Source organism: Clostridioides sp. ZZV14-6345 (genome assembly GCF_020657775.1).
Lineage (GTDB): Bacteria > Bacillota > Clostridia > Peptostreptococcales > Peptostreptococcaceae > Clostridioides > Clostridioides difficile_D.
The window spans coordinates 1-49489 of sequence record NZ_JAGWCX010000027.1 but is presented as its reverse complement, the minus strand read 5'-3'; the positions used below and the strand labels follow the sequence as shown (position 1 = coordinate 49489).

Annotated in this window: 44 protein-coding genes, 1 pseudogene and 1 riboswitch; of the genes and pseudogenes, 37 read left to right on the top strand and 8 right to left on the bottom strand. The window is 27.2% G+C overall.

What is annotated here, in order from left to right:
• Window positions 1-538: tryptophan transporter (locus tag KGF39_RS09335; RefSeq protein WP_227822092.1), on the top strand; the 538-nt coding region annotated here is incomplete at its 5' end.
• A 136-nt stretch (window positions 539-674) separates the two neighbouring features.
• On the opposite strand, the gene KGF39_RS09330 is transcribed toward KGF39_RS09335, so the two are convergent.
• The 3 genes from KGF39_RS09330 to KGF39_RS09320 all read right to left on the bottom strand — a co-directional run bounded on the left by KGF39_RS09330 (window position 675) and on the right by KGF39_RS09320 (window position 2741).
• The gene (locus tag KGF39_RS09330) at window positions 675-1151 is read right to left on the bottom strand and encodes an HD domain-containing protein (RefSeq protein WP_227822091.1); all 477 of its coding nucleotides are present in this window, start codon (window positions 1149-1151) and stop codon (window positions 675-677) included.
• 116 nt (window positions 1152-1267) lie between these two features.
• Complete coding sequence (locus tag KGF39_RS09325) at window positions 1268-2359, bottom strand: DUF5808 domain-containing protein (RefSeq protein ID WP_227822090.1); 1092 nt, start codon at window positions 2357-2359, stop codon at window positions 1268-1270.
• The gene (locus tag KGF39_RS09320; RefSeq protein WP_227822089.1) at window positions 2352-2741 is read right to left on the bottom strand and encodes a GntR family transcriptional regulator; all 390 of its coding nucleotides are present in this window, start codon (window positions 2739-2741) and stop codon (window positions 2352-2354) included. The genes KGF39_RS09325 and KGF39_RS09320 overlap by 8 nt, the downstream gene beginning before the upstream one ends.
• 191 nt (window positions 2742-2932) lie before the next feature.
• Here KGF39_RS09320 and KGF39_RS09315 point away from each other — a divergent pair, with 191 nt between their 5' ends.
• The 6 genes from KGF39_RS09315 to KGF39_RS09290 all read left to right on the top strand — a co-directional run bounded on the left by KGF39_RS09315 (window position 2933) and on the right by KGF39_RS09290 (window position 10397).
• Entirely contained in the window at window positions 2933-3373 is a 441-nt protein-coding gene (locus KGF39_RS09315; RefSeq protein ID WP_227822088.1) for a hypothetical protein, read from the top strand.
• Window positions 3374-3619: 246 nt separating this feature from the next.
• Window positions 3620-4345 carry a response regulator transcription factor gene (locus KGF39_RS09310; protein WP_413927013.1) on the top strand — a complete coding sequence of 242 codons (726 nt, stop codon included), beginning with the start codon at window positions 3620-3622 and terminating at the stop codon, window positions 4343-4345.
• Window positions 4323-5582: a HAMP domain-containing sensor histidine kinase gene (locus KGF39_RS09305; protein ID WP_308463833.1), complete on the top strand. Its 1260-nt coding sequence runs from the start codon at window positions 4323-4325 to the stop codon at window positions 5580-5582. Before KGF39_RS09310 ends, KGF39_RS09305 begins: the two co-directional genes overlap by 23 nt.
• Before the next feature lie 79 nt (window positions 5583-5661).
• Window positions 5662-6339 carry an ABC transporter ATP-binding protein gene (locus KGF39_RS09300; protein WP_227822086.1) on the top strand — a complete coding sequence of 226 codons (678 nt, stop codon included), beginning with the start codon at window positions 5662-5664 and terminating at the stop codon, window positions 6337-6339.
• The gene (locus tag KGF39_RS09295) at window positions 6340-8901 is read left to right on the top strand and encodes an ABC transporter permease (RefSeq protein ID WP_227822085.1); all 2562 of its coding nucleotides are present in this window, start codon (window positions 6340-6342) and stop codon (window positions 8899-8901) included. It begins immediately after the preceding gene.
• A 221-nt stretch (window positions 8902-9122) separates the two neighbouring features.
• On the top strand, window positions 9123-10397 hold the full coding sequence (locus KGF39_RS09290; protein ID WP_227822084.1) for a 4Fe-4S dicluster-binding protein: 1275 nt from the start codon (window positions 9123-9125) through the stop codon (window positions 10395-10397).
• Window positions 10398-10459: 62 nt separating this feature from the next.
• Here KGF39_RS09290 and KGF39_RS09285 read toward each other — a convergent pair whose 3' ends face one another.
• Window positions 10460-13501 (bottom strand): cell wall-binding protein Cwp20, encoded by a 3042-nt coding sequence (locus tag KGF39_RS09285; RefSeq protein ID WP_227822083.1) that lies wholly within the window; start codon window positions 13499-13501, stop codon window positions 10460-10462.
• 206 nt (window positions 13502-13707) lie between these two features.
• On the opposite strand from KGF39_RS09285, the gene KGF39_RS09280 reads away from it, so the two are divergent.
• Complete coding sequence (locus KGF39_RS09280) at window positions 13708-14007, top strand: rhodanese-like domain-containing protein (protein ID WP_227822082.1); 300 nt, start codon at window positions 13708-13710, stop codon at window positions 14005-14007.
• Between the two features lie 411 nt (window positions 14008-14418).
• Window positions 14419-14700 (top strand): hypothetical protein, encoded by a 282-nt coding sequence (locus tag KGF39_RS09275; RefSeq protein ID WP_227822081.1) that lies wholly within the window; start codon window positions 14419-14421, stop codon window positions 14698-14700.
• Between the two features lie 330 nt (window positions 14701-15030).
• On the opposite strand, the gene KGF39_RS09270 is transcribed toward KGF39_RS09275, so the two are convergent.
• Complete coding sequence (locus KGF39_RS09270) at window positions 15031-17259, bottom strand: YhgE/Pip domain-containing protein (RefSeq protein ID WP_227822080.1); 2229 nt, start codon at window positions 17257-17259, stop codon at window positions 15031-15033.
• A 291-nt stretch (window positions 17260-17550) separates the two neighbouring features.
• Here KGF39_RS09270 and KGF39_RS09265 point away from each other — a divergent pair, with 291 nt between their 5' ends.
• The 15 genes and pseudogenes from KGF39_RS09265 to KGF39_RS09195 all read left to right on the top strand — a co-directional run bounded on the left by KGF39_RS09265 (window position 17551) and on the right by KGF39_RS09195 (window position 31035).
• Entirely contained in the window at window positions 17551-19323 is a 1773-nt protein-coding gene (locus tag KGF39_RS09265; RefSeq protein WP_227822079.1) for an ABC transporter ATP-binding protein, read from the top strand.
• A gap of 12 nt (window positions 19324-19335) precedes the next feature.
• On the top strand, window positions 19336-21159 hold the full coding sequence (locus tag KGF39_RS09260) for an ABC transporter ATP-binding protein (protein ID WP_227822078.1): 1824 nt from the start codon (window positions 19336-19338) through the stop codon (window positions 21157-21159).
• A gap of 117 nt (window positions 21160-21276) precedes the next feature.
• Window positions 21277-21822 (top strand): NADH peroxidase, encoded by a 546-nt coding sequence (locus KGF39_RS09255; protein WP_107594844.1) that lies wholly within the window; start codon window positions 21277-21279, stop codon window positions 21820-21822.
• Window positions 21823-22205: 383 nt separating this feature from the next.
• Entirely contained in the window at window positions 22206-22910 is a 705-nt protein-coding gene (locus KGF39_RS09250) for a CPBP family intramembrane glutamic endopeptidase (RefSeq protein ID WP_227822077.1), read from the top strand.
• A 119-nt stretch (window positions 22911-23029) separates the two neighbouring features.
• Window positions 23030-23522 (top strand): annotated as a pseudogene (locus KGF39_RS09245) (dienelactone hydrolase family protein); the annotation flags it as partial.
• Window positions 23523-23579: 57 nt separating this feature from the next.
• Window positions 23580-24071 (top strand): transporter substrate-binding domain-containing protein, encoded by a 492-nt coding sequence (locus tag KGF39_RS09240; RefSeq protein WP_227822076.1) that lies wholly within the window; start codon window positions 23580-23582, stop codon window positions 24069-24071.
• Complete coding sequence (locus KGF39_RS09235; protein ID WP_227822075.1) at window positions 24053-24382, top strand: EAL domain-containing protein; 330 nt, start codon at window positions 24053-24055, stop codon at window positions 24380-24382. Before KGF39_RS09240 ends, KGF39_RS09235 begins: the two co-directional genes overlap by 19 nt.
• 313 nt (window positions 24383-24695) lie before the next feature.
• On the top strand, window positions 24696-24908 hold the full coding sequence (locus tag KGF39_RS09230) for a FeoA family protein (protein WP_021384253.1): 213 nt from the start codon (window positions 24696-24698) through the stop codon (window positions 24906-24908).
• A 12-nt stretch (window positions 24909-24920) separates the two neighbouring features.
• Entirely contained in the window at window positions 24921-25142 is a 222-nt protein-coding gene (locus KGF39_RS09225; protein WP_227822074.1) for a FeoA family protein, read from the top strand.
• Between the two features lie 97 nt (window positions 25143-25239).
• Complete coding sequence (gene feoB / locus KGF39_RS09220) at window positions 25240-27396, top strand: ferrous iron transport protein B (RefSeq protein WP_227822073.1); 2157 nt, start codon at window positions 25240-25242, stop codon at window positions 27394-27396.
• A 25-nt stretch (window positions 27397-27421) separates the two neighbouring features.
• A complete protein-coding gene (locus KGF39_RS09215) occupies window positions 27422-27574 on the top strand; it encodes a FeoB-associated Cys-rich membrane protein (RefSeq protein ID WP_054273457.1) in 153 nt (50 codons plus the stop codon).
• 180 nt (window positions 27575-27754) lie between these two features.
• The gene (locus KGF39_RS09210) at window positions 27755-28465 is read left to right on the top strand and encodes an AIM24 family protein (protein WP_054273501.1); all 711 of its coding nucleotides are present in this window, start codon (window positions 27755-27757) and stop codon (window positions 28463-28465) included.
• Between the two features lie 82 nt (window positions 28466-28547).
• A complete protein-coding gene (locus KGF39_RS09205; protein WP_227822072.1) occupies window positions 28548-29318 on the top strand; it encodes an ABC transporter permease in 771 nt (256 codons plus the stop codon).
• Window positions 29311-30042 (top strand): ABC transporter ATP-binding protein, encoded by a 732-nt coding sequence (locus KGF39_RS09200; protein WP_227822071.1) that lies wholly within the window; start codon window positions 29311-29313, stop codon window positions 30040-30042. The genes KGF39_RS09205 and KGF39_RS09200 overlap by 8 nt, the downstream gene beginning before the upstream one ends.
• A complete protein-coding gene (locus KGF39_RS09195) occupies window positions 30043-31035 on the top strand; it encodes an NrtA/SsuA/CpmA family ABC transporter substrate-binding protein (protein WP_079740021.1) in 993 nt (330 codons plus the stop codon).
• A gap of 97 nt (window positions 31036-31132) precedes the next feature.
• Here the strand turns inward: KGF39_RS09195 and KGF39_RS09190 are convergent, their stop codons facing one another.
• Window positions 31133-31729, bottom strand: coding sequence for a DUF3793 family protein (locus tag KGF39_RS09190; RefSeq protein ID WP_227822070.1), 597 nt, complete (start codon window positions 31727-31729; stop codon window positions 31133-31135).
• 245 nt (window positions 31730-31974) lie between these two features.
• Here KGF39_RS09190 and KGF39_RS09185 point away from each other — a divergent pair, with 245 nt between their 5' ends.
• Window positions 31975-32574, top strand: a complete 600-nt coding sequence (locus tag KGF39_RS09185; RefSeq protein WP_227822069.1) for a hypothetical protein — start codon at window positions 31975-31977, stop codon at window positions 32572-32574.
• 168 nt (window positions 32575-32742) lie between these two features.
• Here KGF39_RS09185 and KGF39_RS09180 read toward each other — a convergent pair whose 3' ends face one another.
• Window positions 32743-33210, bottom strand: a complete 468-nt coding sequence (locus KGF39_RS09180) for a DUF6194 family protein (protein ID WP_227822068.1) — start codon at window positions 33208-33210, stop codon at window positions 32743-32745.
• A 109-nt stretch (window positions 33211-33319) separates the two neighbouring features.
• On the opposite strand from KGF39_RS09180, the gene KGF39_RS09175 reads away from it, so the two are divergent.
• The 8 genes from KGF39_RS09175 (at window position 33320) to proC (ending at window position 43261) form a co-directional block, all read left to right on the top strand.
• A complete protein-coding gene (locus tag KGF39_RS09175) occupies window positions 33320-34264 on the top strand; it encodes a helix-turn-helix transcriptional regulator (RefSeq protein ID WP_227822067.1) in 945 nt (314 codons plus the stop codon).
• Window positions 34265-34599: 335 nt separating this feature from the next.
• Window positions 34600-34706: riboswitch (SAM riboswitch) on the top strand.
• Between the two features lie 105 nt (window positions 34707-34811).
• The gene (locus KGF39_RS09170) at window positions 34812-35777 is read left to right on the top strand and encodes a methionine ABC transporter ATP-binding protein (RefSeq protein ID WP_054273463.1); all 966 of its coding nucleotides are present in this window, start codon (window positions 34812-34814) and stop codon (window positions 35775-35777) included.
• Complete coding sequence (locus KGF39_RS09165; RefSeq protein WP_054273464.1) at window positions 35770-36426, top strand: methionine ABC transporter permease; 657 nt, start codon at window positions 35770-35772, stop codon at window positions 36424-36426. The genes KGF39_RS09170 and KGF39_RS09165 overlap by 8 nt, the downstream gene beginning before the upstream one ends.
• 36 nt (window positions 36427-36462) lie before the next feature.
• Window positions 36463-37254 (top strand): MetQ/NlpA family ABC transporter substrate-binding protein, encoded by a 792-nt coding sequence (locus KGF39_RS09160; RefSeq protein ID WP_227822066.1) that lies wholly within the window; start codon window positions 36463-36465, stop codon window positions 37252-37254.
• 147 nt (window positions 37255-37401) lie between these two features.
• Window positions 37402-40140 carry an ATP-binding protein gene (locus KGF39_RS09155; RefSeq protein ID WP_227822065.1) on the top strand — a complete coding sequence of 913 codons (2739 nt, stop codon included), beginning with the start codon at window positions 37402-37404 and terminating at the stop codon, window positions 40138-40140.
• 110 nt (window positions 40141-40250) lie between these two features.
• The gene (locus KGF39_RS09150) at window positions 40251-40859 is read left to right on the top strand and encodes a DNA-3-methyladenine glycosylase (protein ID WP_227822064.1); all 609 of its coding nucleotides are present in this window, start codon (window positions 40251-40253) and stop codon (window positions 40857-40859) included.
• Between the two features lie 981 nt (window positions 40860-41840).
• Window positions 41841-42431, top strand: coding sequence for a helix-turn-helix domain-containing protein (locus tag KGF39_RS09145; RefSeq protein WP_413927083.1), 591 nt, complete (start codon window positions 41841-41843; stop codon window positions 42429-42431).
• A gap of 26 nt (window positions 42432-42457) precedes the next feature.
• A complete protein-coding gene (gene proC, locus KGF39_RS09140) occupies window positions 42458-43261 on the top strand; it encodes a pyrroline-5-carboxylate reductase (protein ID WP_227822062.1) in 804 nt (267 codons plus the stop codon).
• An 80-nt stretch (window positions 43262-43341) separates the two neighbouring features.
• Here proC and KGF39_RS09135 read toward each other — a convergent pair whose 3' ends face one another.
• Entirely contained in the window at window positions 43342-44517 is a 1176-nt protein-coding gene (locus KGF39_RS09135; protein ID WP_227822061.1) for a DUF1002 domain-containing protein, read from the bottom strand.
• Between the two features lie 263 nt (window positions 44518-44780).
• Between KGF39_RS09135 and KGF39_RS09130 the strand changes: the two genes are divergently transcribed.
• The 4 genes from KGF39_RS09130 to deoC all read left to right on the top strand — a co-directional run bounded on the left by KGF39_RS09130 (window position 44781) and on the right by deoC (window position 49312).
• Entirely contained in the window at window positions 44781-45254 is a 474-nt protein-coding gene (locus KGF39_RS09130; protein ID WP_227822060.1) for a type I restriction enzyme HsdR N-terminal domain-containing protein, read from the top strand.
• Window positions 45255-45546: 292 nt separating this feature from the next.
• The gene (locus KGF39_RS09125) at window positions 45547-46431 is read left to right on the top strand and encodes a sigma-70 family RNA polymerase sigma factor (RefSeq protein WP_227822059.1); all 885 of its coding nucleotides are present in this window, start codon (window positions 45547-45549) and stop codon (window positions 46429-46431) included.
• Window positions 46432-47081: 650 nt separating this feature from the next.
• Window positions 47082-48626, top strand: coding sequence for a murein biosynthesis integral membrane protein MurJ (murJ, locus tag KGF39_RS09120; protein WP_227822058.1), 1545 nt, complete (start codon window positions 47082-47084; stop codon window positions 48624-48626).
• Window positions 48627-48652: 26 nt separating this feature from the next.
• Window positions 48653-49312, top strand: a complete 660-nt coding sequence (gene deoC / locus KGF39_RS09115) for a deoxyribose-phosphate aldolase (protein WP_227822057.1) — start codon at window positions 48653-48655, stop codon at window positions 49310-49312.
• Window positions 49313-49489: the final 177 nt, after the last annotated feature.

Sequence of the window (49489 nt, the reverse complement as noted above, 5' to 3'; positions counted from 1 at the left end):
AAAAAAATTAACTTTAAATGCAATACTTTTAGCTATGGGTTTATTAATACATCAACTTACACCTGCTATAGGACTTCCAATGCAACCAGATATATCTCTAGCAATGATGTTTATAATAATGATATTAAATAAAGATGATTATAAGATTTGTCTAGTAGCAGGAATTGTGACAGGAATATTTGCAGCACTAACAACTAAATTTCCAGGTGGTCAAGTTCCAAATATACTTGATAAAATGATTACAATAAATATAATGTTCATGATAATGTATGTAATTTATAAATTACCATTTATGAAAAATTTAAGTAACAAAAAGAAAGATTTAATAGTAGCTACAATAATATTTCCAATAGGTACTATTGTTAGCGGAACTACATTTTTACTAGTTGCCGAGGTAATAGTAGGTCTTCCTGGAGGTTCATTTATGGCATTATTTATGGTTGCAGTAGCACCAGCAATACTAATAAATTTAATAGCTGGTTTACTGTTATTTAAGGTAGTAAGCATGTCTATAAGAAGGGTAAGTTATCAAGGATAAATGTTATGATTTATAATTATATTATAATAAAATGATATTGTAAAAAATAAATAATAAAATAGTAAAGAGGTATCAAGTTGAATATAATACTTAATACCTCTTTAAAATTAAATTGTAAAGATGTTAAAGACCTATCTTATACATGATAAGGAGATAATAAAGAATGTATCTTTAAAGTCTCAACTAAACAGCAAAATTTATCCAACAAACAGACAATAAGTGCTTCTTTGTATTTAGGAGGCTTAACAGTAAGTGGCCACATATGCTTTAAAATTATATCCGTTTCTTTTTCATTTATTTGAAAAAATAAAGTTGCATTTTTTAATGCTTCTTTAGGGTGAGTAAATCCATGTAATCCCTTTCTATCACCTTTGTAATGCCAATCGTAAAGAAAAAAGTCGTGTAGTAAAGCTCCTCTAATAACACTTTGAATATCAACATTTAGGTGCAATTTCTTACACAATAGATAACTATAATATGCTACTGATAAACTATGTTCAAGACATGAAACATTGCCATGATGAGGAAATGTTCTCATAAGTTGTACTTTTTCAGAAGAAAGTATCTCAGAAGCACATTCATTAAAGTATTTGATTTCAGCTTTTGACAACATTATGCAAATCTCCATTTCTAGTAATATAAATACTATATTTCAACGATAATATGAAATATTTCTTATCCTACAAAATATAATACCCAATAATACAAGTAAGATACCTTTTATGGTATTTAAAGTAAAAGAGATTTTATTAGGCTAAACAATGAAAAAATCAAAAATAAAGCTATAGAAATATATAGTATCTTTCCAAGAGGATTGCCAAAATTTATAGTCCATCCAAGACCAAACCTTTTATCAACCATCAATGATGGGTCATTTGGATTATTATATATGATACCTGCTATCCAATATTTCTCATCCTCTTCTGGAGAATAAGAAGAGTTGGATTTTAAACTTGGAGAATTAATATATGTTGCTATTAAATAAATTATAACTAAAAGTGTTGTAATATTCGTAGCAGTTGATAGTTTGGTTTTTATTGATAAAAGAGTGGTAAAAAATTGTATTGTCATTATAATCATCAATATCAAAAACAGATAACCAATTTTATTTAAATATTTAATGTTTTCAATTCTACTTTCTTCAATTCTGTTTGTATCTATCTTAACCCTTGACTTTATAGAGCCGATAGAAGTTATATATAATAAAATCATTAAACAAAAGTCAGTACCTATTAATTTAAATACATTAAGAAATGATTTTTTCATAAAAATATCAGGAGAGCCATTTATACTCCAATGAGTAGCAATTAAGTCTGGCAGTTGATTATAATTAAATACTATAAAAATGTTCATTCCAAAAGTAAATAGTATTGGTATTAAATATATTATTTTAAATTTTTTTATTATTTTATTTTTCTTATTTATAAAATCCATATCTACTATTAATTTTGAGTCTGAATCTATGTAACCTAATGTAGAATAAATTTCTGATTTAAGCTTCTTAACTTTTTTATGAGCATGAATATACAATATACTTTCATATAATAAAAACCCTATAATACCAATAAAATAAGAAAGTTCTAATTTATCAAATGTAAAAACAAGGATAAAAACTAATATAAGGTCTATAATAAAACCTAAAGATAAAAGTTTTTTAAAGTCTTTGTCTAGCTTTATGAAGTAAGTGTAGTTTTTATGTTCTTGGTCTATAGAAACCCCATAAATATGTTTTTTACCTATAAAATGGGGCATAAAATAAAATGTAGCATACATCAAAATTAGAACCGGAAATATTGTAAATAAACATTCAATCTTACTCATAATATTTCACCTCATACTTGTCAAATAAATTTGAACTTAGTGACAAAAATTCTTCTTTGCTAATACCTGATAAATAAGATTTTGCTACTAGTAGTTCCAAGTCAAGATTATTTTTTTGACGAGTTGTGTTGTCTATTTTCATTGGTAATTGAGCCACAATAGCACCTTTTCTTCTATCAATATTTAAGAATCCCTCTTCTTTTAATTCATTGTAAGATTTGTTTACTGTATGTAAATTTACACCAATATTTTCAGCCATACTTCTTACAGATGGAAGTGATTCATTTATTTTTAATTCTCCTGAAGCTATAGCTTTAGTTATTTCTTCTTTAATTTGTACATAAATAGATTTATCACTATTAAAATCTAAATTTAAAACCATAAAAAACCTCCATTATGCTTTATAAATGAAAACGATTGTTATATACATAGTATAACATAAAAAATAATAACAGACACAAAATATAAATTTATATTTTGTAAAAATTGTAATTTAAAAAATAACATAATTTTTATTAAAATAATACAGATACTATCTATAGATAGAAATAAAAATTAGAAAGGAGAAAAAATATGTTAACATATTTAATGAAAAGACAAATGCATAAAAAAGATGATGGAATGAGTAAACCAATGATGTTTACGGGAGCTATACTTACAGGAGTAGGTGCATATGCTGTATACAAAATGGTGAAAAATCGTAAATCCAATTCTCAAATGGTTGATACAAATTATTATGGAAATAGTGACTATGATGATTATAAATATGATGAATTTGACTGTGACTGTAGAGACAAAAAACAGGATTATGAATATGAAGAATTAAAAAAAAAAGTAAAAGAATTTAATTCAAGAAGAATAAACTGTGAAAATTGTCCGCATGTTTCTCAAGAAGAAATGATGCAATATGTAAATAGTGTTAAAGATATAAAGAATGATATTGATTTACATGAAGATGATAAAAAGGATAATATTTACAAAGAAGATGAATACAAAAAGTATGAGGAAGAATAAGTAATACTCTCTAAATAATTAAACAAATAGTTATGTTAAATTATTTAATATCTGGTTTCTAAGATGTAAGTTGTAGCTTAACTTGAAAGAGTGTGTATTATTCTTGAGATAGTTAAGTAACAACTTACATTTTTGTTTTTATAAGTTTTAATAACACTTTGTGACTATTTTGTAATTCTAGATATATTTTAGTATCCCAGGTAATTGTGTATAATAAAAGTTATATATAAATACTTCAAAATTAAAATGAAAAGAAAGGAAATACTTATGTTAAAGTTATTAATAGTTGAAGATGATAGTACTATATCTTTTGGAATAAAGTATGCTTTAGAACAAGAAGGATTTAGTGTAGATATATCAAAGGATTTATCAAATGGAAAAGAAATGATTTCTTCTAATGAATACAGTATGATACTGTTGGATGTTACATTGCCAGATGGAACTGGTTATGAGTTTTGTCAATATGTAAGAGGATTTTCTCAGATTCCTATAATATTCTTGACTGCTTGTGATGAAGAAGTAAATATTGTAATGGGCCTTGATATAGGTGGAGATGATTATATAACAAAACCTTTTAGAATTAGAGAATTAATATCGAGAATAAAAGCTGTTTTAAGAAGAAAAGGCAATGCTTTAGAAGAAACTAAGAGAATACTTAAATTTGGAGATTTAAGTATATACACATTAGAAGCTAGAGTATATAAAAATGACAAAGAAATATTTCTGACATCAGTTGAATATAAGCTTCTTTTAATTCTTATACAGAACAAAAATACAGTTTTAAGTAGAACCCAAATATTGGAAAAACTTTGGGATGTGACTTATGATTTTGTAAATGATAATACTCTAACTGTTTATATAAAAAGGCTTAGAGAAAAAATAGGTGATGACCTATGTGAACCAATCTACATAGAAACTGTAAGAGGACTTGGTTATAAATGGATAGGAAGTGAAAATAGTGTTTCTATATAATCCAGAAGTAAAGAAGTTTTTAAGTAAGTATGTTGTTTTAATGTTTGTTGCTATTACTCTATCTATTGGATTTAGCATAATCAATATGCATACAACTAAAGATATGATTGTAAAAAATAATCAGGCTATAATAGGAACACTATCAAGTAAGTATCCAAACTTAGAAAGTGAGATAGTAGATATAATAACTCAAGGGACGTCTATGGGAAATATAGACTATGGTCAGAAAATATTAAGTAAGTATAATTATGATGAATCTATTAGGATAAATTCTGAGCCTATTATTTCTAAATTAGTTTTAAAAACTATCAAAATAAATATAATCTTAGTATGTATAATATTTATTTTGATATTTGTGTTGGTTATTGGATATTTTAAGTCAATTTACAATGATTTATCAGATATGACTAAATATGTTTACTATAGTTCAGAGGGAAAAGCATTTGATATGAAAAATAAAAATCAAGAAGGGCAGATAGGTCTTTTAAAAACTGAACTCTTAAAGATGACAACAATTCTTAATGAAAAGGTTGAACTTTTAAAATCAGAAAAGATATTTTTAAATAATACAATTTCCGATATATCACACCAATTAAAAACACCTATGACTTCTTTAATAATGTTGAATGATTTATTATATAATGATGTACCATATGAAGTAAAAATCGATTTTTTAAATAAGATAAAAAATCAATTAAATAGAATGGATTGGTTGATTAAAAGCATGCTTAAACTATCAAAGGTAGAAGCAAAAGTGATAAATTTTAAAAAGGATAAGGTAGAATTTAGTGAACTTGTACATAGAGCAATGCAATCTATGAAAATACCTATGGAGATTAAAAATCAAAAATTGACTATAGAAGGAAGTGATAATGTATCTTATATTGGTGATATTGATTGGTCTGTGGAAGCATTAGTGAATATAATTAAAAATTGTATAGAACACACTCCTGAATTTGGAAATATAATTATAAGCTATAAAGAAAACCCATTATTTTCTGAACTAATAGTAGAAGATGATGGTGAGGGAATAGATAAAAAAGATATACCACATGTATTTAAACGATTTTATAGAGGAAGAAGTAGTTCAAAAGAGGATAGTGTAGGAATAGGTCTTGCAATGGCAAAATCTATAATAGAAAGCCAAAATGGAGATATCTATGTAAACAGTGAAAAAGGTAAGGGGACAGAGTTTCATATAATATTTCATAAAATGTATGATATTGATGGTGACTAATCTGTAATATTTAATTCACTTTATAGTAATAGCTAAAGTCTAAGATATGAAGTATAGAATATAAATATTGGAGGTAGCTATGGAAATTTTAAGAGTAGAAAATTTAACTAAAAGTTATGGTAAAAATGAAACAAAAGTTGATGCGATAAAAAATGTAAGTTTATCAGTTGAAAAAGGAACGTTTATAGCAATAACAGGTCCAAGTGGAAGTGGTAAAAGTACTTTATTACATTTATTAGGAGGGGTTGACAGACCAACTAGTGGTAAGGTTTATATAAATGATGTTGATATATATAATTTAAAAACAAAAGATTTAGCGATATTTAGAAGAAGAAACATAGGTCTTATATATCAATTTTACAACTTAATTCCAGTCTTAAATGTAAAGGAAAATATATTGCTTCCAGCAGAGCTTGATAATAGAGATATTGACAAAGAATATTTGAATGATTTGATGAAAACATTAGGTCTAAATGATAGAGAAAAACATCTTCCAAATCAATTATCAGGAGGTCAGCAGCAAAGAACTTCTATAGGACGTGCTTTGATTAATAGACCTTCTATAGTATTAGCAGATGAACCAACAGGTAATTTAGATAGTAAAAATTCAAAAGAAATACTAGAATTATTAAAATTATCAGTAAAGAAATACAATCAGACACTAATAATGATAACTCATGATAAAAACATAGCACTTCAAGCTGACAGAATTATAGGCATAGAAGATGGAATTATAAAAAGTGATGAGGTGATGTAGATGAATTTATATACATCCCTAACTATTAGATATTTAAAACAGAATAAGAGAAGAACTATTGTAACCATAATTGGGATAATACTTTCAACGGCTTTAATCTGTGGTATAGGAAATATATTTGAAAGTTTCATGGATTATCAAGTAAGAGAAACTATAAAGAATGATGGAAGTTTTCATGTTACATTTTATAATGTAAATAAAAAGGATATGGAATATATAACAAAATCAGCTGAAGTGGAAAAACATGCATTTACTAAACAAATTGGATATTCTAAATTAGAAAATAGTGAAAATGGTATATTAAGTATAAAACAGTATGATAAAAACGCCATAAAGGGATATCGAATTTCTATAAAAGAAGGTAGGTTTCCAGCTAAGGATGGAGAAATTGTCTTAAGTGAAAATGTTATTAATCTTATGGATGATAAATTAAAAATAGGGGACGAGATAACCTTAAAAGTAGGAGATATGTTTGATTCAAGTGAGAAGAAGATTGATAGTATGGTATTTCATGAGGGGGATTATATAGCAAATGAAAAGGATAGAACTTTTGAAGTTGTTGGTATAATTAAAAAACCTGGATTTGAACGTTACAATGGAATTGCAACTGCTATAACTTATTTTAATCCTATGGATAATTACAATGATACAATTAATGTATCAGTAGCACTAAGAAATCCTAAAGATGTGTATGAAATAAGTAATAAAATAAGCAAAAATATATATTCAAATAAGGATAAAGAAGTAGTTTCTGATATGATAAAATACAATGAACATTTATTGAGGTTACAAGGTGCTAGTAAGTATGCGAATATAAATAGCTCTATAAAGTCTATAATTATAGAAGTAACTATTTTAGTAATCATATGTACAATTGCTACAGTGTATAATTCTTTTAGTATTTCTATAACTGAACGAAAAAAACAGTTTGGGATATTAAATTCTATAGGTGCTACATCTAGTCAAATTAAAAGATTAGTTTTTATAGAAGGTATTATAATTAGTTTAATTGGTATACCAATAGGGATAATATCTGGAACAGTAGCCATAGACTTATTATTTAAAATTATAAATAAGCATTTTACAGAATCGGTTGTTACTCAAATGAGTTTGAAGATAGTGTATAATCCAATAATAATTATTGTTAGTGTAATAATAGTTTTGTTTACAATCTTTATATCAATTCTATTACCTGCAATATCGGCTTCTAATATTTCTCCACTTAATGTAATTAAAAATAATGGAGAGTATAAAGTGGGAAAGGTTAAAAGTTCAAGGCTTATTAAAATGATTTTTAAAACTGAAGGAGTACTTGCGTATAAAAATATAAGGAGAAATAGAAAAAAATTCATAGTAACTCTTTTTTCTTTAATGGTAAGTATAATAATATTTATATCTTTTAGTGGATTTACATTACTTTTATTAAAAGGTGAAGAAATAAAAAATTCTCAAAGAAACTATGATTTGTATTTAACTGCAAAGAGCACAGCTAAGTCTATAGATGATACTATAAGTAAATTAGAAGCTATTTCTGGAATAAAAAACTTTGAATTAGCAACAGGACAATATATGTCTATAAGAGTAAGTGAAAATAAAATAAATAAATCCAAGGAAGATTTAATCAGGAAATATTATCAAAAATATAAGATTGGAGATAGTTATGAATATGATTTCAGTAATAATGAATTAATTTTTCCAGGAGATTTTGCAGTAAAAAACAAAACAAATAACTTAATACAGGGTTCTTTTAATAAGGAGAGAGCAATTGAAGAAAATGGTGTTATATTAGTTAGAAAAAGCTCATTTGAATCAAATGGGAAGAAAGGTGTAGTAGAACTTACCAACTATAAAGTAGGAGATACAGTAACTTGTGAATATCTTGATGAAAATAGCTTAAGTAAAAAAATAAAGGTCAAGATTCTTGCTATAACTGATGAAGAACGTCTAGGTCTTGGTTATCAAAATATGGGATTACAATTTATAACTTACGATGAAGTTGCTAAAAATTTAAATTTAAAATTAAGTAAAAGCCTTATATTTATTGATTCAGGAGGAAGCATTAAGACTAAGAAGGAAATAGAAGCTTTGGCAAATAAAAATAATTTTAGCTTCTACGATGAAAGTGCAAGCAATGAAAGTGAAAAACAAGATTTAAAGGTTATTAAAATATTTGTATATGGTTTTATAGCAGTGATATCTTTAGTAAGTGTTACAAATATTATAAATACAGTAAGCACAAGTATAAATCTAAGAAAAAGAGAACTTGCAGTAATACAATCTATAGGGGTTACTCCTAAAGGATTTAGAAAAATGATATATTTAGAAAGTTTTATATATGGTATACTGTCATTGTTGTTTGGAATACCAATTAGTATTGGTATAATTCTAATTATGAATAAACTTATTTCAGGTGTAATTGAGTTTTCTCCTGTTATACCATGGGTAGCAATAGCTATATGTATAGTAAGTGTTTTTATAATAACTTTTATAGCAGGATATATACCAATGAGTAAATTGAATAAAGAAAATATAATAGATAATATAAGAAGAGAAAGTATATAAATATAAAAATAATTTTTAATTATATAAACTATTATTAAAATCGTTTAATTGGTATAAACTATTATTATACTACTTAAACGATTTTTTTATTTATATAAGAAATCTAATAATAAATTGCTAGAGGTATTTAACTATTTGGAAAGAATTGGTATTATATAAAGTAAGAGTCTATATAAGAAGAAAGAATATTTAATTTTATTGGAAAACAAAAGAAAAAGAAGGTGATTACTATTTCTCATATAACTGCTAAGAATATGTATAAAAGTTTAGAGGAAAGAATAAACAGGTTTCCACAAGGTGCTCCACCATCAGATACATTATACAAGATACTAAATGTATTATATACAGAACAAGAGGCGAAATTAGTGGCTCAGCTTCCAATAAAGCCTTTTAGAGTAAAAACAGCAGCTAAAATTTGGAGTGTAAGTGAAAGTGAAGCATATAGAATATTGGATAAACTTGCTAGTAAGGCTCTGATACTAGATATAGAAGATAATAAAGGGAAAAAATATATAATGCCTCCTCCAATGGCTGGTTTTTTTGAATTTGCCATGATGAGAACAAGACATGATATAGACCAAAAACTTTTAGCAGAACTTTACTATCAATATATGAATGTAGAAGAAGATTTTATCAAAGATTTGTTTTATTCGACAGAGACAAAGCTTGGAAGAGTGTATGTTCAAGAGGAAGTTTTGACCAATGATAATGAAGTTAGCATTTTAGATTATGAAAGAGCTACTCATATAATTGATGAATCAACTCATATAGGTGTAAGTATGTGTTATTGTAGACATAGGATGCAACATGTTGGAAAAGCTTGTGATGCTCCTATGGATATATGTATGACATTTGACAATGTAGCAAATTCTTTAATAAATAATAAATTTGCAAGACGTGTAGATAAAATAGAATGTAAAGAACTACTTCACCAAGCATATGAGCATAACTTAGTTCAATGTGGAGAAAATGTTAGAAAAGGGGTTACGTTTATATGTAACTGCTGTGGATGTTGTTGTGAGGCACTAGTAGCTGCTAAAAGATTTGGAAATCTTCATCCAGTGCAGACAACAAGTTTTATACCTAATATAAACCATGAAAGTTGTGTAAAATGTGGTAAATGTATAACTGCATGTCCAATAGATGCAATAAGTAAGGTCAAGGAAGGTGATAAAGAATATATAAAAATTGATGAGGATAGATGCCTAGGTTGTGGAGTTTGTGTTAGAAATTGCCATAAAAATAGTATTATGTTATTGAATAGAGATGAAAAAATAATAACTCCAGCAAACTCAGTACATAGAGCAGTTCTCATGGCAATTGAAAAAGAGCAGTTACAAAATTTAATTTTTGATAATAATGCTCTAGCTAGTCATAGAGCTATGGGAGCTATACTATCAGCTATATTAAAGCTTGAACCAGCTAAAAAGATTTTGGCCAGTAAACAATTAAAGTCAGTATATTTAGATAAATTGTTAAGCATGAATGATAAATAGAAACTAAAATAAAAAAGGGCTATATTCAATTAATATTACTTGAATATAGCCTTTTTAGTATGTTAAGCTATGTCTTTTATTTGTTTAAATGAGTTTTCATTTCCATTTCCACCAATTTGTGTTACAGATTTAAATCTCATAGTTTTAAATAGTTCTTTTTGATTATAATCTAGTGAGTTTCCTACTAGTATTACAGGAGACTTAGTTTTTCCAGCCAAAACTCCAACAGATAATCCGTCTATTAAATCATCTTGTTTATTCATTCCATTTTTAGCAACATATAAGTTGTCTATCTTAGAATCCTTGTAAAATTCTTTTATTACTTTTGCATTAGTTTCATTTCTAGTGCTACCTGATATTCTCTGTGGATTTTGAAGTTTACTTTCTATATTTTTAGAAACTGTATATTCTCCACCGATTACATAAGATTTATCAATCTTTTTGTTTTTAAATAAGTTATTTATTTCAGTTATATTACTATTTTCATTAGTAAGTATTATAGGCATATCATTTTGAGCTGATACAGCTCCAATGCTTACTGCATCGGCTAATCCTTTTTCACCATTAACTACTGAAATCTTTGATATATTACTAATATTATTCAATTCTTTAGCAATATTCATAGATGTTTGATATCTATCACTTCCTGAAATTCTAGATACAGAGATATTGTTTGATTTTATAGTATCTAGAGAATTTTCATTTATAGAAGCTTCTCCACCAACTACATATACATTTTTAACTTTTAATCTCTTTAATTCAGCCAAAGTTTTTTCATTTATTTGAGAGCTTCCAGTCAATAATATAGGAGCATTTTTCTTGTATGCAAATGGTGTTGCAGCCAAAGCATCTGCAATTGCTGAGTCGTTTATTAAAACTGCATTTTCAGCACTTTCCCAACCTGATTGACTTATCTTAATAGAAGTTTCATATCTATCAGTTCCTGTAAGTGCACTTGCATTTACTTCATCTTGATATGTAACTTCAAATCTAGCATTTGGACTTCCTGAGAAAACAATTACGCCTCCTTTTGGTAATCTAACTCTATTGTTCTTTGTAACTAAAGAATAGTTTACAGGAACTCCTTTATCATCATAAACAGCAAAAGATGAGTTTTGAGGTAGATTAACTTCTATTTTTTTATTTGCTATATCATCACCAATTTTATACCATTTTGCATAACCATTAGATGCTAATTCGCATGTAAAAGATTTTTCTGATGGCAAATTAGTTAGAGAATCTTCACTAACATATGTTTGTGTGGCAAAAGTTAAATACTCTGTATCATTTTCTTTATGAAGTTTAATGTCAGCTAAATCACGACCTATTACACCAGGTATTTCTATAAAAGCATTTGAATTATTCTCATCTATTATCTTAGTGTTAACTATATAACCTGGAGTTTCATCAGAAAGACCAAGAGTTGCCTTTACAGAACCAAACATATAGCTTTGAGAAGTATATTTTTCATCTACTAGATAGTAGCCTTTACCATTTCTTTTTTTCCACACTTCTTTTACACTATTTGATATATTGTTGTCATCTACCTTTTGAGCCACATAGTATAAACTTGCTGTCTGACCTAATCCAGGGACATCATCATAAGAGCTCATATTTAGATATGTGATATTATTTTTTTCTTTTACAAATTTTAAACAACTATTACCTTTTTCAGATACAAATCTATCTTGACCTATGTATACGTATTTATCTTCAGGTCCATTTTCTATATAAGGAGAAGACACTATTAAAGTACCATTGTCATTAACCTCGACCTTTATCATATTTGAAGAAGCATAAAGACCACTGTTTTCTTTTAAATAGCTTGGCATTTTAACTTGTTGTGGTTTGCTAAATGTTTTATCAGGTTTTATTTCTTTAATTCTACCTTTTTCTTTTAATGCAGAGAGTAAGATTTCTTGTCCAATTATTTCATCAAGTTGACTATTTCCACCAGAAGAAAGAACTGCAACTGCCATATTTTCATCTGGAAGAACTATAAGATTACTGTGGAATAGTAAAGAGTCTCCACCTTTTGTAAGAGCTTTTAAATTGTATTGATTAAATGGATAAGTATTTACACAATCCCACCCTAAACCATATCCAAGTATAGAGTCTTCTCCTTCAGGCCATAGACCATTTAAATATTCTTTGTTTTCCATAGCTTTTACTGAAGCAGGAGAAAGAATACCATTTGAGTTTTTCATAAATGTTTGTGCAAATGTACATAGATTTTCTGCACTTGAATATAAACCACCTGCACCTATAGCATTAAGGTTATCTTGTGGAACTGCATCTTCCCAATAAGGTACATATGCTTTTGCTAGTTTTGAACTATCAAAACTATTTTCTGTAGTTTTTGTATTTTGTAAGTTAAGTGGATTATTTATGTATTTATCAAGAAAATTAGTAAATGACATACCAGATACTCTCTCTACTAAAATTTCAGCTAAAGTAAATCCATCATTACAATAAACAGAAAAAGCTCCTGGTTTAGCTTTTAATCTTTGTTTTTGTAATTCTTTTAAGAAATTATCATGACCATAAGAATCATTGTCTGCTAATAAAATAGTATTTTTAAAACTACTTCCCATAAGTCCTGATGAATGATTTAATAGCATTCTTGGAGTGATTTCTCTGTATCTATTATCAGCCATTTTAAATTCAGGTATATAATTTACAACAGGAGTATCTAAATTTACTTTTCCATCATCAACCAACTTCATAACGGCTGTTGTAGTAAACATTTTACTGATAGATGCAATACTATACATGTTATCCTTATTTAAGTTTTTGTTATCTTGCTTGCTATAAACTCCACCATTACCAGAAATCTCAATTTTGCCATTATCAATCAAGGCATATTGAGCACTTACAGCACCATACTTTGATAGCAAAGCTTGAATTTTTTCTTTGGCAAGAGCTTTAGTTTTTGGGTAAGATTCCGAGTTTTTACTATAATCATGTAATTCTATATCAGAACTTTGATATTTTTCGGAATTATCTCTTGTACTATCAGCAAAAGTAATATTTGGAGCAGCAGTAAATAACATACTCAATACTAATGTACTAGATAATAATTTAGAGAGCCTTTGCTTAAACATATTACATTACCTCTTTTCCTTTTTAATAATTTATAATTAGCATAACATTCTTAATTATTTTAATCAACAGATTATTATCAATAAAAAAAGCTTTTATAAGTATACCTTTTTATATAACTGAGAAAAATATAAAAATAATATTTGTTGTTGTATAAAGAATACAGGGTATAAGTAATATAAAAATAAAATGGAGGAATCTTAGACATATGTACAAGAATATAAATAAGAATCAACTTAAAGAAATGATGAAAAATGAAAAGGATATTTTACTATTGGATGTAAGAACTAAAGATGAATTTAGGGAATATAAAATAGAAAATGCTATAAATATATCTTTACAAGAGTTAATCAATAACATAGATGAAATTTACGAGTATAAAGATAAGAAAGTAGTGGTTTATTGCAGAAGTGGTCATAGAAGTGTTACTGCATGTAATTTGTTGGCTGAAGAAGGTTTTGAACATTTATATAATTTAAACTCAGGAATAATTGATTATATGAGTTAAATAATGTAAGTTATACATTAAATACTATGTATAGCTCTGCTTATTAAGTAGGAATGTATCTAAATATTTATAAGATAAATTTAGGAAAGAACGAATTTTTTCGCTTTTTTCCATGATAATTTTTATAAAAGAGTTATAAAGATATATATTTTAAGTATATTCTTAGAGATGATTTTATTTTTAGTATTAATATGGAAAGATTGAAATATTTATAAAGTTTTTATATAGGATGCATGAAGTTATTCAGATTATGGTTATAAATATTTGAATAACTTTATTTTTTATAATGGTTCGAAATATAATATTTTTTTCTTATATATAAGCAGTTATAATTTTTTAATAAAATGCTATAATTATAGATAGCTTAATACACAATTGTTATATAATTAGAAATAAAAAGGGGGAGGAAATATGTGGATAATATTTGGAGGTATAGCAATAATAGCTACTTTTTTAAATCTTTATATGTATAAAGTAGGAAAAAATTATAAACTTGCAATGGCAGTAGGATTATCATTTACTTCGTTGACAATTTGTTCAGAATATTCCATTTTATCTGAATGGGTACAAGCGAATGACTGGGCTGCTTTAGTAGATGTAGTACCTACTATGAAAAATGCATTATGGGTTTTAACTATTATATCTATTGTACTTAATATGATACCTATACTTTTAGAACTTAAAAAAGAATAGTCACTTTTAATATATTACGAACTAAAAATGGGATATCTCAAAATAGAGGTTCCCATTTTTAATAAAAACAGTCTTGTTATTAGTCCCAATTTCTAATAAAAACTGGTCCATCAAGTGTATAAATGGTTTTATGTCATTATTGACTATATTGGATTTTTCTTGTTTTAAAAGTTTCTCTAATGATTTGTAATGTTTTAATTTTATTTCTTTATTAAGTTAAGTAAAAAAAGAGCTTTCACAGAACAAATTTAATTTGCTCATGCGACAGCTCCTTTTAATATGAACTTAGAATATTATTTAAAAAATATATTTAAAGACAGAATTAATTTTTTAATGACCAGTTAAATTACTATCGCCGAATTTATCATTAAACGGTTTTATAACTCTATTTATAGGTCCTTTTAGAAGTACGTTTAAACAAATAGACAAAATCATAAATAGTAATAGAACTAGTATATCTTTAGTTAGATTTGGAGCATATATACCACCAACTGCTTCCCTTGTAGCACCTATTGCATAGGTAAATGGCATTATAGGGTTTATTCTTTGGAAGAATGTAGGTGTAACTTGTATAGGGAATGTACCACCAGAAGAACCAATCTGAACGACTAATAGTACTATTGCAATTGCTTTTCCTACATTTCCAAATACAGAAACTAAAGAATACACTATAAAGTTAAATACCATACTAGTAAACATAAGCAGAACTATCAATAAAATTGGATGTTTTGCTGTTACTCCTAACAATAATATATCTCCAGTTCCTATTATAAAACCTTGGACAAGAGCTATACTTAAAAAAGTAAGACCTCTTCCAAAGTAAATTTCATAAGGTTTATAGTTTCCATGTACAGATGTAGACAATAGTGATGAAATAAGTAATATACCAACCCATGTAGAAAGAACACTATAAAATGGTGTCATTGCAGAACCATAATTTTCAATTGGATATAATTTCTCTGTTTTCACCTCAACAGGTTCTTTTAAGAAATTAGACTTTGTCAATATATCACTTTCAAGCAAGCTGACTAATTTTTTCATATCTTCACCATTACTAATTTTGCTTAAAGTATCAATCAAATCATCCAACATTCCTTTTGCTAAAGGAAGTCTTTCTCTTATCAATGATATACTTTCCTGTGCATTTCCTGAAAGTTTTAGAGAAGTAGTAAGTATTTCTTCAACCTTTGGAAGTTTTGCTTCTGCCTTATCTAAAACAGTAATTATATCATTTGCTACTTTTATACTGTTTGCAAATATACTATTTATAGGTTTTGATATTTTTGAGTCAAAATTATTTAAAATATTTAAATTAATTCTTCCAATACCATTTGATAGACTTAAAACATTATTCAAAGCACTTATAGATGGTTGTTGTCCAGATATAACTTTGTTTTTAATATCATTTAATGTTGATATAGATGAATCTATTTTATTGCTAGAGTCTTCAAGATTATCTATTACATCATCCAATCTATTATTTGATGTAAGTTGGTTTAATTTATTTAAAAAGTCCACCAAAGTATCGTTTAAAGATTGCAAATTAGAAAGTTTTTCTGATAAATTATCTATCAACTTAGGTACATCTTCACTGCCACTATTTACTGCATCAATTAAATTTAATGTAAGAGAAGAAGCAGAAGATGAAAGGTCAACCATTAAATTTAAGTCAGACTTAATAAGAGGAGAAAGTTCGTCTAAATTATTATTTGTATCCTCTAAGAATTTTTTTAAGTCACTTGATAACAGTTTTGTATCATTCAGAGTCTTTTTAATTGTAGGTAAATCGGATTTAATATCTTTAACTGTATCAGATAATTTTGAAGTAGCATCAGAAGCTAAATCAACAGTCTTATTTATATGGTCAAATCTCTTTTGAAGGTCTATAAGGGAACTTTCAACTTTTGTCAATTTTGGAAGACTGTGTTCAATTCCTGCACCAACTCCATTTGATATACCAAGAACGATTTCACTAACTGTTTTTACTATAGTCTGATTAACCTGCAATTGTATTGTAGAAGCTCCTTTATCAGTAATCTTTGGAGCAACTGCATTTATTTTTTCATTAACTGTATAGATAATCTCGCCCTTTTTAACATCATCTGTAATTAAGGATGTCAAATCTTTTGTAAAATTTTTTGGAATTTTAAGTGATGCATAATAAGTACCTTTTTTAACACCTTCAAGAGCGGTTTTTTCATCTACAAATTGCCAACCTAAACTTCTGTTATCCTTAAGTTGTTCAATTAATTGGTTTCCTACATTAATTTTCTGTCCTGCTATTTCATTTCCTTTATCTTCATTTGTTACTGCTACAAGCATATTAGCAGTACTTCCATAAGGGTCCCAAGATGCTTTTATATTGAACCAAGCATAGAGAGAGGGTAAAAAAGCAAGACCTAAAACTATTATAAGTACTGCATAATTGCCACGTATATCTTTTAGGTCACTTTTAAAAATTTCTAATATATTTTTTAAACCCTTTGAAGGCTTTAAATTCTTAATATTATTCCAGTTTAAAATCTCTTTTAAACCATTAGTTTTTTTCAAATGTCTCACCTCCTAAAATATTTTGATAGAGAAAAAGTTAGATTTATAATCAATTTTAAATTATATTACTTTTTACACAAATAGTAAAGTTAAAGTTTTGTCTTAATTTTAATACATATATATTATATATAATAGTATGCTATAAATATATATAAATATAGGAAATAAAAACAAATAATTTATAAAATGTATAGTATAAAAATTAATAATAAAACAAATATTTATAATTGATATAATCAATTAAATTAGCCATTGTGATATAATTTTAATAATGGGAAAATTCTATGAAGGGATGATTGAATGAGGTATTTTAAAAAATACATAAAAAAATATATAGCACTATTTCTAACAGCAGTATTTTTTTTGACATTGGAAGCTTTTTGTGATTTAGCTCAACCAACTATAATGGCAAAAATAATCGATATAGGGGTTTCAAATAAGAATTTAGATTACATATTATCAACAGGAGCTTTAATGATAGGGATAACTTTTTTAGGTGCAATATTTTCAATAATAAGAAGTATAATCTCAGCAAGAGTTTCTCAATGTTTCTCGTATGATTTAAGACAGGATGTATTTGAAAAGATAAATACATATTCATTAAAACAAATAGATAAATTTGGTAGAGCTTCACTAATAACAAGAATTACTAATGATATTAATCAAGTACAACTTTTTGTTCATGGAATGATGAGAGTTTTTATAAAATCTCCAATCATGTGTATAGGAAGTTTAATTATAGCCATAAAATTAAACTTAAAGATGTCAGCAATTATCCTAATTGCAGTTTTAATTATATTTATCATAATATTACTCAATATGAAGGTAGGATATAGACTATTTAAAAATGTACAAGAAAGTACAGATAAAATAAATTCAAAATTAAGACAGTTTTTAGGTGGAATAAAAGTAGTCAAACTATTTTGTAGATACGATTATGAGAACAAAAGTTTTGAAGAGTTAAATAATGAGCTTTTTAAAAATAGTAGAAAAGCTACGACTATGATGTCATTTTTTAGACCAACAATTACAATAATTATTAATGTATCCATAATAATATTATTATTGATTGGAAGATATTTAGTTTATTCAGGAGAGATTAAAATTGGGATTATAGTTGCTTATGTAAATTATATGACTAGAATATTGACATCACTTATAATGATTTCACATGTTTTTAATGTCTTTGTTAGAGCAAAAGCTTCTTATGAAAGAATAAGTGAAGTTTTGATTGATGATGAAGAAATAATTGAGAAAAATACTAGTTTAGATAGTGAAGAAAAAAATTTGGAATTTACAAATGGTGATATAATCTTTGAAAATGTAGATTTTTCGTATAATAAAAATACATATGAAAAAATATTAAAAGATATATCCTTTAAAATAGAAGAAGGTCAAAATATCGGTGTTATTGGTCAAACTGCTTCAGGAAAGACTTCTTTAGTAAATTTAATTCAAAAATTATATATAATTGATAGAGGAGATATTAAGATTGGAGGAGATAGTATATACAGTATTTCTGAAGAAAGTTTAAGGGAAAGAATAGGTGTAGTATTTCAAAATAGTAGTGTATTTGGAAAAAGCGTACTAGAAAATATAGTTATGGGAAATAAGGATGTAAGTAGAGAAGATGTTATAAAATCATGTAAGATAGCAAATGCAAATCAATTTATAACAAAATTCGAAAATTCTTATGATGAGGTTTTATTTCAAAGGGGTAAGAATCTATCAGGAGGACAAAGACAAAGAATTACTATAGCTAGAGCTATAGCAAAAAAACCACAAATATTAATTCTTGATGACTGTTTTAGTGCAATGGATATTAATACAGAGACAACTATAAGAAAGAATATAAAAGATTATATAAACGCTTTAAGAGAAAAGGAAAACAAGAAATGCACTGTAATAACTATTTCACAAAAGATTAGCTCTATAATTGACTGTGATAAAATTTTAGTCTTAGATGAGGGAGAGGTGGTTGGATTTGCTACACATGAAGATTTACTGCTTAGTTCTCCAATTTATAAAAAAATTTTTGAGTTGCAGAACTTAGCAAATGAAGATGTAAATTAAGGAGGAAGCATATTGAATTTAAGTACTGGAAATCAAAAGGTCAGTAGGTTAAAGAAAAAAGAAAAGCCTAAAGATTTTAAAAAAACTTTTAAAAAAATTTTTATGTACTTTAAAAAAGATAAAAAGATTACTAGATTTATTTTTTTGCTAGTAATAATTGAATCAATTATATCGACTATAATACCATATACTCTCGGAAAAGTAGTTGATATAATAAATATTGAAACCTATTCAAAATCCATTTTTTTTAAAGGAATAATTATTTTACTTTCATTTTATATAATTGAATTTTCAGTTAAATTGTCTAAGGGTATATGTACAGCTAGATTATCTCAAAGTATAGTTAAAGAGATGAGAAGTAATTTATTTTTAAAATTTAAAAATCTACCAATAACCTTCTTTGATAAAAGTTCTACTGGAGATATTATGAGCAGGATAACAAATGATGTTGATAATATTAGTACAGGAATCTCAAATTCATTAGTACAATTAATTACAGGAATCTTAAATATATTAATGACTTTTATTATGATGTTTATATTAAGTCCAATTTTAACCTTTTGTAGCATCATATTAATACCAATTGTAATGTTTATAAGTAATTTTATTGCAAAGAGGACTAGAGTTCTTTTTAAGCAACAACAAGTTGAGTTAGGAAAGCTAAATTCTCATATTGAAGAAATGGTATCAAATATAGACATGGTAAAATCTTTCAACTATGAAAGAAAGTCTGTAAATGATTTTAAGGAAGTTAATGATAGACTTCTAAATATTTCACTTAAATCGCAAATTTATACATCTCTTTTAATGCCTATTATGAATGTGATTAGTAATATAGGGTTTGCAACAATATGTATTATAGGTGGTGTTCTTGCATCTAAGGATATTATAACTATAGGAGTTATAGCTAGTTTTTTAAGTTATGTGAGGCAATTTACAAGACCTTTAAATGAGTTAGCGAATCTATTTAATACATTACTTTCAGCCATAGCTGGATGCGAAAGAGTTTTTGAAATTATGGATGAAAAAGAAGAACAAGAAGTAGATAGTGTGTTTAAAAGTAAGCTTAATAACAATAAGAATGATAATTTAGATTCTCATTTTGTAAAGGGAGAAATTGAATTTAAAAATGTAAGCTTTTCTTATGACTCAAAAAAGAAAATTTTAGATAATATAAACTTAAGAATCAAAGCTGGTACATCAAATGCCATTATAGGAGAAACTGGAAGTGGAAAAACAACAATTATAAATCTAATTACAAATTTCTATTATATAGATGAAGGAAGTATATTTTTAGATGGTGAGGATATATATTCTATTGACAGAAACTATTTGAGAACTTGTTTTGGAGTAGTTCCACAAGAAAGTTATATATTCAATGATACGGTTATGGAAAATATAAGATATGGTAATCTGAGGGCTACTGATGAAGAAGTTATATATGCTAGTAAAATAGCAAATTCACATAAATTTATAATGAAAATGCGTGAAGGATATAGCACTGTATTATCGGATAGGGGTGAAGATTTAAGTGAAGGTCAAAAACAACTAATAAGTATTGCTAGAGCAGTCTTAAAAAATGCCCCTATACTTATTTTGGATGAAGCTACAAGTAACATAGATATAGCAACAGAGGCTAAGATTCAAGAGGCAATAAATAGTTTAACTTATGGAAAGACAAGTATAATTATAGCCCATAGATTAAGTACCATATCAAATTGTGATAATATAATAGTTTTAGAAAATGGTAGAATTGTGGAATCTGGGAATCATAAAGAGCTGATAAAATTAAAAGGACATTATTATAGAAACATACTGTTAACACAAGGAAAATAAGTATTTAGAAAAACTTTTTTAAAAAATTGTTTAAAGGTATATGCTGCGGGTATATATAGATTAACTTAATAAATAAAAAATTTAATTTGATATATAAAATTTAGGAGGAAAGTAATTATGAAAAAATTTGTTTGTACAGTATGTGGATATATACATGAAGGAGATGCTGCACCAGCACAATGTCCAGTATGTAAAGTTGGAGCTGATAAGTTTGAAGAAATGAAAGGTGAAAAAAATTGGGCTGATGAGCATAGAATAGGTGTAGCTCAAGGTGTAGATGAGGAAGTAATTGAAGGCTTAAGAGCTAACTTCGTTGGTGAGTGTACAGAAGTAGGAATGTACTTAGCAATGAGTAGACAAGCAGATAGAGAAGGTTATCCAGAAGTAGGAGAAGCTTATAAGAGAATAGCTTTTGAAGAAGCTGAGCATGCTGCTAAATTTGCAGAACTTCTTGGAGAAGTTGTAGTTGCAGATACAAAAGAAAACTTAAGAGTTAGAGTTGACGCTGAGTATGGTGCAACTGATGGAAAATTAAAATTAGCTAAGAAAGCTAAAGAATTAGGATTAGATGCTATACATGACACAGTACATGAAATGTGTAAAGACGAAGCTAGACATGGTAAAGCATTCTTAGGATTATTAAATAGATATTTTGGAAAATAAATTTAATATAAAATAGATTTTAAGAGTATCTTATTTTATAATTTTTAAGATTATAAGTGAGGTACTCTTTTTTAGTTATTAACTTTTAGCTAAAAATGATTAATATTTGAACAGATTTTTGTAAAATTAATCGAGAGGCACTAGGAAGCAGTAAACAAAAACTAGTAGGTAGAAAAATATTGCGATTATTGGGTTTATATCTATTTTTTACTATGTGAAATAGGGATAATAATTGTAAAAAAGTTAATACATACTTTTTGTATCAAAATTAATGAATAGAGTGGATATATAGATATATCAAAATTTGACTGATGTAGGATAAATATGATATACTATTATCACTAACAAATAAAAAGAAATTTAACGGGGAGGTAATAGACCTAATGTTTAATATTGAAGTTGAAAATAAGGAATACAAGCTATTATGTAAGAACTATTCTAAAAATGACGGAATAAAAGCAATATTTCTTTATTTAATAACTATGTTAAAATTGTTTTTACAAGGATATATATATAAGACAAATTTAAGTTCAACTATTTTAACTATGTCGCAAGGAATACTTTCAATCTTAATGTTATTTGTAGGATTGGGGTTTGTATTGTTCTCAAAAGAAAAATTAAATACAATTGGAATTACAAGAAAAAATTTAAAACAAAGTTTTTTGTATGGAATTTTGGGTTTTATTATACTCCTAACTTTCATTATTTTATCCAATACAATTATAGAAGGGAAAAAAGTTGTTTTTCAATTGCCTACGATTATTACAGTTATTATATTTATTGTTGCTGCAATTTCAGAAGAAGTTGTTTTTAGAGGATATATTCAAACAAGATTAACTGGATTGATAAAAAACAATGTAATTACATCATTTATAAATGCTTTTCTTTTTCTATCCGTGCACTATCCTGTAAGATGGATAATATTTGGATTTTCAATTACAATTTTACCTGGATTTTATGTAGTATGTCTTATACTTCTTCACTTTGCATGTGATTTAGTATATAGAAAAACTAATTGTATATGGGGTTCGTACTTACTACATGTACTATATAATATATTTACAGCAATGTTGGTTTTTACTATTTGACCAATTCCAGTTTGGTAAGCAGTTGATTGTAAAGGGTTGGCTAATTTTGTAAATTAACGGGCATAATTATAGGCATGTGTCTAATTAAGGAGGCATGTCTTTTTGATTTTTTGGTAAAGGTGGTGGATAAGCTGATTAAGTATACACATAAAGGAGATATAGCTATTGTAGTACTACATGAAATCTATGGAATTAATAGCTTTATAGAAGATATTTGTCAAAAGTATTATCAATATGGATATGATGTATTTTGTCCTGAACTTTTGAGAGAAAAAGATTTTTTCCATATTCAAAAGCCCAAGAGGCATATGATTTTTTTAAAATAATGTTGGGTTTGATATTTATAAAAAAGTAGAAAAATTTATAAATGATTTAAAGTCAGAATATAAATATGTACTTGTTGTTGGGTATAGTGTAGGTGCAACAATTGCATGGAGATGCAGTGAAGATTCTCTTTGTGATGGTATAATTTGTTGCTATGGTTCTCGGATTAGAGATTATATGGATGTAATTCCAAAGTGTCCTGCCTTATTAGTATTTGCAAAATATAATTCATTTGATGGCATGAAAGTAGCTGTGATTAGAGGGAATTTTCATAATATTGCATTTGAGAAGTATAGAGAAAAAATAATTTTTCAGTGAAATATATATTGTAATTCTATTGGTGAATTGATTGAGTCTGTCAATGAAAATAAGGCAGATGCACTTGTCTGTGGAAGTATTATAGATGCTAAAGGAATGAAAATAGTTAGTAAGTTCTCTGTAGAACCTTTTTATTTTGCTACTACAAAAGAGAAACCTAACTTAGCAAAAGAACTAGATTATGCTTTAAAAGAAGCAAAAACGAACGATATGTATTATGAGTTGGAATTATATAAAAAGTATTTTAAAAGAGAGATTACCAATTCCTTAGCATTTACTTGTCAAGAAATAAATTTTATTAAAGCAAATCCAAAGCTTACTATGGTATACGATTTAGATTGGTCTCCTGTTGAGTATTATGATAAAGAAAGTAATTCATTTAAAGGTATAAGTTCTGATTTAATGTCAATTATATCAAAAAAATGTGGTATAAAATTTGAATATATTAAAACAAAAAATTATAATGAAAGTCTTGATTACATAAAAATGGAAAGGCAAATATGTTATGTGGTTCAATAAATGAATATAATAAAGAAAAACGATTTAATATGAAATTGACAAACCCGTACATAAATATTCTAAAATTAGATAGAGCATTTTTTACAGAAAAAGATGAGAATAATAATGAAAAAATTGTTATATCTAATGTCATCAGAATGGCAAAGGAACTAAAAATGAAGGTAATATCAGAAGAGGTAGAAACTGTTTCACAAGTAGAATTTTTAAAACAAATTGGGTGTGATATGGTACAAGGATACTTGTTTTCTAAACCAATACCTGTAAAAGAGTTTGAGAAAATCGCTTTTAAAAAAGAAGAAAACAATATATAAGTAATGTGAAAACTTATAAATAGAGATGCTTTAATATAGTTGAATATGCTATTTTAGAGCATCTTTATTTTTATATGAATTTTTATGTGGTTTATTAATACAATGAATCAAATGAGAAAAAAAATCAAAAGAATACAATAATCACTTGCAAAACTTATACTATTGTGATAGACTTAAATCAAAATTAGGAATTGTAAAAAGAAGGGAAAAAATAGGTGATTATTTTAACAGGTTAAAATTTAAGATATTATAATTTATATATAAGATAACGATTGCTTGTAAATTTAAATTAGTTTAAGAGGGGGAATATTATATGATGCCATTGATATTATCAAATACAGGTGAAGAAGTAGTTATAAAGAAAATTTCAGGAAGTGATAAGACAAGAACTTTTTTAAATAGTATAGGTTTTGTAGTCGGTACAAATGTTAAAATAATTTCTAAGATAGATGGCAATTTAATAATAGATGTAAAAGATACTAGAGTTGCATTAGATAAAAAAATGGCAAGTAGAATAATAATATAGGGAGGTAATGGTATGAACAGACTAAAGGATATTAAGTGTGGAGAGACTGTAAAAGTCAAGAACTTAGAAGGAGAAGGAGCCACACGAAGACGTATAATGGATATGGGGATTACAAGAGGGGTTGATGTATTTGTAAGAAAAGTAGCTCCTCTTGGAGATCCAATTGAAATAACAGTCAGAGATTATGAACTATCAATTCGTAAATCAGATGCAGAAAAAATTATTGTGGAATAATAAAATTAATTAGAATAGGGTTAATGCAATTATATAATGAGAATGATTTTCTGTATCAAAACAGTTATGTATCTAAATAATAATGGAGGGAATGGAAATGTCAATAAAAATAGGTCTCATAGGAAATCCTAACTGTGGTAAGACAACAATGTTCAATGGGCTTACAGGCTCATCGCAATATGTTGGTAACTGGCCAGGAGTAACAGTTGAAAAAAAAGGTGGAAAATTAAAAGGAAATAAAGATGTGGAAATAGTAGATTTACCAGGTATTTATTCTTTATCTCCATATACATTAGAGGAAGTAGTTACACGTAATTTTATGCTAGATGATAAGCCAGATGCAGTAATAAATATTGTAGACGCATCAAATATAGAGAGAAATTTATATCTTACAACTCAAGTTTTAGAGTTAGGTATACCAACTGTTATAGCTCTTAATATGATGGATATTGTTAACAAGAATGGTGACAAGATAAATATTAAAAAACTATCTGAAGTTATAGGTTGCCCAGTGGTAGAAGTAACAGCAGTTAAAGGTCAAGGCATTATGGAGGCTGCTGAAAAGGCAATTGAACTTGCAAGTAGTAACAATAAATTAGATTTTAAATTGCCATTTGTTGATGAAAGTAAGGAAGCAATAGAAAAAATTGAAAAAATAATAGAAGAAAAGACTCCATACATAGATATGGAAACACGCTGGCTAGCTATAAAGCTATTTGAAAGAGATGAAAATGTTATACAAAAGCTTGATATCTCTAAAACAATATTGAATAGAATTGAAGAAATAACTAGAAATTGTGAAGATGAATTGGATGATGATAGTGAAAGTATAATAACAGCTAATCGTTATGAATTTATTAGTTCAATAATTTCAAATATAATAAAGAAAAATAGAAAAGGTAAGGAAACTGTATCAGATAAAATAGATAAGATTGTAACAAATCGTATACTAGCATTACCTATTTTTGCACTTATAATGTGGGGAGTTTACTATATAGCAGTAAGTTCATTGGGGGCTATAGCGACTGATTGGACAAATGATGTACTGTTTGGAGAAATTATTCAAGGTAATGTAAGTAATTTTCTAGCTTCTTTAAATGTAGCAGAGTGGTTACAAGGACTTGTAGTTGACGGGCTAATTGGTGGAGTTGGAGCAGTATTAGGATTTGTACCACAAATCATGCTTTTATTCTTACTATTGTCAATATTAGAAGATTGTGGATACATGTCACGTGTAGCTTTTATAATGGATAGAATTTTCCGTAAGTTTGGTCTTTCAGGAAAATCATTTATACCAATGCTTATAAGTTCAGGTTGTGGAGTTCCAGGAGTTATGTCAACTCGTACTATAGAGAATGATAGAGATAGAAAAATGACTATTATGTTAACTACATTCATTCCATGTGGAGCTAAGATTCCAATAATAGCATTATTTGCAGGAGCATTATTTGGAGGTGCTTCATGGGTAGCTCCATCAATGTATTTCTTAGGTATTGTAATGATAATCATCTGTGGAATTATATTAAAGAGAACTAGTTTATTTGCAGGAGAACCATCTCCTTTTGTTATGGAATTACCTCAATATCATATTCCAAGTGCAAAAGGTGTTTTGATACACATGTGGGATAGAGGAAAAGCATTCATAATCAAAGCAGGAACAATTATATTTGTTGCTTGTGGAGTAATTTGGTTCTTACAATCATTTAACTGGTCATTACAAATGGTAGATGCTGGAGAGAGCATATTAGCTAGCTTAGGAAATATAGTTGCACCAATATTTGCACCTCTTGGATTTGGAAACTGGCAATCATCAGTAGCAACAGTTACAGGTCTAGTAGCTAAAGAAAATGTAGTGGGAACATTTGGAGTTTTATTTGGTATATCAGATGCAACAGAACAAGACCCAGCACTTCTTGGTTCAGTTGCAAGTATGTTTACAGTAGCCAGTGCATTTGCATTTATGGCATTCAATATGCTTTGTGCGCCTTGTTTTGCAGCTATTGGAGCTATAAAAAGGGAAATGGGTTCATGGAAATGGACATGGATTACATTAGGATTCCAGACTTTAACAGCATATATAGTTGCTCTCCTTATCAATCAAGTTGGAAGTTTAGTTCTAGGTACTGGAGGGAGTATTGCTGGGGCAATAATATCTATAATTATAGCAGTAGCAGTAGTCTTTGCAGTTTTAACTTATTCAAATAGAAATATGAAAAAAGAAAAAATTGGTAAATTAAGTTATATGAAAAATTAATTCATATAAATAAGGAGTGATGAATATGGCTACATTTATTATAGCAGCTATTGTAGTAGTATTAATGGCATTAGCTGTAATGCATATGGTTAAAAATTCAAAAAAGAATGGTAGTAGTTGTGGATGTGGTTGTTCTGGATGCTCAAGTAGTAAGAGTTGTCATAGTACTAAGAGATAGATAAGATAAGAGCCTGATAAAAAGTTTAAATTACTTTATTATCAGGTTCTTATTTTTTATATAAATAACAAATTTCATATTTGAAGTAGGTTAGACTATGTTGTAATTTTACTGTATAATTATAGACAAATATATGATTAGGAGGGATTATTGCTAAATTAAGCAATATGAGTGAATATTATGTTTAAATTTGATATAACAAATGAACTTATGTGTATAGCAAGGGGAAGTGGTAAATTTTTTGCAAAAAAAGGTGCTATGGTAGCCTTTAAAGGAAATTTTAATTTTGAAAAATTGTTATTAGGTCCAAATAATGGTGGTGGTTTAGGAAGAGCATTATTAGGTCATGTTCAAAGGTCATTGACAGGAGAACAAATGCCAATAATGGTTGTTGAAGGTGAAGGTGAAATTTACCTAGCTCAAAATGCTTATCATGTAGATGTAATATCAATTGACCCAGGTGATTCAATTTATGTTGAGAGTGAAAACTTATTGGCGTTTTCTGAACAATTAAACTACAGTGTAAAATTGATTGGCTCAGGGGTAATATCTCAAAAAGGTCTTTTTACTACACATTTAGTAAATAAAACAGGTCAAAATCAAGATGTTGCTATAATAACAGATGGTAATCCTCTAATACTTGAAGGACCTTGTTGTGTTGACCCAGATGCATTAGTAGCTTGGACTGGAAGAGAACCATATCCTAAAGTATCAAAACTATCATGGAAGACTTTTATTGGTCAGACTTCAGGGGAATCTTATCATATGGAATTTGTTGAACCTGGACAAATAGTTATTATACAGCCATCTGAAAGATTGTCTGGATTAAAAACAGATTCTACACCTTCTGATAGAATGAGTTCAGGTGGATTAAGGCTTGGTATAGATTAAATTTTATTATAGATTAATTATTATTTAGGATATTAAAAAATAAAAAGGGTGGTAGGGATAGGTATGTTAAAAGGAGTTTTATATGTTTGAGAAAATTCATAAAAAGTTAAAAGGATATTATATTTTTTTTATAATCTTAATTTTATGGAAGATTGTATGTGTTTTAGGTATATGGAATAGCTATATTCTGCCACCACCTGAAATAGTTCTAGATACTTTTATAAAAATGATATATGATGGTTCTATTTTCTTAAATGTTTATGCCAGCATAAGAAGAATATTGATAGGTTTTTTAATAAGCTCATTGATAGCAATACCACTTGGAGTTGTATTTGGGGTAAATAAAAAAATGTATGAATACTTCAAACCATTATTTGAATTCATGCGAAGTACACCTCCACTAGCTTTGGTTCCAATGCTTATTTTATGGTTTGGTATAGGTGAAGAATCTAAAATTATAATTATCATTTTGGCATCCTTTTTTCCAATATTTTTAAATACACTAAAAGGTATAAAAAATTGTGACAATAAATTAATAGAAGTAGGTAAATCTTTTAATTTATCTAAAAAGAGAATTTTTTATAAAATAATAATTCCTAATTCTATGTTAGATATTGTTGTTGGACTTAGTTTAGGACTTGGATATAGTTTTAGAGCTATAATTGGTGCAGAACTTATTGCAGCTTCTTCAGGGCTAGGGTATTTGATTTCTGATGGAAAAGATATGTCTAGAACTGATGCTGTATTGGTAGGAATTTTTGTTATTGGATTTTTAGGTATACTTTCAGATTATCTATTTTCAAAGGCAATAACAAGATTTAGCAACGGGAAGCAGGTTGATTTAAATGGTTAGGAATGGATTTTTACTAGAAAATATATACAAAAAATATTTAGTTGATAATAAAGAGCATTTAGTTCTTGATGATATCTCTTTAAATATATCTAGTGAAGAAATAACTGTTATATTAGGCGAAAGTGGATGCGGAAAGACAACTTTACTTAGAATTTTAGCAGGTCTTGAAAATGCAACTAGTGGAAATGTATATTTCTTTAATGATGATAAAAAGTGTATTCCAAAAGTAGGAGTGGTATTTCAAGAAAGTAGACTTATGCCTTGGCTGAATGTAAGTGAAAATATACTTTTACATACTGAAAAAAATAATAGAAATAAAGTTGATTTAGACAAGTATTTAAAAATGATGAAGCTTGAAAAGTTTAAAAATTCATATCCAAATGAATTATCAGGAGGAATGGCACACAGAGTAAGTATAGCAAGAGCGCTTTCCTTTAATCCAGATATTTTACTAATGGACGAGCCATTTGCAGCACTAGATTATTTTACAAGAAGAAAAATGCAAAAAGAAGTTGTACATATCCACAAAAATACTAAAAAAGGTGTAGTATTTGTAACTCACAATATCGAAGAAGCTATGGAAATAGCAAAGAAAATAATTGTTTTTAGTAAAAATAAAGGGATTAAACAGTTTAGTGTCGAAGATGAATATAATAGAGATTTAACTAAAAGCTATTATATAAGCTTGAAAAAAGAAATATTAAGGGAATTGGGGGAGTTTTAATTGATTAAAAGAAGCAAAAAGATTTTAGCAGTAATGACATCTTTAGTAATGGTGTTGGTTGGTACTGTAGGTTGTTCAACAACAAATGATGAGAAAGATGCACCTGCAAAAAAAGAAGCTAGTTTACCTAAGGAAATAAATTTAACTTATGTAAAATCACCACTTAATGTTCCTAGTATATTAGAAAAAAAGGATGATTTATTTGGAAAGGAATTTAAAAAGGACAATATAAAAGTTAATTTTCATGAATTGACAACAGGACCAGAACAAACTCAAGCACTAGCAGCAGGTGAGCTAGATTTTTTACATGCATTGGGGGGGACATCTGCAATAATAGCAGCTTCAAATGGTGTTGGTCTTAAAATTACAAATATTTATAGCCGTTCGCCAAAAGGGTATATGCTTATAACTAATAATGAAAACATAAAATCTATAAAAGACTTAAAAGGTAAAAAAATTGTAGGACCAAAAGGAACTATACTTCACCAGTTGTTAATTGCTGCACTTGCTAAGGAAGGATACACTATAGATGATGTTGAATATGTAAATATGGATATCCCTAGTGCTGCTTCTGCATTAGAAAGTAAAAGTGCTGATGTCGCAATGCTTGCAGGACCAGTAGCGTTAAAAACAATAAATTCAGGTGCTAAAATGATTGTAAATGGAGAAGGATTAGTTAGTGGAATAATAGTTACTGCGGTAAGTGATGATTTTGCTCAAAAATATCCTGAATTAGTAAAAAGATTTATGAAGGTTCATGAAGAAACTTTAAAATATATGGATGAAAACAAGGATAAAGTAATGGATGTTGTGTCTAAAGAAGTCGGTTTATCTTTAGATGAAACAAAAGAAATGTATTCTTGGTATGATTTTAGTTCTAAAATAACAGATAAGGATATAAAAGAATTAGAAGATACACAGGAATTCTTAATGTCTAACGGAATGCAAGAAAAGAAAATAGATATTAAAGATATGTTATACAATCAAAATTAGAATATTTCAAAATATTAAAGCAGAAAATACACCCTTGTTTATTATAAAATTGTATAGTAAAAAGGGTGTATTTTTATTATTATACATAAAAATACAATTAAAAACAACTTACTATTTTATCTACACTTATGTAGTCTAGTAATTTTCTCATTTTCTTACGATGAAGTAAAAACTTGGAATATGTGTCTTCTGATTGTTTTGTATCGCCATAAACCTTCCAATATTTAATCATAGAAACTTCGTAATTGCTATATCCCATAAATCCAATTACATCTTTAAGAGGGTATCCTAAAAAAATACCTATTTCATCAGGAAAAACATCGCCCTTAAGCTTATCTATTAAATGTTCTAAATAAGCATTAACATTCGTATTTTGTTTGTATCCTAAAAACTTTAAAAAGTTTACTGTTTTTTTACATTTTAATTTTTCTGATAATGCTTTTTTGTTTACAAATAGTATTTTTAATCCTTTTTTCTCCTTGTCAATAACTATAAAATCTATCTTTTTACATTTATATAGATATTCGTGAATATCATTAATTTTTTCTTCTCTATTTACGTCAGTAAATGAAATATTTATTATTTCAGCAGGTTTAGAACCTAAAAAAACTGGACCTAAAACCTCTAAAAGCCATTTTATATATGATGATTCAATTTTATTTTTACAACAAAATTGTGAATTACAACAAGACATAAAAGATAACCTCCCTTAAATGAAAATTAATATCAATTAATTAAATTATACTATGAATGATAATCAATATCAATAATAAAATTATATTTTTTTAGTTTCGTTATTTATCTATTATGATTTCCAAAAAAATAAATTATATCTTGTTTAATTTTAGTAAATAAAAAATAAAAATAGAGAAATACTAAATTTAGAAAGAAAATAATTAAAATTCTTGGTAGTATAAAACATCTAGGAGGGTAATAAAAATGAAATTAAAAAGAACTTTATTTGTAGGATTAGCATTAGCATTAGCTATAGGAATGACTGCATGTGCTAGAGAAAATGAAAAACCAAGTGAAAATGCAGGAAAAAATCCTAATGAATCTGTAAATAACAATGAAGGATATATGAATTATTATTCAACAAGTTATAATGATTATATAGCAGGCTTAAATAGATATTCTATTTATGATACTCCAGAGAGTATAAATAATCAGTTTAAAGATAAAGAATATCCAGGAAATGAAAAATATTTAAGTGATGTAAAGGCTGCGTATAAAGATAGTAGAGATAAAATACAATCATTTGTAACATCTCTTAAAAAGGATGGTAAAACAGAAGATACAGAGTTAAAGAAAATGAATGATGACCTAATCGCTGAAGGTGAAAGATTAGTAAAAGATATAGATGAGAGAATAAAAAAATTAGATAATGTATCTGATGAAGACATGAAAAAAGGTCAAAATGACTTCGTGAAATTAGTTCATGGAACTGAAGATGTAGGAAATGATATAGGTAGTGGTTTTAGAAAAATGATAAAAGATATGAATGATAGATTAGGAATAACAGGAAATAATAAAAAATAATAAAACAAATAGCATCAAAATTAAAAATAAATATTTGAAATAGAGCGAAGCCTTATAAATAGTATATTTTTTGGCTTCGCTTTTTTGTATGTTATCAAAATACCCATTTTTATCTTGTCATCTCAATATCTTTATTATAATTTACTTAGAGGTTACTTTCTTATGTTTTTACTTGTTTTTTCTCTTTTTAAATTTTTGTTTTGCAAAATTGTAGGCTTCCTCTATTAAAGTTTTAAAGTTCTCAAATGTATTTTCAGTAGGGCTTAGGACGCATATCCATCCCATCCATGCATAGATAGGGTGTGGCATGACTGTATCCAATGATGTAAAATCAAAATCCATATTAACTATTTGACCAACACCTGGACGTTTTGGAATATATCCAAACATTTCAATAAAAGTTTCTTTTTTTAATCCTATGTTCACACGGTATACATTTGGACGACTAACCAATGAGCCTTTATCATTATTACTGTCTTTTTCTTTAATGGTAAGAACATATACTCCTCGTTTTAAAACACCATTGGGATTGTAGTAGATTGCTCTTTCGCCCCAACTATTCATTAGTACAACATCATCTAAATTTGACAGACAATAATTGATAATATCATCAGCCTTAATGATATTATTTTCCATAAAATATCAGTCCCTTCTTTTTTACTATTATTATTGCTTTAAATGTAAGAATATCTTATCATAGAATAGTGACAATTATTGTCACTATATTGAAATTAGGAGTATGATTATGTCAAGAGCTGAGCGTTTAATTGAACTGATGATAACTATAAATGCAAAAAGAAGTTTTACAGCAGGAGAGTTAGCAGAAGAATTTTCTGTATCAAAACGTACAATACTAAGAGACTTACAGGTGTTGGAAAATATCGGATTTCCATTATATTCAAAAGTTGGAGCGGCTGGAGGATATCGTATACTTAAAGAACGTATACTTCCACCAATTACATTTTCAGAAAGTGAGGTAAAATCTATATTCTTTGCATGTCAATCACTAGAATATTATAATGATTTACCATTTGAGCAAGAAACTATTTCTGTTTTAAAGAAATTCTTAAATTGTATCCCAAATGATATTCAATATAATATTGAGAATATGAGGCGTAAAATTGTTTTTTGGACACCAGATAGGCACTGTCCAACACCATTATTGAAGGAGTTATTTGATATAATAATGAATGGTTCTACAATTAAGATTGAATATTCATCAAAGCAAAAAAATAGTGTGCGTGTCATTATTCCTATTGGTTTGTATGCCATGAATGGACTTTGGTATTGTCCAGCCTACTGTATAAAATCAGAGTATGTTAAGGAGTTTCGAGTAGACCGAATTGTGAATATTTTGAGTATAGAAAACGTATTAAATAAAAAATATAAGGTTTCATCTTCTATACATGATTATCTTGAGAATATGGGAGTAGGTACAGATTATCATATTAAAGTTAATTTGACGGATGTGGGTGTAAAACGTTGTGAAACAGAATTTTTGTTGGCAAGAGGATTGAAAATTTTGCCTAAAGGTGGGTACATAGATATGCATATACCCAAATCTACACTTGATTGGGTAGCAGAATATTTTCTAACCTTTGGAAAAGATGCTACAATAATAGAACCAATAGAACTCAAATCTTTGATAAAATCTAAAGTGTTGGAGCTATACAATCATCATTGTCTTTAACTAATATTATTTTATGACACAATTATTTTTAAATTATTCTGTTTAGGGTAAAATAGAGTTTTGAAAAAATGTTAACTTTCTCACTTTATTTTATAGGTGATTTAGATATATTAGTATCATTTAGTATATTTTTTATAATAATATTCTATAGCTACATAGGGATTCATAGACATTAAAATATAAAGTGTTAGGAGCTAGAAAACCAACAAAAAATAGTTATTTGTTTTTACATAGTAATAATAAAAAATAAAAAATTTAAATAAATTCATTGACAAATATTATTAATGAATATATTATATATAACATAGCAACAAATGATAATCGAATTAAATAACGTCTTATCAAGAGTGGTGGAGGGACTGGCCCTTTGAAACCCGGCAACCAGTATATTTTATATACATTGGTGCTAAATCCTGCAACTAATATAGTTGATAGATGAGTATAAATAGCTTTCTAAGCCTGAGTTTATACTCGGGCTTTTATTTTGTTGTAATACATAAGCGAGGATAAACATAAAAACTGAGCAGAATATATGGGAGGAAATTTTATGATTAGCATAAAAAATGTTAATAAGTATTATGGAAAGATTCAAGTGCTTAAAGATGTAAGTATTGAGATAGAATCTGGAGAAATTTTTGGGATAATAGGTCATAGTGGTGCAGGAAAATCAACACTACTTAGATGTATAAATGGACTAGAGGAATATCAAGAAGGTAATGTACTTGTTTCTGATAAGGAAGTAAAGTCATTGAATGAAAAGCAAATGAGAGATTTAAGAAAAGAGTTAGGAATGATTTTTCAACACTTTTCATTGCTTGAAAGAAGAACTGTATTTGATAATGTAGCATTGCCATTAGAATGTTTTGGATATACAAAGGCAGAAATCAAAAAAAGAGTTCTAGAGTTATTAGAAGTAGTTGGAATATCTGAAAAGAAAAATGATAAACCTAGAAATCTAAGTGGTGGTCAAAAACAAAGAGTTGCAATTGCTAGAGCTTTAGCACTAAACCCACAGGTACTTCTTTGTGACGAGGCAACTTCAGCATTAGACCCAAATACTACAAAATCAATTCTTTCATTACTTGAAGATATAAATAAAAAATTGGGAATAACAATAATAGTTGTAACTCATCAAATGGAAGTTATAAAGCAGATTTGCGGAAGAGTAGCAATAATGGAAAATGGGGAAGTCTTAGAGGTGGGAGATACAGAAGAAATCTTCTTAAGAAATACCAAAGGCCTTAGAAAATTAATAGGTGAAGAAAGTATAATCTTACCAAAGGGAACAAATATAAAGATACTATTCCCTAAAGATATTTCTAATGAAGCTATTATTACTACTATGGCAAGAGAACTAAATATAGATGTATCCATAATATTTGGGAAATTAGAACAATTTAAAGATGATATTTTAGGTTCACTTATTATAAACATTTCAGATAAAAGTGGAGAGCAAGTAAAACAATATCTGACTGACAAAGGCATAAGATGGGAGGAAATGATAAATGAATAGTTTAATTGACTTTTTGACAACACTATTTCCAAATGCATTGTTACAAACTTTGTATATGGTTATAGTACCAACTATAGTTGCAACAATTTTAGGGTTTATATTAGCAATCATATTAGTAGTTACAAAACCAGATGGATTAAAACCAAATAGCACAATAAATAGTGCTTTAGGATTTATAGTAAATATATTTAGAAGTTTCCCATTTATGATACTTATAGTTGCAATGATTCCAATAACTAGATTAATTGTTGGAACAAGTATAGGAGAAACTGCTGCAATAGTACCAATAACTATTGGTGCAGCACCATTTATCGCTAGAATTATAGAAAGCTCATTAAATGAAGTGGATAAAGGATTGATAGAAGCAGCAAAATCTTTTGGAGCTACAAAGAGACAAATAGTATTTAAAGTTATGATAAAAGAAGCTATGCCTTCAATAGTATCTGGAATTACATTATCAATAATATCTATACTTGGCTATACAGCCATGGCAGGTGCAGTAGGAGCTGGAGGATTAGGTAACATCGCACTTATTTATGGATATCAAAGATTTGATACAGCAGTAATGGTATATACAGTAATAGCACTTGTAATATTAGTTCAGATAATCCAAGGAGTAGGAAATCTGGCTTATAAGAAACTAAAATAATTTAATTATAAACATTTTAAAGAGGGGGAGTAAAAAATGAAATTAAAGAAATTATTATCAGTAGCATTGGTGTCAGCAATAGCAATATTAGCAGTAGGTTGTTCAAACAAAGAGGATAAAAAAATACTAGTAGGAGCTTCATCAAATCCACATGCAAAGATATTAGAAGTTGCAAAACCTTTGTTAAAAGAAAAAGGATATGATTTAGAAGTAAAAATATTTGATGACTATGTACTTCCAAATACAGCTTTAGATGAAGGTTCTTTGGATGCTAACTTCTTTCAACATATTCCATTTTTAGAGGAAACTGTGAAGGAGAAAGGATATAAACTTACTTATACATCTAAAGTTCATATAGAGCCAATGGGATTCTATTCAGAAAAAGTTAAATCATTAGATGAAATAAAAGATGGAGCTGTTATAGCTGTGCCAAATGATGCAACTAATGGAGCTAGAGCACTTAAATTATTAGCAAAAAATAAATTGATAGAAGTAAAAGATGGAGAGCTTATAACTAAAAAAGATATAACTAAAAATCCTAAAAATATACAAATAAAAGAAATGAATGCAGAACAATTACCAACAGTATTAAAAGATGTTGATGGAGCAGTAATAAATTCCAATTACGCTTTAACAGCTAACCTAAATCCTACTAAGGATGCAATAGTAATAGAATCAAGTGATTCTCCATATGTAAATATAATAGCTTGTAGAGAAAATAATAAAGATAGTGATAAGATTAAAGCTTTATCAGAGGCTATGAATAGTAAAGAGGTTAAAAAATTTATACAAGACGAATATAAAGGAAGTATAGTTCCAGCTTTCTAAATTAAATATACAAAATCTATAAAATGAGTAAAATTAAAAATATTTACTCATTTTTTTTTATAACTAGAAAGTGACAAATTTTTTGGAAGAATTGTGGTAACATATTTATAGGTAAAACTATATAAAAATGAAGAAGTGGTGAGGAATATGGAATCTAAAGGAACTTTAAGTAAGAATAAGGTCTATATACTAGCTAATGGGGTATTTTTGATTATTGCACTTTTAAATATAAATTTGTACACAGTTTCTATAAATATGTATAGGATAATTTTACTTTGGATATTTGGATATTCTATAGTCCATATAACTAGTTTTAAAAAAGATGAATTTATAAATATATTGAAAGTAGCATGTCTTGTATTAGTTTTTGTAAGTATTTTAGGAGTAGTGAATTTAAAAATTCAAAAATTCCAAATTGTATTGCTCAATTTAAGTATGATTAATATGTCTACTTTTATATACTTAACCATTTCTAAAGTAAAAAAAATAGGAATAAGTCCAGTACTAATTTTTTATGGTGCTTTTGTGATATTAGATTACTTTATAAGAAATACTTTTAGTAATATCAACTGGAATATGATTATTGTATTAATTAATGTTGTTATATCTTTATTTAATTTGCTATATTTATTGAATAAACTTGATAGTAAAATTGAACACTATAAGTTAATAAAAGATTTATCATATTTTGTGTTTTTCACAACTATTATAGGGTTTATATCAATCTTTAAGATTAGTATAGTAGATACAGATAGATTAATAGGAGTAGTATATTTATTATTATGTAATCACACTTATTATGTATATGTATATAGTCTTAATAATAGAGTAGTATATCCATATTACGAACTTGATTCAATAAATAAAAAATTAAGTAAAAAATCAGAACAACTAGGGAAGATAAATTTAGCAATAGAAAAGGATATGATTATACAAAGAACATTAAAGAACTACATAGACCAGAGAAAAGAGCTACTTAGACAGGCTCTTGATACAATGCCAAATGTATGGATAGTAACAGATTATGATTTTAATATAAGTTACACGAATAATAAATTTAAAGATGAATTTTCAAAAGATATTAAGAATTATTATAAAATATTAAGCTTTATAAAGAAAGATGAAAAAGTTGCTGAAAAATTAAAGAAATTTGACAGTGATATAAATATAATTGATAAGCCAGTAGAGTTAAATGACAAAATTTATTTGTTGAGTTTAAGTAATAATAAAGACGAAAGCAACTACTTAATAAGTTTAAATGATATTACAAATGAAGTCAAAATAGACGAAGAAATAAGACATATAAATAAAGACTATGAAAATATTATATTAAATATTCCATCTCCGATACTTGTAAGAAGTGCCGAAGGTGGTATAAAGAAGAATAAGGTAATCAGTATAAATAAGAAATATGAAAAGAGTTTTAAATGTACTTCAAGTGATTTAGTCAATATGACATTAGAACAATATTTTGAAACTTTCAATATAGATTTCTTTGATAATAGGAAATTTAAAAGATTAAATCTAACACAAGAAAAGAAAGCTGAAATAGTGAGTTACAATGATACAGCAAATTGTATAGTTAATTTTGTGATGTATGATTCAGAAGGTGAAGAACATGTTGAAGAAATTAGAGTTGGAGATTATTGGTCAGATAATAAATTGTTTAAATTGCTTACCTTTAGAGATATAACTAAAGAGATAAATATACTGAGAACAGTAAATGAACAAAAGATAATATATGAAAAATTACTGGATGTTATACCAGAGGCTATTTTTCTTGAGGATTTAAGTACATCAAGAGTTCTATATACAAATATAGCTTTCAGAGAGTTGTTCGGAATTTCTAGTGATGTATTAGGAGTAACAACACAAAAATATAGAAATATATTAGTAAAAAAATACATAAACAATTTGAATATAGGAGAAAGAGAGAAGAGTATTCATATAGTAAATGAAAATAATCATATAAAAGAAGTAAAAATGATATCAAGGACATTATACTTTGGACAAAAAAGAAGTAGAGTGAGAATTATTAAAGATTTAAGTGTGCAAAGAGAGTCTGAAAGACTTAAGAAAGCATTAATAAAACAAAGGCAGTATGACCAAATGAAGATGGAGTTTTATGCTAATATATCTCATGAACTTAAGACACCTTTAAATAATATATATAGTTCAGTTCAACTTGTCGAAAATCTTTATAAAAAAGGAAAGATAATTGATTTTCAGGATATACTAAGAGAACATATAAAAACAACTAAACAAAATATGTTTAGATTATTAAGACTAATAGATAATATAATAAACATTTCTCAAGTTAAGTCAGATATATATAAGATTAAAGCAGTAAATTTTGATATTATTGACATAACAGAAAGAATAGTGACATCTATTAGCAGTTATGCTAAATCTAAAGGAATAGATTTGATTTTTGATACAGATGAAGAAACTGTGATGGTAGGACTTGACCCAGAATCTATAGAAAGGATAATACTGAATATATTATCAAATGCTATAAAATTTACTTTAGAAGGTGGAGAAATTCTTGTAGGTATATATAAAAAAGGTGAAACTGTAGAGATAATTATAAAAGATACTGGAGTAGGTATAGACAAAGAAAAATTAAATGACATCTTTAATCGATTTAAACAAATTGAAAACAGTGGGATATCAAATGAATTTGGAAGTGGAATAGGACTGTGTCTTACAAAATCGTTGATTGAAATTCAACATGGGGAAATTTACATAGATAGTAAGTTAGGAGAAGGAACTGATGTAAAAATTATATTCCCAATTAAAGAAGTTGTTGAGGAGGTCTATGATAAGTCAAATTACAATGACAATATTGAAAAGTTTGAGATAGAATTTTTTGATATATATAAATAACAAATATGAAATTTATTATTTATACACTAGTATTAGATTAATAAGGTTAATTTTATTTATTATTTTAGCTGTATTTAATTCAATACAAATAAATTTTATGAGGTGAAACTTTGGAAAAGGATTTTTTTAGGAAAAATGGAATTGATTTAGCAAAATCAATATTAGGTAAATATTTAATAAGGAAATATGAAAATAAAGTAATTGTTACTAAAATCATAGAGACAGAAGCATACATGGGTATAAATGATAAGGGAGCACATGTATATGGTAATAAAAAAACAGACAGGACTAAGCCATTATATTTAGATGGTGGACATATATATGTTTATTTAATCTATGGCATGTATAACTGTTTAAATTTATCAGCAAATATAGAGAATATACCAGAGTGTGTGTTAATAAGAGGAGTAGAGCCGATAACTTCTCTAGATGAGATATCTATAAATAGATACAACAAAGCTTACAATGATTTGAGTAAATATCAAATAAAAAATATTACTAATGGACCAGGAAAACTTTGTAAGGCTTTAAAAATAGATAAAAGTCTAAATAGTAAGAGTATAATGGGTGAAGAACTATATATAAGTGATTTTTATTATGATGATGAAGGAAAAAAAGTATTTAGTAAAGATGAGTTGGATATAAAAACTAGTAAGCGTATAAATATAGATTATGCAGAAGAAGCAAAAGACTTTCTATGGCGTTTTTACATAGAATAAATTTTGATATAGGTGAGATATGTATCTATGGGAAAGTATTTTTATAGATACATATCTTATTTTTTTATAGAATTTTTAGTTTAATAAAAATAACTTTATGAATTTACAAACATACACTTAATAAATTTATAATTATTTTGCTAATATAAATAAAGGTGTATTTTGACGAAATAAGATATAAAAATTAATTTTTTTTTATGTCTTTTGTTAAAAATAATAAAATTTATACAGATAATTAGTTTATTTTATAAATAATAAATTAATTATTAAAGAATGAAGAAATTTTGACAAAAAAAGAAAATATATTTAGAATATAGATATATTTAAAAGAATCTTATTGAGATGAGATTGTATTTTTTATCATAAGCAATTCTTATTAAATGAAAAATTAGAGGATGAAATTTAAATGTATATAAAGCACTTCAATAACTCTTGACAACCTAAAAATTGACAAGGATGTATCTAAAAAAATATATAATATTAAACTGTAAAATAAAAGATGTTGAAGAGTAAAAAAGACATTAAATAGACATCATTAAATTGTAAAATTATGTTATAATTGTACTAAAGGATGTAATAATGTGTAGAAATAGTAAGATAATAAATTGAGTTTTTAACAATTAAAGTTAAAGAATGCTGCCACACATAAAATATAATTTAGATATATTTATTAGATTAAAGTATATTTATGGGATTAATATACTATTATGAATCATTTTGATAATAAATTTAATTACATAAATAATTTAAGTTTTATTAGAAAAAAACCATACTTGTAAAAAATGTATATTTAGTTGGTAAAATTAACTAGAAATGTGTGAAAAATAAATCTAAATAATCGAAAAAATATAGACAAAAAAGATTAATAAATTATAGTAATACTAATAAAAAATTTTTCTAAATGAAATAAAAATAGGTTAAACAGCCTATATTTATATTTTTATATTTATATTATGAAAAAATTAAAATTATTTAGGGGTGATGGTTTTGAATAAGGACATAGGAGTAAAAATAAAGCAACTTAGAACTCAAAAACAAATGACACTGAAGGATATGAGTGAAAAAACAAACTTATCAATTGGTTTTTTATCACAACTTGAAAGAGGATTGACAAGTGTAGCAACAGATTCCTTAGGAAAAATAGCAAGTGTATTAGATGTAGAATTAACTTACTTTTTTATGAAGCCAAAAGAGCATAAAAGAGCTGTATTAAGAAGTTATGAAAAAGAGGTATTTGATGTAGAAAATTCAACATTTATACATTATCATTTATCATCTAATTTAAAGGAAAAAACAATGCTACCGAGATTGATTGAGATTCTTCCAAGTAAGAGTAGTGAAGAAATTTGTTGTTACGTACATAACGGTGAGGAGTTTGTGTATGTATTAGAGGGAGTTCTTACAGTGTTTTTGGGGGATGAGCAAATAGAAATGTATCCAGGAGATACAATACACTATAATAGTGAAAAGAACAATCATAATTGGGTTAACTATACTAATAAATTAGTGAAAATTTTGGTGGTAAGTGTACCAAATCCATTTGAGAAATCTGATACAGTTAAAGAAGCTTAAATGTTAGCTAATAAGGAGGTACTAAAGTGAAAAAAATTGGATTCATAGGTGCAGGAAATATGGCAAGCGCTATGATAGGGGGAATAGTAAATTCAAAATTAGTTGAACCTAATATGGTTATAGCATCAGCATACAGTCAAGAAACTCTTGATAGAATACATGCAAGTTTTGGAATAAATACTACAAAAGATTCAAAGGAAGTAACTAGAACCTCTGATATAGTAATTGTGGCTGTTAAACCAGATATATATGATGATATTTTAAAAGATATAAAAGATTTTATAGATGACAGTAAAATTATAGTTACAATAGCAGCAGGAAAATCCATAAAAGATATAGAGTCAATTATAGGGGGAGATAAAAAAATAGTTAGAACTATGCCAAATACTCCAGCTCTTGTAAATGAAGCTATGTCTTCACTTTCTATAAATAAAAATATAAACGATGAAGATTTAAAAGTGGTTACAGAAGTATTTAATTCTTTTGGAAATACTGAAGTAGTACCAGAATATCTTATAGAAGTAGTAATTGGAGCCAGTGGCTCTGCACCAGCATATGTGTTTTTATTTATAGAAGCTATAGCAGATGCAGCAGTAATTGCAGGGATGCCAAGACAACAAGCATATAAGTTTGCATCACAGGCAGTTATGGGCTCTGCAAAAATGGTACTTGAGACAGGAAAGCATCCTGGTGAGTTAAAAGATATGGTATGTTCACCTGGTGGAACTACTATAGAGGCAGTTAAAGTACTTGAAGAAGAAGGTTTTAGAGCTTCTGTGATAAAAGCAATATGTGCATGCATAGAAAAATCTAAAAAGATGAGTGATTAATAAAAATTTATTGCAAATAAAGAGAATTGCCTTTTATAGAAACTTTCTATTTTAGGCAATTCTTTTTATTTACTTAATTTTTAAAATAAGCCTGAAAGCCAATTTTTTATTTTTTCAAAGAAACCAACTGAGTCATCATTATTTGATTGATTTTCTGAATTATTTGTTGTGTCATTTTGACCTGACTGAGAAGCATCTTTATTTTCATTATTACTATCATTATTATTTTCTGATTTATTTGTATCATTGTCATTATTAGAACCAGTGTTATCTTGTGGATTTATTTGAACACCTTCTGTAGAGTTTATTACAGCATCAGAGCCAAGAGATTTATCATTAGTGTTATTTAAGATTCCTAAATCTTTTTTATCTCCGCCTGAGAATAAACCAGAGAACCAGTCTCCTATTCCACTAAACCATCCGCCAATAGTATCTAGTATACCAGAACCTTTAACACTTTCACCTAATTTCTTTAATTGCTCATTTACATTATCTGATACATTATCTAATGTATTTTTCATGTTATTATAATCATAATCTTGGTCAGCTATTTTTTTCATTACACCTTTAATTTGTTCTTTTTGTTCTGGTGTAATAGTAATATTGTAATTGTTTACAACATTATTTATTGTATTTGCTATTTGATTGGTATCCTTTGTACCATTTTTTACAATTTCTGTTTTTATATCATTCATTACACCAGTTGCTTTTTCTTGACCTATATCATCTCCTAAGTCACCTGTAACTACCAATTCTTCAGAAGCAATCTCTTTTTTTGTTTCATCAAGTTTCTTTCCTGAAGCATCTTCAAATGCTTTCATGATTCCTGTTAATGCTCCAGTACCACTTACAGGATATGGAGCAGCAGCAATAACATTTGCATCTTCAAGACCAGCTGTTGTAAGTGTTGAAGCAATCATTGAGCTAGTTACCCAAGTTAAATTTGCTGTTTTAACATTAATTCCATTTCCCTTTTTAGTAGGTTCAACATATGAACAAGATATAGTAACTTTTCCAAGTTGACCTTCTGTTGCAACACCTTGTAAGTACTGTCTTTCTTCTGCATTTGTTACATCTAAAACTAAGACTTGGTCTTTTTTTACTCCAAAGTAATTAAGCATTTGCTGCTTTTGAGATTCTGATAAGTTAGCCCCAAGTGTAACTACATTTGTACCATCTGCATAAGAAAGATTAATACTTCCAAGTACAAGCATGGTAGATACAATAATAGAACTAATTTGTTTTTTAAACTTCATAATATTCCTCCTAGATTTAACATACATTACATTTTCAATCTATTTTTACTAATATATATAATAAAAATATGTACTATATTTCTATTATACTAAATATAAACTATTTTTTAAATCAATGCGATTACAACATTGTAATAAAAAAGGCAATATAAGGAAGATAATAAAAAATAATTTTTTTAAGAGATTGAAAAAACAATTAATGTAGTATACTATAATATAGAAATGATTATGATAATGTTATAGAATCGGAAGGAGAAATATAAATGTCAAAGGAATTAGTAAAAGATAGAGTAATAAAATATTTAATAGAAGATTTGTTGGTACCTCAAGATATGATTGATACAAGTGTTGAGTTAGCAGAATTTGAAGAAGGTGCAGAAGGAATTTTAGATATTGTTGTAAATGTTAAAGACGAAGAAGATTATTATGCACCTGTAATGATAGTTCAATGTTTAGATGAAGATGTGGAGTTAGAAGGAGAAGTTTTACAAAAACAAATAGAATTTTTAGAAGAAGTGGATAATATAACTATGTCAGGTAGGTTGGTTTTAACTAATGGTGATGCTATGATGTATGCTGATTGGAGAGGCGAAGAATACGATACTGAGGCAGCTCTTCCAACTTATGATATAATGGTAAAAGAGTTTAATGAAATGGAACAACAAGTAAAAGATTTAGAAGAACATCATCACCATGATGAAAATTGTGGATGCGGATGTAATCATCATGAAAATTAAATATCAAGCATATATATTAAAAAAGACTGTTTAGTAAACAGTCTTTTTTTAGACATATATCATTCTAAAAACTAAGAATATAACAAGATATAATAAAATAAATTATATATATAAGGAGGATATTGGTGTCAGAAGTAGAATAATATTAATTAGGTATAGTTTTTATAACTTTGTATACATAATATACAAAACAATTTATTTGAAGAAAGAGATATTATGTAATTGTAGATTATGTAGGTTTAAATTATTTATTTTTGTTTTAGCAAATTCTATGAATAGAAGGGGTTTGATTATGGATACTAAAAAAGAAAATAATTATGAAAATTATATTTGTGTGGGTTCATCAAATGTGTCAAATGCGATGAAAATGTACTTAAAGGAAATTGAGGAATACAAAATGTTGTCAGCAGGGGAAGAGGTAGAGCTGGCTAAGGAAATAATCAACTCATCTTCAGTAGCAAAGGAAAAGTTTATAAATTCAAATTATAGGTTGGTAGTTAGTATAGCAAAGAGGTATAAAAGAGATAGTATTGATATGCTAGATTTAATTCAAGCAGGAAATATAGGACTTATAAAAGCTGTAGAAAAATACGATTATAAAAAAGGATATAAATTTAGCACTTATGCAACTTGGTGGATAAAACAAAGCATAACAAGATATATCGATGATTGCGAAAATACTATTAGGATACCTATACATCTTCATCAGAGAATAAATTTTGTAAAGAAAAAGAAACAAGAACTTTTAAATGTATTATTAAGAGAGCCAACTGTGGATGAGATTGCAGATGCATGTGGTCTAGAAGTTGGCAAAGTATTGGAATTATTAAGAAGAGATAAAAATGTTGTATCTTTGGATACTCCATTGAAAGAAGATGAGGATAGTAGTTTAGTTGAATTTATACCATCAGATGCTGATTTTAAGGATGTTGTAATACATGAAGTTGAACAGCATAATTTAAAAGAAAAAATCGAAGAATTGCTTACAGGTCTTGGAGAACAAGAGCAGCAAGTTTTAAGAATGAGATTTGGAATTGATGATGATGACCCTAAGACGCTAGAACAGATTGGAAAGGTATTTGGAGTTACTAGAGAGCGAATAAGACAAATAGAAGCTAAAGCAATAAGAAAATTAAGACATCCAAGTAAGTTAAAACAATTAAAGCATTTTTATTAAGTTGTTAGAAATTATATAAAATAGAGTAGAAAATGTCTTTAAAATAAAGTGTGTATTCTTTCAAAAAGTGGTGATAGTTAAAATATCAAATATCATCATATAAAGGAAGGAGTACACTTTTTATGTTTAACAGAAACAAAATCTTATTGAAATAATACACATAAATATTTCCAGACTTAGTTTTTTATTTACTCTATGTAAACATTGTTATTACTTATAAGTTTCACATGGAGTAAAATTTCTAGTTTTTATATATTTAAGTCATTATATTTGGCACAATTAGAAGAATTTAGTAGATGGTATTTGTACACATTATAATATTGGCCTGTTCTATTGCTGTATCAGTATATATATAATAACCTTTACTTTTGTTAACTGCAAGGGATTCACTTTATCAATTATTTGAGCTTCATTATTAAATATTATAAATAAAATACCTAAAGAATTAAGACAAAACATAAAAAGTTTTCATAATGAACAATATATGATAGAATATACTTTGAAAATAAGTAGTGATTTTCTGTGTCCACTACTTTTAAAATTATTGATTGATAAAAAAATAAAGAAAATGGTATTTAGAAATATAGCTGATATAAGTACTTTTCTTCTAAAAAAATTATGAAGAAACGCTAGAAGAGTGGAGTGATAAAATGAGCAAAGTAGCTAGAGCGACTTTTTATTTGATGATAGTCACTATAATATCTAAGATTCTTGGAATGGGTAGAGAATTAGTGTTATCTTCGATTTATGGGACTGGCTTGTATACAGAAAGTTATTTAACAGCTATGAATATACCAAATATTATATTTGCAGCAATAGGAACTGCTATAGTTACTACCTTTATCCCTATGTATCAAGATATAAATAGTAAAAAAGGAGAAAAAGAGGCATTAAAGTTTTTAAACAATGTTTTAAATATAATAGTTGGTATATGCATAATTGTAGCCATATTAGGAGTTATTTTTTCAAAACAACTTGTAAGTATATTTGCCATAGGATTTGAGGGAGAAAGATTTTTACTTACTGTAAAATTCACTAGAGTACTTATAGTTGGGATAATATTTATAGGGATTACCAGTGTTATGTCAGCTTTTTTACAGATAAAAGAAAATTTTATTGTAGTTGGGTTTGGTAGTATACCTTATAATATTGTAATAATTATTTCAATAATATTAAGTACTGTACTAGGACCATATATACTTCCTGTTGGTGCTGTAGTTGCTATGATAGTTCAGCTGTTTTTTTATCTGCTTTTTGTGAATAAAACAAATTACAAATATTTATTTTATTTGGATTTTAAAGATGAAAGTTTAATAAAGCTACTGGTTCTATTATCACCTGTATTTATAGGCGTAGCTGTAAACCAAGTAAATTCACTGGTAGATACAACATTAGCATCTACACTGATTAAGGGGAGTATTCCAGCACTTACTTATGCAGATAGGTTAAATGGGTTTGTTACAGGAACATTTACAGCTTCAATAGTATCTGTAATGTATCCTATGTTATCGAAATTAAGTGCAGAAAATAACCAAAAAAAGTTTACAAGTTCAGTTAAGTCTAGTGTAAATATGATAATAATTTCTATGATTCCAATTTCTGTTGCATCTATTGTATTTGCTAAGTCTGTTGTTAGAATTATATTTGAAAGAGGAGCATTTGATTCTAGAGCTACTCAAATGACAGCTACTGCCTTAGTTTTTTATGCAGTTGGGATGACTGCATTTGGTTTAAGAGACATATTAGGAAAGGTTTTTTATTCTTTACAGGATACAAAGACACCTATGGTAAATGGTATTATATCAGTTGGAGTCAACATAGTATTAGACTTAGTTTTGATAAAACCTATGGCTCATGGGGGGCTTGCACTGGCAACTAGCTCATCATCAATAGCATGTATATTATTGCTTTTTTTAAATTTAAAGAGAAAAGTAGGATATTTTGGACAAGATAAAATAATAAGAACTACTTTTAAATCATTAGTATCTTCATGTGTTATGAGTTTCATAGCATATTTTATTTATAAATTTATTTTTGGTATATTGGGTTTAGGCACACTTAACGAATTAATATCTCTGACGATTGCAGTAGTAATTGGATTCTCAGTTTATACATCACTGATGATTCTTTTTAAAGTTGAAGAAGTTGATATGATACTAAATATTGCTAAAAGGAAATTACATTTAAACAAGTAATTTAATTATACATTTAGGAGGTTTTTATGAAACATATATTACAGTTAGTAGACCATACTATGTTAAAGGCAACAACTACATTGAAAGACATTAAAACTCTGTGTGATGAAGCTATAAGAATGAATGTAGCATCAGTTTGTATACCACCATCATATGTAAAAAGTGCTACTGAGTATTTAAATGGAAGAGTAAATATTTGTACAGTAATAGGTTTCCCTTTAGGGTACCAAACTACAAAAACAAAGGTATTTGAGGCAAAAGATGCTATTGAAAATGGAGCAGTTGAAATTGACATGGTTGTAAATATTTCTGATATAAAAAATGAGGAATATGAAAAAATAGAAAATGAAATAAGGGAAATAAAAAGTGTTGTTGGAGATAAGGTATTAAAAGTAATTATAGAGACATGTTATCTGAATGAATCTGAAAAAATAAAGATGTGTGAAATAGTAACAAATTCAGGTGCGGATTTTATAAAGACATCAACTGGTATGGGAACAAGTGGAGCAACTCTAGAAGATATAAAACTTATGAAAAAGCACATTGGTGAAGGTGTTAAGATAAAGGCTGCTGGAGGGATAAAATCAATATCTGATGCAGAAAAATTCATAGAAGCAGGTGCACAAAGGTTAGGCACAAGTTCAATATGTAAAATATTAAATAGCGAAAATCCAATGGAATATTAAATATTTTATATGGACTAATAATTGTATAATTAGTAGTAATTTAAATGATTGTAAATAGATATAATAAAAAAAGATGTGAATTTTTAAATAGAATATTCTAAAATATTAGATAATCTAAACGTAAATTTGATAAATATTATTAATATATTATGAATTAAAAAATCCAATAGGAAAACC

Bases quoted from the DNA above. Each gene is read 5' to 3' on its own strand.
- KGF39_RS09200 (WP_227822071.1), top strand. From the start codon at position 29,311: ATGGTTAGGAATGGATTTTTACTAGAAAATATATACAAAAAATATTTA.
- KGF39_RS09235 (WP_227822075.1), top strand. From the start codon at position 24,053: ATGTTATGTGGTTCAATAAATGAATATAATAAAGAAAAACGATTTAAT.
- KGF39_RS09135 (WP_227822061.1), bottom strand. From the start codon at position 44,517: ATGAAGTTTAAAAAACAAATTAGTTCTATTATTGTATCTACCATGCTT.
- KGF39_RS09205 (WP_227822072.1), top strand. From the start codon at position 28,548: ATGTTTGAGAAAATTCATAAAAAGTTAAAAGGATATTATATTTTTTTT.
- KGF39_RS09215 (WP_054273457.1), top strand. From the start codon at position 27,422: ATGGCTACATTTATTATAGCAGCTATTGTAGTAGTATTAATGGCATTA.
- feoB (WP_227822073.1), top strand. From the start codon at position 25,240: ATGTCAATAAAAATAGGTCTCATAGGAAATCCTAACTGTGGTAAGACA.
- KGF39_RS09185 (WP_227822069.1), top strand. From the start codon at position 31,975: ATGAAATTAAAAAGAACTTTATTTGTAGGATTAGCATTAGCATTAGCT.
- KGF39_RS09315 (WP_227822088.1), top strand. From the start codon at position 2,933: ATGTTAACATATTTAATGAAAAGACAAATGCATAAAAAAGATGATGGA.
- KGF39_RS09285 (WP_227822083.1), bottom strand. From the start codon at position 13,501: ATGTTTAAGCAAAGGCTCTCTAAATTATTATCTAGTACATTAGTATTG.
- KGF39_RS09295 (WP_227822085.1), top strand. From the start codon at position 6,340: ATGAATTTATATACATCCCTAACTATTAGATATTTAAAACAGAATAAG.
- KGF39_RS09330 (WP_227822091.1), bottom strand. From the start codon at position 1,151: ATGTTGTCAAAAGCTGAAATCAAATACTTTAATGAATGTGCTTCTGAG.
- KGF39_RS09250 (WP_227822077.1), top strand. From the start codon at position 22,206: ATGTTTAATATTGAAGTTGAAAATAAGGAATACAAGCTATTATGTAAG.
- KGF39_RS09160 (WP_227822066.1), top strand. From the start codon at position 36,463: ATGAAATTAAAGAAATTATTATCAGTAGCATTGGTGTCAGCAATAGCA.
- KGF39_RS09275 (WP_227822081.1), top strand. From the start codon at position 14,419: ATGTGGATAATATTTGGAGGTATAGCAATAATAGCTACTTTTTTAAAT.
- KGF39_RS09175 (WP_227822067.1), top strand. From the start codon at position 33,320: ATGTCAAGAGCTGAGCGTTTAATTGAACTGATGATAACTATAAATGCA.
- KGF39_RS09155 (WP_227822065.1), top strand. From the start codon at position 37,402: ATGGAATCTAAAGGAACTTTAAGTAAGAATAAGGTCTATATACTAGCT.
- KGF39_RS09320 (WP_227822089.1), bottom strand. From the start codon at position 2,741: ATGGTTTTAAATTTAGATTTTAATAGTGATAAATCTATTTATGTACAA.
- KGF39_RS09280 (WP_227822082.1), top strand. From the start codon at position 13,708: ATGTACAAGAATATAAATAAGAATCAACTTAAAGAAATGATGAAAAAT.
- KGF39_RS09125 (WP_227822059.1), top strand. From the start codon at position 45,547: ATGGATACTAAAAAAGAAAATAATTATGAAAATTATATTTGTGTGGGT.
- KGF39_RS09180 (WP_227822068.1), bottom strand. From the start codon at position 33,210: ATGGAAAATAATATCATTAAGGCTGATGATATTATCAATTATTGTCTG.
- murJ (WP_227822058.1), top strand. From the start codon at position 47,082: ATGAGCAAAGTAGCTAGAGCGACTTTTTATTTGATGATAGTCACTATA.
- deoC (WP_227822057.1), top strand. From the start codon at position 48,653: ATGAAACATATATTACAGTTAGTAGACCATACTATGTTAAAGGCAACA.
- KGF39_RS09325 (WP_227822090.1), bottom strand. From the start codon at position 2,359: ATGAGTAAGATTGAATGTTTATTTACAATATTTCCGGTTCTAATTTTG.
- KGF39_RS09310 (WP_413927013.1), top strand. From the start codon at position 3,620: ATGAAAAGAAAGGAAATACTTATGTTAAAGTTATTAATAGTTGAAGAT.
- KGF39_RS09210 (WP_054273501.1), top strand. From the start codon at position 27,755: ATGTTTAAATTTGATATAACAAATGAACTTATGTGTATAGCAAGGGGA.
- KGF39_RS09190 (WP_227822070.1), bottom strand. From the start codon at position 31,729: ATGTCTTGTTGTAATTCACAATTTTGTTGTAAAAATAAAATTGAATCA.
- KGF39_RS09255 (WP_107594844.1), top strand. From the start codon at position 21,277: ATGAAAAAATTTGTTTGTACAGTATGTGGATATATACATGAAGGAGAT.
- KGF39_RS09265 (WP_227822079.1), top strand. From the start codon at position 17,551: ATGAGGTATTTTAAAAAATACATAAAAAAATATATAGCACTATTTCTA.
- KGF39_RS09170 (WP_054273463.1), top strand. From the start codon at position 34,812: ATGATTAGCATAAAAAATGTTAATAAGTATTATGGAAAGATTCAAGTG.
- KGF39_RS09165 (WP_054273464.1), top strand. From the start codon at position 35,770: ATGAATAGTTTAATTGACTTTTTGACAACACTATTTCCAAATGCATTG.
- KGF39_RS09145 (WP_413927083.1), top strand. From the start codon at position 41,841: ATGGTTTTGAATAAGGACATAGGAGTAAAAATAAAGCAACTTAGAACT.
- KGF39_RS09130 (WP_227822060.1), top strand. From the start codon at position 44,781: ATGTCAAAGGAATTAGTAAAAGATAGAGTAATAAAATATTTAATAGAA.
- KGF39_RS09300 (WP_227822086.1), top strand. From the start codon at position 5,662: ATGGAAATTTTAAGAGTAGAAAATTTAACTAAAAGTTATGGTAAAAAT.
- KGF39_RS09225 (WP_227822074.1), top strand. From the start codon at position 24,921: ATGAACAGACTAAAGGATATTAAGTGTGGAGAGACTGTAAAAGTCAAG.
- KGF39_RS09230 (WP_021384253.1), top strand. From the start codon at position 24,696: ATGATGCCATTGATATTATCAAATACAGGTGAAGAAGTAGTTATAAAG.